The sequence below is a fragment of the Kitasatospora xanthocidica genome, assembly GCF_014656195.1.
Taxonomy (GTDB): Bacteria; Actinomycetota; Actinomycetes; order Streptomycetales; family Streptomycetaceae; genus Kitasatospora; species Kitasatospora xanthocidica.
The window spans coordinates 292,188-348,849 of sequence record NZ_BNBY01000007.1 but is presented as its reverse complement, the minus strand read 5'-3'; the positions used below and the strand labels follow the sequence as shown (position 1 = coordinate 348,849).

The 56,662-nt window shown below is 74.4% G+C and carries 51 protein-coding genes and 1 tRNA gene (2 of these 52 only partly in view); 26 read left to right on the top strand and 26 right to left on the bottom strand.

The window, feature by feature from the left end; all coding sequences use genetic code 11:
• From IE332_RS16035 to IE332_RS16015, 5 genes are all read right to left on the bottom strand, one after another.
• On the bottom strand, positions 1-305 hold the 5' portion of the coding sequence (locus IE332_RS16035; protein WP_229928628.1) for a PP2C family protein-serine/threonine phosphatase. 1,000 nt of this gene lie to the left of the window's left edge; the window shows 305 of its 1,305 coding nt (coding positions 1-305); the start codon lies at positions 303-305; its stop codon lies off the left edge, out of view.
• 3 nt (positions 306-308) lie between these two features.
• Positions 309-2,876: a serine/threonine-protein kinase gene (locus tag IE332_RS16030; RefSeq protein ID WP_189916520.1), complete on the bottom strand. Its 2,568-nt coding sequence runs from the start codon at positions 2,874-2,876 to the stop codon at positions 309-311.
• A 5-nt stretch (positions 2,877-2,881) separates the two neighbouring features.
• A complete protein-coding gene (locus IE332_RS16025; RefSeq protein ID WP_189916519.1) occupies positions 2,882-4,249 on the bottom strand; it encodes a hypothetical protein in 1,368 nt (455 codons plus the stop codon).
• A gap of 191 nt (positions 4,250-4,440) precedes the next feature.
• Positions 4,441-5,412: a glutamate ABC transporter substrate-binding protein gene (locus IE332_RS16020; RefSeq protein ID WP_189916518.1), complete on the bottom strand. Its 972-nt coding sequence runs from the start codon at positions 5,410-5,412 to the stop codon at positions 4,441-4,443.
• A 22-nt stretch (positions 5,413-5,434) separates the two neighbouring features.
• On the bottom strand, positions 5,435-6,811 hold the full coding sequence (locus IE332_RS16015; protein WP_189916517.1) for a GlnX family signal transduction membrane protein: 1,377 nt from the start codon (positions 6,809-6,811) through the stop codon (positions 5,435-5,437).
• Between the two features lie 465 nt (positions 6,812-7,276).
• Between IE332_RS16015 and IE332_RS16010 the strand changes: the two genes are divergently transcribed.
• The gene (locus tag IE332_RS16010; protein ID WP_189916516.1) at positions 7,277-7,852 is read left to right on the top strand and encodes a nucleosidase; all 576 of its coding nucleotides are present in this window, start codon (positions 7,277-7,279) and stop codon (positions 7,850-7,852) included.
• A gap of 52 nt (positions 7,853-7,904) precedes the next feature.
• Positions 7,905-8,426, top strand: coding sequence for a DinB family protein (locus IE332_RS16005; protein ID WP_229928627.1), 522 nt, complete (start codon positions 7,905-7,907; stop codon positions 8,424-8,426).
• A 52-nt stretch (positions 8,427-8,478) separates the two neighbouring features.
• On the opposite strand, the gene IE332_RS16000 is transcribed toward IE332_RS16005, so the two are convergent.
• On the bottom strand, positions 8,479-9,408 hold the full coding sequence (locus IE332_RS16000) for a sigma-70 family RNA polymerase sigma factor (RefSeq protein WP_189916515.1): 930 nt from the start codon (positions 9,406-9,408) through the stop codon (positions 8,479-8,481).
• Positions 9,409-9,526: 118 nt separating this feature from the next.
• On the opposite strand from IE332_RS16000, the gene IE332_RS15995 reads away from it, so the two are divergent.
• Together IE332_RS15995 and IE332_RS15990 are read left to right on the top strand one after the other, a co-directional pair.
• Positions 9,527-10,294: an SDR family oxidoreductase gene (locus IE332_RS15995; protein WP_189916577.1), complete on the top strand. Its 768-nt coding sequence runs from the start codon at positions 9,527-9,529 to the stop codon at positions 10,292-10,294.
• Positions 10,295-10,407: 113 nt separating this feature from the next.
• A complete protein-coding gene (locus IE332_RS15990; RefSeq protein WP_189916514.1) occupies positions 10,408-10,932 on the top strand; it encodes a hypothetical protein in 525 nt (174 codons plus the stop codon).
• 4 nt (positions 10,933-10,936) lie between these two features.
• Here IE332_RS15990 and IE332_RS15985 read toward each other — a convergent pair whose 3' ends face one another.
• Positions 10,937-11,530: a cysteine hydrolase family protein gene (locus IE332_RS15985; protein ID WP_189916513.1), complete on the bottom strand. Its 594-nt coding sequence runs from the start codon at positions 11,528-11,530 to the stop codon at positions 10,937-10,939.
• Positions 11,531-11,634: 104 nt separating this feature from the next.
• Between IE332_RS15985 and IE332_RS15980 the strand changes: the two genes are divergently transcribed.
• On the top strand, positions 11,635-12,585 hold the full coding sequence (locus IE332_RS15980) for a GlxA family transcriptional regulator (protein WP_308437572.1): 951 nt from the start codon (positions 11,635-11,637) through the stop codon (positions 12,583-12,585).
• 189 nt (positions 12,586-12,774) lie between these two features.
• Here the strand turns inward: IE332_RS15980 and IE332_RS15975 are convergent, their stop codons facing one another.
• Positions 12,775-14,475 carry a DUF885 domain-containing protein gene (locus IE332_RS15975; RefSeq protein ID WP_189916511.1) on the bottom strand — a complete coding sequence of 567 codons (1,701 nt, stop codon included), beginning with the start codon at positions 14,473-14,475 and terminating at the stop codon, positions 12,775-12,777.
• 198 nt (positions 14,476-14,673) lie between these two features.
• Here IE332_RS15975 and IE332_RS15970 point away from each other — a divergent pair, with 198 nt between their 5' ends.
• Entirely contained in the window at positions 14,674-16,314 is a 1,641-nt protein-coding gene (locus IE332_RS15970; protein ID WP_189916510.1) for an outer membrane protein assembly factor BamB family protein, read from the top strand.
• Between the two features lie 88 nt (positions 16,315-16,402).
• On the opposite strand, the gene pqqB is transcribed toward IE332_RS15970, so the two are convergent.
• The 9 genes from pqqB to IE332_RS15925 form a co-directional block, all read right to left on the bottom strand.
• Positions 16,403-17,311, bottom strand: a complete 909-nt coding sequence (gene pqqB / locus IE332_RS15965; protein ID WP_189916509.1) for a pyrroloquinoline quinone biosynthesis protein PqqB — start codon at positions 17,309-17,311, stop codon at positions 16,403-16,405.
• Positions 17,312-17,361: 50 nt separating this feature from the next.
• The gene (pqqE, locus tag IE332_RS15960; protein ID WP_189916508.1) at positions 17,362-18,786 is read right to left on the bottom strand and encodes a pyrroloquinoline quinone biosynthesis protein PqqE; all 1,425 of its coding nucleotides are present in this window, start codon (positions 18,784-18,786) and stop codon (positions 17,362-17,364) included.
• Positions 18,783-19,508, bottom strand: a complete 726-nt coding sequence (locus IE332_RS15955) for a thiaminase II/PqqC family protein (RefSeq protein ID WP_189916507.1) — start codon at positions 19,506-19,508, stop codon at positions 18,783-18,785. The genes pqqE and IE332_RS15955 overlap by 4 nt, the downstream gene beginning before the upstream one ends.
• Positions 19,493-19,654: a pyrroloquinoline quinone precursor peptide PqqA gene (gene pqqA / locus IE332_RS15950; protein ID WP_189916506.1), complete on the bottom strand. Its 162-nt coding sequence runs from the start codon at positions 19,652-19,654 to the stop codon at positions 19,493-19,495. The genes IE332_RS15955 and pqqA overlap by 16 nt, the downstream gene beginning before the upstream one ends.
• A gap of 266 nt (positions 19,655-19,920) precedes the next feature.
• Positions 19,921-21,495, bottom strand: a complete 1,575-nt coding sequence (locus IE332_RS15945) for an AMP-binding protein (protein WP_189916505.1) — start codon at positions 21,493-21,495, stop codon at positions 19,921-19,923.
• Positions 21,496-21,641: 146 nt separating this feature from the next.
• Positions 21,642-22,145 (bottom strand): allene oxide cyclase barrel-like domain-containing protein, encoded by a 504-nt coding sequence (locus IE332_RS15940; RefSeq protein ID WP_189916504.1) that lies wholly within the window; start codon positions 22,143-22,145, stop codon positions 21,642-21,644.
• A gap of 125 nt (positions 22,146-22,270) precedes the next feature.
• Positions 22,271-22,618, bottom strand: coding sequence for a hypothetical protein (locus IE332_RS15935; RefSeq protein ID WP_189916503.1), 348 nt, complete (start codon positions 22,616-22,618; stop codon positions 22,271-22,273).
• A gap of 33 nt (positions 22,619-22,651) precedes the next feature.
• Positions 22,652-23,224 carry a hypothetical protein gene (locus tag IE332_RS15930; RefSeq protein WP_189916502.1) on the bottom strand — a complete coding sequence of 191 codons (573 nt, stop codon included), beginning with the start codon at positions 23,222-23,224 and terminating at the stop codon, positions 22,652-22,654.
• 14 nt (positions 23,225-23,238) lie between these two features.
• Positions 23,239-23,670: an ATP-binding protein gene (locus tag IE332_RS15925; protein WP_189916501.1), complete on the bottom strand. Its 432-nt coding sequence runs from the start codon at positions 23,668-23,670 to the stop codon at positions 23,239-23,241.
• A 159-nt stretch (positions 23,671-23,829) separates the two neighbouring features.
• On the opposite strand from IE332_RS15925, the gene IE332_RS15920 reads away from it, so the two are divergent.
• The 6 genes from IE332_RS15920 to IE332_RS15900 all read left to right on the top strand — a co-directional run bounded on the left by IE332_RS15920 (position 23,830) and on the right by IE332_RS15900 (position 26,024).
• Positions 23,830-24,777 carry a helix-turn-helix domain-containing protein gene (locus IE332_RS15920; protein ID WP_229928626.1) on the top strand — a complete coding sequence of 316 codons (948 nt, stop codon included), beginning with the start codon at positions 23,830-23,832 and terminating at the stop codon, positions 24,775-24,777.
• Positions 24,734-24,871 (top strand): DUF397 domain-containing protein, encoded by a 138-nt coding sequence (locus IE332_RS40960; RefSeq protein ID WP_229928642.1) that lies wholly within the window; start codon positions 24,734-24,736, stop codon positions 24,869-24,871. Before IE332_RS15920 ends, IE332_RS40960 begins: the two co-directional genes overlap by 44 nt.
• A 20-nt stretch (positions 24,872-24,891) precedes the next feature.
• Positions 24,892-25,089, top strand: a complete 198-nt coding sequence (locus IE332_RS15915) for a DUF397 domain-containing protein (RefSeq protein WP_189916500.1) — start codon at positions 24,892-24,894, stop codon at positions 25,087-25,089.
• A 360-nt stretch (positions 25,090-25,449) separates the two neighbouring features.
• The gene (locus IE332_RS15910; protein WP_189916499.1) at positions 25,450-25,638 is read left to right on the top strand and encodes a DUF397 domain-containing protein; all 189 of its coding nucleotides are present in this window, start codon (positions 25,450-25,452) and stop codon (positions 25,636-25,638) included.
• Positions 25,639-25,658: 20 nt separating this feature from the next.
• Positions 25,659-25,922, top strand: a complete 264-nt coding sequence (locus IE332_RS15905; protein ID WP_373313739.1) for a DUF397 domain-containing protein — start codon at positions 25,659-25,661, stop codon at positions 25,920-25,922.
• Positions 25,923-25,940: 18 nt separating this feature from the next.
• Positions 25,941-26,024, top strand: a tRNA-Leu gene (locus IE332_RS15900).
• Between the two features lie 71 nt (positions 26,025-26,095).
• On the opposite strand, the gene IE332_RS15895 is transcribed toward IE332_RS15900, so the two are convergent.
• The gene (locus IE332_RS15895; RefSeq protein ID WP_189916498.1) at positions 26,096-26,368 is read right to left on the bottom strand and encodes a hypothetical protein; all 273 of its coding nucleotides are present in this window, start codon (positions 26,366-26,368) and stop codon (positions 26,096-26,098) included.
• Between the two features lie 397 nt (positions 26,369-26,765).
• Between IE332_RS15895 and IE332_RS15890 the strand changes: the two genes are divergently transcribed.
• The 3 genes from IE332_RS15890 (at position 26,766) to IE332_RS15880 (ending at position 28,962) form a co-directional block, all read left to right on the top strand.
• On the top strand, positions 26,766-28,010 hold the full coding sequence (locus tag IE332_RS15890) for a sensor histidine kinase (RefSeq protein ID WP_189916497.1): 1,245 nt from the start codon (positions 26,766-26,768) through the stop codon (positions 28,008-28,010).
• Positions 28,007-28,684, top strand: a complete 678-nt coding sequence (locus IE332_RS15885; RefSeq protein WP_229928625.1) for a response regulator transcription factor — start codon at positions 28,007-28,009, stop codon at positions 28,682-28,684. Before IE332_RS15890 ends, IE332_RS15885 begins: the two co-directional genes overlap by 4 nt.
• A gap of 95 nt (positions 28,685-28,779) precedes the next feature.
• Positions 28,780-28,962: a hypothetical protein gene (locus IE332_RS15880; RefSeq protein WP_189916495.1), complete on the top strand. Its 183-nt coding sequence runs from the start codon at positions 28,780-28,782 to the stop codon at positions 28,960-28,962.
• A gap of 70 nt (positions 28,963-29,032) precedes the next feature.
• Here the strand turns inward: IE332_RS15880 and IE332_RS15875 are convergent, their stop codons facing one another.
• Complete coding sequence (locus tag IE332_RS15875; protein ID WP_189916494.1) at positions 29,033-30,445, bottom strand: amidase; 1,413 nt, start codon at positions 30,443-30,445, stop codon at positions 29,033-29,035.
• A gap of 140 nt (positions 30,446-30,585) precedes the next feature.
• Here IE332_RS15875 and IE332_RS15870 point away from each other — a divergent pair, with 140 nt between their 5' ends.
• The 10 genes from IE332_RS15870 (at position 30,586) to IE332_RS15825 (ending at position 42,246) form a co-directional block, all read left to right on the top strand.
• On the top strand, positions 30,586-31,203 hold the full coding sequence (locus IE332_RS15870) for a TetR/AcrR family transcriptional regulator (RefSeq protein ID WP_189916493.1): 618 nt from the start codon (positions 30,586-30,588) through the stop codon (positions 31,201-31,203).
• 121 nt (positions 31,204-31,324) lie between these two features.
• Positions 31,325-32,572: a 3-phosphoshikimate 1-carboxyvinyltransferase gene (gene aroA / locus IE332_RS15865; RefSeq protein ID WP_189916492.1), complete on the top strand. Its 1,248-nt coding sequence runs from the start codon at positions 31,325-31,327 to the stop codon at positions 32,570-32,572.
• 125 nt (positions 32,573-32,697) lie between these two features.
• On the top strand, positions 32,698-33,801 hold the full coding sequence (locus IE332_RS15860) for a serine hydrolase domain-containing protein (protein ID WP_189916491.1): 1,104 nt from the start codon (positions 32,698-32,700) through the stop codon (positions 33,799-33,801).
• Between the two features lie 101 nt (positions 33,802-33,902).
• Entirely contained in the window at positions 33,903-34,679 is a 777-nt protein-coding gene (locus tag IE332_RS15855; protein ID WP_189916490.1) for a MerR family transcriptional regulator, read from the top strand.
• Between the two features lie 92 nt (positions 34,680-34,771).
• Entirely contained in the window at positions 34,772-35,860 is a 1,089-nt protein-coding gene (locus IE332_RS15850; protein ID WP_189916489.1) for an RNA ligase family protein, read from the top strand.
• A 182-nt stretch (positions 35,861-36,042) separates the two neighbouring features.
• Complete coding sequence (locus IE332_RS15845; RefSeq protein ID WP_189916488.1) at positions 36,043-36,450, top strand: YciI family protein; 408 nt, start codon at positions 36,043-36,045, stop codon at positions 36,448-36,450.
• Positions 36,447-37,703, top strand: coding sequence for an RNA polymerase sigma factor (locus IE332_RS15840; RefSeq protein WP_189916487.1), 1,257 nt, complete (start codon positions 36,447-36,449; stop codon positions 37,701-37,703). The genes IE332_RS15845 and IE332_RS15840 overlap by 4 nt, the downstream gene beginning before the upstream one ends.
• 573 nt (positions 37,704-38,276) lie before the next feature.
• Positions 38,277-39,332, top strand: coding sequence for an alpha/beta hydrolase (locus IE332_RS15835; RefSeq protein ID WP_189916486.1), 1,056 nt, complete (start codon positions 38,277-38,279; stop codon positions 39,330-39,332).
• Between the two features lie 198 nt (positions 39,333-39,530).
• Positions 39,531-40,478, top strand: coding sequence for an AurF N-oxygenase family protein (locus IE332_RS15830; protein ID WP_189916485.1), 948 nt, complete (start codon positions 39,531-39,533; stop codon positions 40,476-40,478).
• A gap of 61 nt (positions 40,479-40,539) precedes the next feature.
• A complete protein-coding gene (locus IE332_RS15825; RefSeq protein ID WP_189916484.1) occupies positions 40,540-42,246 on the top strand; it encodes a 4Fe-4S binding protein in 1,707 nt (568 codons plus the stop codon).
• Between the two features lie 457 nt (positions 42,247-42,703).
• Here the strand turns inward: IE332_RS15825 and IE332_RS15820 are convergent, their stop codons facing one another.
• From IE332_RS15820 to IE332_RS15810, 3 genes are all read right to left on the bottom strand, one after another.
• Positions 42,704-43,777, bottom strand: a complete 1,074-nt coding sequence (locus IE332_RS15820; protein ID WP_189916483.1) for an aromatic ring-hydroxylating oxygenase subunit alpha — start codon at positions 43,775-43,777, stop codon at positions 42,704-42,706.
• Between the two features lie 8 nt (positions 43,778-43,785).
• Complete coding sequence (locus IE332_RS15815; RefSeq protein ID WP_189916482.1) at positions 43,786-44,640, bottom strand: class I SAM-dependent methyltransferase; 855 nt, start codon at positions 44,638-44,640, stop codon at positions 43,786-43,788.
• A 182-nt stretch (positions 44,641-44,822) separates the two neighbouring features.
• Positions 44,823-45,875 carry an alpha/beta hydrolase gene (locus IE332_RS15810; protein ID WP_189916481.1) on the bottom strand — a complete coding sequence of 351 codons (1,053 nt, stop codon included), beginning with the start codon at positions 45,873-45,875 and terminating at the stop codon, positions 44,823-44,825.
• Positions 45,876-46,091: 216 nt separating this feature from the next.
• On the opposite strand from IE332_RS15810, the gene IE332_RS15805 reads away from it, so the two are divergent.
• On the top strand, positions 46,092-46,664 hold the full coding sequence (locus IE332_RS15805; RefSeq protein ID WP_229928624.1) for a TetR/AcrR family transcriptional regulator: 573 nt from the start codon (positions 46,092-46,094) through the stop codon (positions 46,662-46,664).
• Between the two features lie 209 nt (positions 46,665-46,873).
• Here IE332_RS15805 and IE332_RS15800 read toward each other — a convergent pair whose 3' ends face one another.
• The 4 genes from IE332_RS15800 to IE332_RS15785 all read right to left on the bottom strand — a co-directional run.
• Positions 46,874-49,423 (bottom strand): FtsX-like permease family protein, encoded by a 2,550-nt coding sequence (locus IE332_RS15800; protein ID WP_189916479.1) that lies wholly within the window; start codon positions 49,421-49,423, stop codon positions 46,874-46,876.
• On the bottom strand, positions 49,417-50,196 hold the full coding sequence (locus IE332_RS15795) for an ABC transporter ATP-binding protein (RefSeq protein ID WP_189916478.1): 780 nt from the start codon (positions 50,194-50,196) through the stop codon (positions 49,417-49,419). Before IE332_RS15795 ends, IE332_RS15800 begins: the two co-directional genes overlap by 7 nt.
• A 152-nt stretch (positions 50,197-50,348) precedes the next feature.
• Positions 50,349-55,121 (bottom strand): DNA repair ATPase, encoded by a 4,773-nt coding sequence (locus tag IE332_RS41890; protein WP_268256576.1) that lies wholly within the window; start codon positions 55,119-55,121, stop codon positions 50,349-50,351.
• A gap of 46 nt (positions 55,122-55,167) precedes the next feature.
• Positions 55,168-56,662: the 3' portion of a flotillin family protein gene (locus IE332_RS15785; protein ID WP_189916477.1), read on the bottom strand. Its footprint extends 566 nt past the window's final position; 1,495 of the gene's 2,061 nt are visible here — the last part of the coding sequence; its start codon lies beyond the right edge, outside the window — the gene reads right to left on this strand; its stop codon occupies positions 55,168-55,170.

Here is a 56,662-nt window from a genome sequence, read left to right as displayed (position 1 = left end):
TGGCGCACGCCGCGGTCGCTGACCCCGGCGACGCCCCCGAGCGCCTTCTCCATGTGGTCGCGCGGGCGCGGCTGGGCGCCGCCGCAGCCCTCGCAGTAGCCGTCCGCGGTGACCTGCGGCTGCCCGCAGTGCACGCAGACCGGCCCGCGCTGCTGCGGTACGGCCTCACCCCGGGCGGCGGCCCAGCCCGTGGGCATCGCGCCCGGGGCCGTCCGGCCGTCCCGACCGGCGCCGCAGGAGTTGCAAAAGGCGTCCTCCGGGTCCATCGGCTCGGAACAGCTCGGGCACTCGGTCTGCTGCGGCATCGGCTACACCCACGTCCTGGGACGGGCACGGTTGGCCCGTTCCACCATCTCGATCCTGGTCTCCGCCCGGTCGGCCAACCGGGCGAGTACCCGGTAGGACTGCTCCAGGGCGAAGCGCAGTTCCCGCTCCTGCGCGGGACGTCCCAGTACCACCAGCTCGGCGGCCGGCCGGGCACCGGCCGAGCCGGCGCCGACCCAGCCGAGCGCCGCGCCGAGCACCTCGACCGAGAGCTCCTCGCGGCGGCGGTCGTCCAGCCGCAGCGCGGTCAGCTGCGCGGAGCTCGCGCCGAGGTCGGCGGCCAGCTCGTCGGTGGCGGGGCGCTCGCGCAGCCGGGCCCGGACGGCGGCGATCCGGGCGGCGGTGTACTGGCTGGAGGTGGCCGGGACGGACTCCAGGACGCGGACCGCGCCGGCCCGGTCGTCCTCGGCCAGCCGGACCCGGGCCAGCCCGAAGGCGGCGCTCAGGTAGGCCTGGTCGGTGGCCCACACCAGCCGGTAGAACTCGGCCGCGTCGCCGCCGTCGCCGAGCAGTTCGGCGCAGTTGGCGAGGGCCAGCTTGGGCGCGGCCTCGCCGGGGAAGGCGTCGTAGATCGCGTCGAAGGCCTCGGCGGCGGCGCGGAGGGAGGTGGTGCGCCCGCTCGCCTCCGGCTCGCCGGAGACTCCTTCGCCGGTGCCCTCGGCGGCGCCGACCAGGGCGGTGAGGCCGCGGTACCAGACCACCCGCCAGTCGTCCGGGTGGTCCTGTTCCAGTGCGGCGAGGTGGGCCACGGCGTCGCGGTGGCGGCCGAGTTCGAGCAGGGCGCGCAGTTCGCGCAGCCGGCTCTCCACCGAGGAGGTGGGGGCGCCGGCCAGCGCGGTGAGCGCCTCCTCGGGGTCGGGGGAGAGCAGGGTGGCGAGGAAGCCGGCGTTGGGGTCGCCCGGGTCGACCCGGGGGATGGGCAGGGCGAGGGCGGCGGCGGCCGGGTCCAGGGCGGTCACCCGGAGCTGTCCGGCGGCTTCGGTGGGCAGGACCAACTCGGTGTCGACGACGCGCAGTTCGGGGCCGAAGAGGGTGGAGAGCGCGGGGTAGGGCCGGTCGTTCTGGAGGGCGAGGATCTCCCGCAGCACGCCGGTCAGCTGGTCGGCCATCTCCTCGGCGGAGGCGAAGCGGCGGGCCGGGTCCGGGTCGGTGGCGCGGACCAGCAGCCGGTAGTACGACTCGTACGTGGCGAAGGCCTCGACGTCCTCGGGGCCGGGCAGGGAGTCCCGGTAGGTGGTGCTGTAGCCCGGGAAGTCGAAGGTGAGCACCGCGAGGGTGCGGGCGACGGTGTACAGGTCGGAGGCGGGGGAGGGGCCGTCGGTGGCGATCTCCGGGGCCTGGTAGCCGATGGTGCCGTAGATCGGGCCGTCGTCGTCGAGGCGGCGGACGGCGCCCATGTCGATGATCTTGAGCGTGTCGCCGCTCTGGATGGCGTTGTCGATCTTGAAGTCGCAGTACACCAGGCCCCGGCCGTGCAGGTAGCCCAGGGCCGGCAGCGCCTCCAGTGCGTACGCGATCGCCTGCTCGACCGGCAGCGGCTCCCGCCGTCCGTCCGGGGTGCGGCGGTCGTTGGCGATGTCCTTGAGCGACTTGCCGCCGACGTACTCCATCACGATGTAGCCGTCGGTGGCGCCGGTGCGCAGGTCCGGGTGCTCGGCGAAGTTGATGATCCGGACGATGTTCGGGTGGTCCACCTCGGCCAGGAAGCGCCGCTCGGCGACGGCCGCGGCCAGCGCGTCCTCGTCCCCGGTGTCCAGCAGGCCCTTGAGGACCACCCACTTGTCGTCGAGCCGCCGGTCCACCGCCAGGTAGATCCAGCCGAGCCCGCCGTGCGCCAGGCAGCCCACCACCTCGTACTGCCCGCCGACCAGGTCCCCCCGGCGCAGCTTGGGCGTGAACGAGTACGGCGTGCCGCACTTGGTGCAGAAGCCGTCCGGGCGGCCGGGGCGGCCGTTCTTCTCCCGGCCCACCGGGGCCTCGCACTTGGAGCAGAACCGCTTGCGCTCGGGCACCTCGGGGTTGGCCAGCACCGCCTGGGCCGGGTCGGCCGTCGCGACGGTCGGCACGGTGACCAGGCCGGCGCCCAGCCGGTTGCGGGTGCCCGCGCTGACGCTGCCCCGGGTGCGTACGGAGACCGAGCGGCTGCTGCCGGTGCGGGTCGAGCGGTTGGAGCGGGAGCGGCCGGACATCGAGCGGGCGGAGCCGGTGCGGGCCGACATCGAGCGGACCGAGCCGCTGCGGCCGGAGTCCGGGGAGACCCGGGCGGACGGGACCCAGGGCTGGGTGACGCCGGTGTCGGCCTCGGGCGGGGTCAGGCCGCACTCGTCGCAGTAGCCGTCCGTGTCGATGCTGCCGGAGCAGTCGCGCGGGCAGGGCGCGCCGGGGCCGACGGCACCCGCCCCCGCCGCGGACGCCCCCGCGGACGCCCCCGCGGGCGCCTTCGGCGTCGCGGTGGTCCCGCCCGCCGGGGCCAGCCCGCACTCGTCGCAGTAGCCGTCGGCGTCGATGCTGCCGCTGCCGGAGCAGTCCGGCCGTACGCAGGTCTCGCCCATCAACCTCAGCCCCCCTGAACCTGTCCGTCGACCGGCGGCCGGCCGGCCGCCTCCTGAACCTGCCCGCCCTCGGCCTCGGTCTGGGCCGGGCGCAGCGACTGCTGGAACCGGGCCACCGCGGCGGCCGCCGCCCGCAGGTCGCACGGCGCGCTCCACAGCAGCCAGCGCGCCTTCTCGTACCGTTCGAGCACTTCCGGGTCCTCGGCGACCCGCAGCCGGGCCGCCATCGCCTTGTAGGCGTCCAGCCGGCCGCGCAGCTCGGCCCGGACGGCCAGCGGCTGGGTCACCTCGGTGAGGGACTGCCGGGCCCGGGCCAGCTCCTTGGCGGCGGCGTCCTCCAGCGTGTCCAGCAGCGGCGCCAGTCGGCCCCACTGCCCGGCCTGCCGCAGGTCCAGCGCCGCGATGATCCGCTCGCGCAGCGCCGAGGCCGGGCCCGGTACCGCCGGGACGTCGCTGGCGGCTATCTTCGCCAGCACCTCGCCGCGGGCCCGGCGGGCCTCGGCCAGTGTGGCGTCGGCCCGCTGGAGCAGGTCGCCGACGCCCTGCAGCCGCTCCTCGGCCTCGTCGCGCAGCCGCAGCAGGTCCTCCAGCTCCAGCCGGACGCCGTCCAGCGCCCGCCCGGCCCGGTCGAACCGCTCGGTGTCCACCACCCCGGCGGGCCCGGCGAAGGCCGAGCCCTCCGGCACCGTGCCGCGCTGGGCGGGCACCCGGGCCGGGCGCCACAGCGCCAGCGGGTCGCCGCGCACCTCGGTGCGCAGCTCGGTGAGGTCCTGTTCGATGCCGGTCAGGTCGTCGCCCAGCGGGTGGACGCCGGAGCGCACGCCGAGCGAGCCGGCCAGGGTCCGCACCCGGTGGAGCTCGGCCAGCAGCAGGTCGATCCGGGCCGGCAGCGCCGACCAGACGGCGTCGGCGGCGCTGACCACCTCCAGCACGGTGGCGTACCAGGAGTTCATCCGGGCCATCAGCGCGTCCAGGCTGACCCGCTCGACCAGCTTGGCGGGCGCGCCGAGCAGTTGCGGCCCGTCCGGCAGCGCGCCGCCCGGGACGGTCACCGCGTCACCGGTCAACAGTTCGTTCAGTTCGGCGAGTTCGGGCGCGCCGGGCTTGGCCTTGCGGGCCCGTACGGCGCGCGCCGAGGCCAGCGCCTCGGAGTAGCGGTCGAACAGGGCCCAGAGCAGCGGCAGGCCCTTCCCGGCGACCGACCAGCGCTCCAGGGTGCGCCCGGTGAGCTCGGCGCCCTCCAGCAGTCGCAGGCCCGGGTGGTCCTGCAGGGCGAGCAGCGCGGACTCGACCGCGTCCCGCTCCGCGCCGAGGCGCGCGAGCGCGCGGTCCACCTCCTCCCGGCTCAGTGCCGGGCCAGCCGATGCCGCCACCGCGGTGTCCTTCCTTCCTCGCGTGCGATCCCGACGTGCCTGACGTGCGGTCCCACGACAACCCCCCGTTGTCCACCACCGGTCTCCCCGCGGTGATCGTCCCGAACCCTAGCCGGTGGCCGTTCGGGCGGTACGGGCGCGGGGCGTCAAGACGGTGTCAACACCCCGGGCCCGGACGTCCTGCCGGTGCCTCAGCGCGTGCCCGGCCAGAACCGCTCCGCGTCGTTGAGCATGTACGGCTTGAGCCAGCGGTCGTACGAACGGGCCCAGTCGCCGCGCGCGTAGTAGTCCGCCAGCACCTGGTTGACCCGGGCGGTCAGGTCGGGGCTCTCCTTCAGCATGGCGACGCCCACCACCTCCGGCTGCGCCTCGCCGTCCACGATCCGCACGGTCTGGTCCTGGGCGGCCTGACCGGCCGCCAGGCCGTTGTCGGTCATGGTGGCGTCGACCTTGCCGAGCTGCATCAGCACCAGGCAGTCCAGCTGGTTGCCGACGGTGACGACCTGTCCGGCGGTGTTCATGTCCTTGATCACGGCCTGCCCGGTGCCGCCGTCGGCGACGCAGACCGTCCTGCCCTTGACCGCGTCGTCGATGGTCTTCGCGGGCGAGGCCTTGGGCACCAGGACGCGCTGGCTGATGTTGAAGTACGGCTTGGAGAAGGCGACGTCCTCCATCCGCTTGCAGTTGATCGTCATGGTGCGGACGATCAGGTCGACCCGGCCCTTCTTGATGGCGTCGATCCGGTCGGCGGTCGCCACCGGCTTCAGCACCACCTTGTCCGCGTCGCCCATGACGGCGGTGCCGATCGCCCGGGCGAGGTCGATGTCGAAGCCCTCGATCTGGCCGGTGTTCGGGTTGCGGGCGCCCCAGCGGTAGCTGTTCTGGTCGACGCCGATCACCAGGGTGCGCTTGGCCTTGATGGCCTTCACGGCCGGGCCGTCCTCGGTGCTCGGCGGCACGCTCTTGGTGATGTCGCAGTCGGCCTGGTCCTGCTGTGCGGCCTGGGCGGCCTCTGCGGCCTGGGCCGCCTGCGGGGCGGTGCCCGCGGCGGTCGCGGCCGTCGGCGCGGCGCCGACCGGGCCGCCGCCGGCGAGCACGACGGCGCCCGCGGTCAGCAGCGCCACGGCGGCGGCGGATCGGGTCGGTACGGTTCTCTTGCGCATCTGTCCGTTTCCCCCTTGCCGGTTACCGGTACTCGGCCAGTCGTCGGCCCAGGCCGCGCAGCGCGGCGGCCGCGGCCACCAGACCGAGCAGCGCGGCCGCGACGGCGGTGGTGCGCAGGTCGCCGCCGGTGCCCTCGGCGGACCGCTTGAACCTGTCCTGCTCGATGTCGGCCGCCTGGGCCAGCGCCCGGTCGGTGGAGTTGAAGAAGGCGTCGGCGGTCGGCGTGCCGGCGTCGGCCGTCACGGTCGCGTCCAGGGCGCCCTGGTAGTCGGCGTTGTCGACCTCCAGCTTCCGGGCCGCGTCGTGCCGGTCGCGCCACAGGTCGAACTGCTCCGCCGCCGCCCGCACGCTCGCCTCGGCGGCCGGCGGCGCGAGCCGGACGGCCTCCGGGAGCGAGCCGGCCCGGCGCTCCAGCGGAGCGTCCCTGGCCCCGGCTGCTTCCAGGTGCTCGGTGGCCTTGGTCCACTGGTCGGCGTACTTGGTGGTCGAGCCGCGGGCGACGAGGTGCAGGTTCTCCGCCAGCCGGGCGGTCAGTACGTCGACCCGGGCGGCGTTGAGCGCCCGCAGCGGCGTCGCGCCCTCGCGGTCGCTGCTCTTCAGCGCCGTGTTGGTGGTCAGACCGGTGACGGTGAGCCAGAGCGCCCCGGCCAGCACGGCCGCGGTGGCGCCCAGCAGCCCGATGTTGAACACCCGGTTGGTGCGGCGGAACAGGGTCAGCTGCACCCAGGCCAGCGCGGCCAGGACGACCACCGCCAGGCCGTACGCGCCCCAGGGCACCGACTTGGCCGCGGCGTAGTCGGCCGCCAGCTCGTTGTTCTCGGCGGTGGCCAGTTCGGCGGCGGCCGGCAGCAGGACGGTCTGCATCTGCTCGGAGGCGTACCGCAGGTAGGCGCCGCCGAGCGGGATGCCCTGCCGGTTGTCGGCCCGGGCGGTCTCCACCAGACCTGCGTACGACGGGAGTTGCTGGTTCAGCCGGGCTAGCGAATCCTGCGCGGGGGAGGTCGAGGTGGTCCGGGCGGCGGCCTCGGCGACCAGCCGGGCGGCCGTGGCGAGGTCCTGCTCGTAGCGGTCCCGGACGGCCTTCGGCTCGGCGCCGGCCAGCAGGAAGCCGCTCGCCGCGGTGGTGGCGGCGTCGGCCAGGTTGCGGTGGATCTCGGCGGCGTCCCGGCTGAGCGGCTGGCTGTACGAGACCACCCGGTCGGCGGCCTCCGCCCTGGTCTCCAACTGCCAGGCGGTGAGCCCGCCGAAGGCCACGGTCAGCGCCGCGAGCACCACCCCGGCCAGCCGCAGCCGGCCGGGCGCGGTGCGGGTGGCCTGGGCGAGCCGGGCGCGGGCGCCGGTGACCACGCCCGTCGGGGGGCGCCGGACGGGCGCCCCGCCGGGTCTGCCCGGCTTCACGAGTGGTGCCGATGCCGTCGCGGCCGCCGGTCCCGGCGGGCGGCCCGGCCGGGCCGGGACCGCGGCGTTCGGTGCGCCGTTGCCTACTGGTGTCGCCACCCGCCTCATCCTCCCCTGGGGCCGGACCCGTTCCCCGGGGCCCGGCCGATGGCAGCAGTATGGCCGCGACTCCCCCCGGCCACACCCGACTTGCGTCGATCTTGAGCTTGTCGTTCACGGTTTCCGCCCGCCCCGCGCGGTCCGCACACGCGGTCCGGGCGGTCGCACGGCCGGTCCGCGCACCGTACGGGGCCCCGCTCGTGTCGCCGTCCGTACGGAGACTTCGTGTCGCCGTCCGTGCGGAGAGGTGGCGAACCGTCCGACGCGGCCCGCACCCTACGCGGTTCCGCCGACCGGGCGGAGCGCGGGGGTCCGTTTGCGGGCGCGCGCCCGGGCGGGGCACCCCCCGCTCCGTACCATGGGCACATGCGCCTGCTTGGAACGATCTCGCCCGACCGCCCGCTGCTCGTCGTGGCCGTCCGCGAGGAAGCCGCCCACCTGGACGAGCGACTGCCCGTGCTGCTCACCGGGATAGGGAAGGTCAACGCCGCCGCCGCGCTGGCCACCGTCCTCGCCCGGGGCGAGAAGCCCTCGGAGGTGATCAACCTCGGTACGGCCGGCGCGCTGCGCCCCGGCTGGGAGGGCACCCACCACGTGGTCCAGGTGATCCAGCACGACCTCGACACCGCGAGCCTGCACGCGCTGACCGGGCGCCAGTACGGCGCGCCGCTGGAGGTCGGCAAGGGCGACGGGCCGGTCCTGGCCACCGGCGACCTCTTCGTCTCCGACGCCGCCGCCCGCGACCGGCTCGCCGAGCACGCCGACCTGGTCGACATGGAGGGCTACGCCGTCGCGACCGTCGCCCACCGGGCCGGGGTGCCGGTGCGGCTGGTCAAGCACGTCAGCGACGAGGCCGGGGACGGCGCGGGCCACACCTGGCGGGAGTCGGTGGACGACTGCGCCCGGCACCTCGCCGCCTGGGTGGTCGCGCAGGGCTGGTGACGGACGCTCAAACCCGGTGTCCCGGAGGGTCGGTGCTGGCTAGGGTGGCGCGGTGACCGAGAACACCGCGCCCGCACGCAAGCGCTCCGACAACCGCCCGCCCGGCATCAACGCCGACGAGCCGACCACCCTGGTGGCCTTCCTCGACTACCTGCGCGAGGCCGTGATCGGCAAGCTCGCCGGGCTCTCCGACGAGGACGCCCGACGCCCCGGCGTCGCCTCCGGCACCAGCCTGCTGTGGCTGGTGCGGCACCTGACGGTCGTCGAACTCAACTGGTTCGAGTGGGCCTACCGGGGGCTGGGGGAGGAGCCGCGCGAGTCCGACGACATCCCGCTGGACGGCGCCACGGTCGCCGAGGAGATCGCCGCGTACCGGGACGCGATCGCCCGCTCCAACGCGGTGACCGCCGCCGTCGGCGCCGACCTCGACCGCCCGGGCGTCCGCTCGCTGCGGCCGAACGCCGAAGGCCCGTCGCTGCGCTGGGTGCTGGTCCACATGATCGAGGAGACCGGGCGGCACGCCGGGCACGCCGACATCATCCGCGAGCAGCTGGACGGCGCGGTCGGGCGCTGACGGCGTTGCGAATGCCGAAGGGGGAGGGCGGTGGCCCTCCCCCTTCGCCGCCCTAGCGGTCCCGGAAGTCCGAGAGGTCCAGCGCGGCCAGCCGCTCCGGGTCGGTGAGCACGTCGATCGCGACGATCGCGTCGTCCACCACGGTGAACGCCATGATCGACAGCGCCCGGCCGTTGTCGCCGATGACCACCGCGCCCGCGGTGCCGTTGATCAGCGCCGGGCGGGCGAACGGCGACAGCTTGCCCCACAGGACGGCCTGGCCGGCCACCGTGGCGGAGCCCGAGAGCACCACCGAGTGCCGGGCCATCCCCACCCCGCCGTCCGAGCGCAGCACCACGTCCGGGTCGAGCACGGCGACCAGCGCGCCCAGGTCCCCGTTGCGGGCGGCGGCGAAGAAGGCGTCCACCGCCACCCGCTGCCGGCCGAGGTCCGGGTCCGGCGCGGGCGCCTGGCCCTGCACCTTGCGGCGGGCCCGGCTGGCCAGCTGGCGGGTGGCGGCCGCCGTCTTCTCGATCAGCGGGGCGATCTCGTCGAACGGCACGGCGAACATGTCGTGCAGGACGAAGGCGACCCGCTCGGCCGGCGACAGCGACTCCATCACCACCATCAGCGCCAGCCCGACCGAGTCCGCGAGCATCACCTCCTGCTCCGGGTCCACCACGCCCTCGCGCCGCAGCAGCGGGTCCGGGATGCGCGGGCCCGGCTCGCCGCCCGGCCCGGCCGGCTCCAGCGGCTCCTCGCGGCGCTGGGCGCGGGCGCGCAGCAGGTTCAGGCAGACCCGGGAGACCACCGTGGTCAGCCAGCCGGCCAGGTTCTCCACCTCGGCGGTGTCGGTGCGGTCGTACCGCAGCCAGGCCTCCTGCAGGGCGTCCTCGGCCTCGCTGATCGACCCGAGCATCCGGTAGGCGACCGCGCGCAGGTGTGGGCGCTGCTCCTCGAAGAGCACGGCCCGGGAAAGTTTTTCGTCCACCGCGTCGTCCACGTGTCACATTCCTTCGTCGCCAGGGGTCAGGGCAGCAGGAGCAACCAAACAACGGCTGCGGCGGGGAGATCAACTCCCCGCCCGGGACGAATCGGAGACGATCGTGACGAACGACCTCATGCTGGTCACCGGCGGAACCGGCACCCTCGGCCGGCAGGTCCTGCCGCTGCTGCGCGCGGCCGGGCGCCCGGTGCGGGTGCTCAGCCGGCAGGAGCGCGCCGCCGCCGACGGCGTGACCTACGCCCGCGGCGACCTGCTCGGCGATCCGGCCGAGGCGGCCGCCCGGCTGGACGAGGCGATGGCCGGCGTGCACACCGTGCTGCACCTCGCGGGCGGCCCGAAGGGCGACGACGCGGCCACCCGGCTGGTGGTCGACGCCGCCCGGCGGGCCGGGGTGCGGCACCTGGTGTACATCTCGGTGATCGGCGCCGACCGGATCCCGCTCGGCTACTTCCGGGCCAAGCTCGCCGCCGAGGAGGCGGTGGCCGGCTCGGGCCTGCCGTACACCGTCCTGCGGGCCGCCCAGTTCCACGACCTGGCGTTCACCGTGGTCGAGAAGATGGCGAAGCTGCCGGTCGTCCCGGCACCGGGCGGGGTCCGCTGGCAGCCCGTGGACGTGCGCGAGGTCGCCGCCCGGCTGGTGGAGCTCGCCCTGGGCGAGCCGGCCGGCGCGGTCCCCGACCTGGCCGGCCCCACGGTGTACGAGATGGGCGAGCTGACCCGGCGCTACCTGGAGGCGCGGGGCCGCAGCCGCCGCCAGCTGCCCGTCCGGGTGCCCGGCAAGGTCGGGCGCGCCTACCGGGCCGGCGACAACCTGACCCTGACGGGGGCCGAGCACGGGCGGCGGACCTGGGAGGAGTACCTGGCGGAGCGGCTGGCGGCCTGAGCTCACGTCGGCCTGAGCGGGCTGGCGACCTGAGTGCTCGTCAGCTGAGCATCCGTCGGTCAGGGGCGCGACCGCCAGGGGCCGTGTCGGCGGCGCGCCGTAGGGTGGCCGCCATGTCCCTCCTCGACGCGATCCACGCCAACCCCGTCGCCGCCGACTACCTGGCCTGGCCGGGCGAGTTCGACCCCTCCCGGTGCTACGAGCACGTCGAGGAGGTGGTGCTCGCCTCCGGCGCCGCCCTGGAGCCGGTGGCCAAGGACGGCGCGGGCGGCACCTACTTCCTCTGCGGCGAGGGCGGCGAGGAGCGGCCCGTGCTGTACGCCGACTCCGAGGGCGGCGCCGCCCTGCTCGCCGTCGGACTGCCGGAGCTGGTCCGGCTGCTGCTGGCCGTGCCGTGGTGGCGGGACTGCCGGCGGCTCACGGTCGCGGAGAGCGCGGAGGCGGCCGAGGACTACCTGGAGGAGGAGCCCGGCCACTACGCCGACCGGGACGCGGCCGCCGCCGCGCTCGGCCTCTCCGTGCCCACCGAGGCCGAGGCGTTGGCACGGCTGCGGGAGGTCGCGTTCGGCCTCGGGGCGTCGTACGTGCTGCTCAACGCGGAGGAGGGCAACGCGTACCAACAGCTGCTCCGGGCCTGATCGTTCAGGCCTTGGCCGCCTCCAGGACCTTCTCCGTCGTGACCACCTTGGCGAACCGCATGGCGTGCAGGGTGGTCGCGGTGGCGCGGGCCAGGTCGGCGGCCGGGACGGTGGTGCCGTCGGGGCCGGTCATGTCGAAGGAGTGCATGGCGTCGGTCGGGAAGATCGCGTCGTAGCCGAGGTTGCCGGCCATCCGGGCGGTGGTCTCGTTGCACACGTTGGTGATGATCCCGGTGACCACCAGCTGGCGGGCGCCGCGTTCCTGCAGCCAGGCGTGCAGGTCCGGGGTGCCGTAGAAGGCGCTGTTCACCGTCTTGGTGACGTGCAGCTCCGGGGTGACCTCCGCGACGAAGTCCTTCAGCTCGTACCCCGGCGTGCCCTTCGCCAGCGGCCCGGCGGCGGAGGCGTGCTGGACGGTGACGATCGGGCGGCCGGTGGCCTGCCAGGCGGCGATCAGTTCGGCGATCCGCTGTTCGGCCTGCGGGTTGTCGCGGGGGCCCCAGTAGTCCTGGTCCTCGAAGCCCTGCTGGACGTCGATGAGCAGCAGGACGGCGTCGGAGTCGAGGGTGAGGGGGGCGTCGAAGGCGTCGGTGTTCATGCGTCCATCGTGCTCGGGCGGGTGCCGGGGCCGTGAGAGGCGGAGATGCCACCCATCGATAGGTTCCTGCCACGGGTCTGCCGTAGCTTTCCGTCATGCGCACAGTGGGCTGCTTGATCTTCGACGGTGTCCGGGCCTTCGACTACGCGGTGATCGGCGAGGTGTGGGCGAACCGGACCTCCCGGCCCGGCCTGCCCGCCTTCGACCTGCGGGTCTGCGGCCCCGACGGCACCCGGGTACGGCTGGGCGGCGGGCTGGAACGCGTCCCCGACCACGGGCTCTCCGCACTCGCCGACTGCGACCTGGTCGTCGTCCCCGGCATCGAGGACCCGGACGCCGCCCGCGACCCCGCCGTCCACGCCGCCCTCCGGGCCGCCCGCGCCCGCGGGGTCCCCGTCGCCTCGCTCTGCGCGGGCGCCTTCGTCCTCGCCGAAGCCGGCCTGCTCGACGGCCGCGAGGCCACCACCCACTGGGCGCTCGCCCCCGAACTCGCCCGCCGCTTCCCGGCGGTGACGGTCCGCCCCGAGGTGCTCTTCACCGGCGGGGACGGCCTGTGGACCTCGGCCGGCGTCGCGGCCGGCATCGACCTCTGCCTCCACCTCGTCCGCACCGCCCACGGCCAGCAGACCGCCGCCACCATCGCCCGCGCCATGGTCACCGCCCCCTTCCGGGCCGGCGGCCAGGCCCAGTTCATCCCCACCCCGGTCCCGGAGCCCACCGCCGACGACCCGCTCGCCCGGGTCCGCGCCGAGATCCTCGCCTCCCTCGACAGCCCCTGGACCGTCCCCCGCATGGCGGCCGCCGCTCTGATGTCCGACCGCACCTTCGCCCGCCGCTTCACCGCCACCACCGGCACCACCCCGACCCGCTGGCTCCTCGACCAGCGCGTCCTCACCGCCCAGCGCCTCCTGGAGGAGACCGACCTCCCCGTCGACACCGTCGCCACCCGCTGCGGCTTCACCTCGGCGGTCTCCCTCCGCCCGGTCTTCACCGCCCGCGTCGGCGTCGCGCCGAGGGAGTACCGCCGAGCCTTCCGCGGCCGGGAGGACGCCTAGGAACCCGACGCCGTCGGCGAGGGCGAGTCGGAGGGAGGGAGGGGTGGCGGCCCTCAGCGCCGCCACCCCACGGTTGGGTTCTCGGCATCGGGGCCGTGGTTCGTTGAGCCAAACCCCACGGTGGGGTGAAAGGGGGTGGGGATCTCCGTGGGGTTTGGCGCAGGTACTGCGATGGTGCGCGGACGGGGCCTACAGCGCGGCGAGTTCGCCGGCGAGGTCGTCGAGGCCGAGGGAGCCCTGGGCGAGGGCCTTCATGTGCCAGGACTTGAGGTCGAAGGCGGCGCCGTGGCGGCGGCGGGCGGCTTCGCGGCCCTGGAGCCAGGCGCGTTCGCCGAGCTTGTAGCCGATGGCCTGGCCGGGCCAGCCGAGGTAGCGGACGATCTCGCTGTCGCGCAGTTCGGCGGGGCTGCCGTTGTAGGTGGCCATGAACTCGGTGGCGAGTTCCGGGGTCCAGCGCTCGCCGGGGTGGAACTCGGCGTCGGCGGGGACGGTCAGGCCGAGGTGCATGCCGATGTCGATGATCACCCGGATGGTGCGCAGCATCTGTTCGTCGAGGAAGCCGAGGCGGTTGGCCGGGTCGTCGAGGAAGCCGAGCTCGTCCATCAGGCGTTCGGCGTACAGGGCCCAGCCCTCGACGTTGGCGCTGACCATGCCCAGGGTGGTCTGGTAGCGGCTGAGCCGGTCGGCGAGGGCGACCCACTGGGCGAGTTGCAGGTGGTGGCCGGGAACGCCCTCGTGGTACCAGATGCTGACGAGCTGCCAGGTGGGGAAGGAGTCCCGTCCGAGGGTGGGGAAGTAGGTGCGGCCGGGGCGGCTGAAGTCGAGGCTGGGCCCGGAGTAGTAGGGGGAGGCGGCGCTGCCGGCGGGCGCGAGCCGGGACTCCACCTGGCGCAGCGGTCCGGTGATGTCGAAGTGGGTGCCGTCGAGGGCGGTGATCGCCCGGTCCATGACCTGCTGCAGCCAGTCCTGGACGGCCTCCTCGCCTCGGACGGTGTGGCCGTGCTCCTCCAGGTGGCGCATCGCCGCGAGGACGCCCGCTCCGGGCAGGACGCGTTCGGCTTCGGCGCGCATCTCGGCGGCCGTCCGGCGGAACTCCTCCCAGGCCCAGGCGTAGGCCTCGTCCAGGTCGACGTCGGCGCCGGTGTGGTGGCGTACGGCGATCCGGTAGCGGTCCCGGCCGACGGCGTCCGGGGTGTCGGCGGTGGCCGGCGCGTAGGTGTCGCGCAGCCAGTCGCGGAAGTCGGCGACGGCGGCGGTGGCGCCGAGGGCGGCGGTGTCGAGTTCGCCGCGCAGCCGTTCGGGGCCGGGGGTGACGAAGTCGGCGAACCAGCCGGCGCCGCCGGTGCCCTCGCCGGTCCAGGCGGTCAGCTGGTCGACGACGGCGGCGGCCTGGCGGGGGGCGACGAGCAGGCGCCGGCCCATCCCCTCGGTGAGGGTCGCGCGGTACCCGTGGAGGGCGGCGGGCAGGTTGCGCATCCGGCCGGCGACCGCGGCCCAGTCGCCGTCGGTGTCGGTCGGCATGTAGGTGAAGACGTCCCGGACGCTGTGGACGTGTGCGGCGATGTTGCGCAGCTGCCGGTAGTTCTCGCCGGAGTCGTGGACGGCGAGCTCGGCGGTCAGGCGTTCGCGGAGCAGCCGGGCGCAGGCCCGGTCGGCGGGGTCGGTCGCGGGGTCGGCCACGGGGGTGGCGGTGGTGGGGGCGGCGTCGAGTGCGGTGAGGGTGTGGCGGGCGAGGTCGGCGAGCGCCTCGAACCCGTCCGGTGAGAGGTCCGGCTGCCGGTCGTCGCCCGGGTGCAGGCCCAACCAGGCGGCGCTGACCGGGTCGTGGGCGGCCACCTGGTCGAGGTGGCGGTCGGCGATGGTGCGAGCGGTGATCGTTTCATCTGCCATGGCGCCATGATGGCGCACCCGCCAGGGGCCCTGACGGTGAGTGCGGTGGCCGCCCGGCGGGCGGCGCGGCTGCTCCCCTCGCATGAAGCCTCTGCCGCGTCGCGCCGCAGATCACCGGGGATCCGGTGTGCCGTCCTCACAATGGGCCCTCGGCCGGGACCTCGACGTCCATGCACACCGGAGACCAGGGCGGAGCACATGACGCTACTCAGTTCACCGACACACCGGCACGGCAGGGGAGGGAGGAGGGGGCGGGCGCTGCTGCGGCTGAAGGCGGGGGCAGCGGCCGCGGCGGGCCTGCTGCTGTTCGGGTTCGCGACGCCGGCTCAGGCCGTCGAGAGCACCATCTCGTTCAACAACAAGCGCACCGGGTGGGACGCGAACGAGCCGAACCTGTCGCCCGCCCAGGTGTCCGCCGCGGGCTTCGGCCGGCGCTGGTCCACCCCGGTGAACGGGTCGGTGCTGGCCCAGCCGCTGGTCACCGGCACGAACGTGGTCGTCGCGACCGAGAACAACTACGTCTACGGCATCGACCGCGTCACCGGGAAGACCAACTGGACCCGCCAGGTCGGCCAGGCCTGGCCCACTTCGTCCGTCCACTGCAACGACCCGGCCGCGTACACCGGGATCACCTCCACCCCGGTGTACGACCCGGCGTCCAACACCGTCTACCTCACCAGCAAGGTCAACGACGGGCCGGACGTCCAGCACCCGCACTGGTACGTCCACGCGATGAGCGCCTCCACGGGCATCGAGCGCGCGGGCTGGCCGGTGACCATCCAGGGCACGCCGACCAACAGCCCCGGCCACCCGTTCAACGCGTTCACCGCCGCGCAGCGTCCCGGCCTGCTGCTGATGAACGGCGCGGTGTACGCCGCCTTCGCCTCCTACTGCGACACCGGCCCGTACGTCGGCCAGGTGGTCGGCGTGAACACCGGCACCCGCAGCCTCACCCTGTGGTCCGCCGAGGCCGGCTCGGACACCCAGGAGGCCGGCATCTGGCACAGCGGCGGCGGGCTGGTCTCGGACGGCTCCGGCCGGATCTTCCTCACCACCGGCAACGGCGCCGGCACGGGCGCCTCGCCGAGCCCCGGCCCCGGCAACCAGCCGCCCGGCCACCTCGGCGAGTCGGTGGTCCGGCTCGGCGTGAACGGCGACGGCAGCCTCACCGCCAAGGACTTCTTCAGCCCGACCGACAACCGGACCATGGACATCAACGACACCGACCTCGGTTCGGGCGGCCCGGTCGGCCTGCCGAACGGCTTCGGCAGCACCGCGCACCCGCACCTGCTGGTCGAGGTCGGCAAGGACGGCCGGGTCTTCCTGCTGGACCGGGACAACCTGGGCGGCATGGGCCAGGGCCCGAACGGCACCGACAACCCGGTGAGCATGGCCGGGCCCTTCGAGGGCGTCTGGGGCCACCCGGCCGTGTTCGGCGGTGGCGGCGGCTACGTCTACACGGTGGCCACCGACACCGGCAACGGCCGCTCCCCGTTGCGCGCGCTGAAGTTCGGGCTGAACGGCGCCGGCGTCCCGACCCTGACCAGTGTGGGCACCAGCAACGAGGGCTTCGGGTACGGCTCCGGATCCCCGGTGGTCACCTCCAACGGCACGAGCCCCGGCTCCGCGCTGGTCTGGGCGGTCTGGTCCGGCTCCGGGGCCGGTGGCGTCGGCGGTGAACTGCGGGTCTACGACGCGGTGCCCGTCAACGGCACCATGCACCTGCGCCGGTCCTTCCCGATCGGCACGGCGGCCAAGTTCGTCGTCCCGGCGGTCGACGGCGGCCGGGTCTACGTCGGGACCAGGGACGGCCACCTGGTGGCCTTCGGGGCCCAGTAGGCGACGCGGGACGTTCCAGGGCGTGCCCGACCGGTCGACGGTCGGGCACGCCCTCGTCGTGCGGTGCGGGGGCCGCCGTACGGGCTGATCAGAGTTCGAGCAGCAGGCCGTCCTCGGCGACCGCCGCGCCGGCCGCCGCCAGCTCCGCCAGGAGGCCCGCCGTCCCGGGGGAGGCGGGGTGGGCCAGCGGGTTGGTGTTGTTGAGGTGGGTGTAGAGGTAGCGGGGCCCGGGGTTGCGGGCGAGGTGGGGGAGTGAGTCCCGGACGGCGAGGTGGCCCATGCCGGGTGAGCGGCGGGCACCGCCGGTCCGCTCGGCGAGCTCGTCGGCGGTGCTGAAGGTGCCGTCGAGGAGGACCACGTCCGCCCCGGCGACCGCGCGGTCCACGGCCGGGGTCCAGTCGGCCAGCCCCGGGGCGTACACGGCGCAGGCCCCGCCGTCCTGCTCGGTGAACCGGTAGCCGGTCACCCAGTCCGTACGGTCCGGCCCGTCCTCGCCCGGCAGGTCGGCCGCGTACCGGGGGCGCTTGCCGCCGAGTGCGAACGGGTCCGCGCGCAGTCCGCCGGCGAGCTGCACGGGCTCGCCCGGGGTGACGGTGTGCCACTGGGCCTTGGTGTACGGCGCGAGCAGCGGGCCCACGGGGAAGGCGCTGTGGAGGGCGCGGCGTACCGGCGCGGTGGCGTGGACGGTCAGGGCGGCGGCCTCGCGCAGGGTCAACAGCCCGATGGTGTGGTCGAGTTCGCCGCTGGTCAGCAGGACGCCGTGGAGCGGGGTGTCCCGGGTCCCCGGGGCGGGAGCGAGTTCCGGGGCCGTGAGCAGCTGGGACCGCAGGTCGGGGGAGGCGTTGACCAGGTACCAGGCCCGGCCGTCGCCGCTGACCGCCAGGCAGTCCTGGCTGCGGGCGGCGCCGGTACGGCGGGCGGCGGTGCAGTCGACGCAGCCGCAGTTCCACTGCGGCAGGCCGCCGCCGGCGGCCGTCCCGAGCAGCCTGATCTTCAACTCGCCCTCCTGGTAGGGGGATTAAGGATAAAGGCGTCGATCGGGGCGGTCTAGCGGAAGCGGCGCGGCGCGGGGGCCGCTTCGCCGAGCGGCACCGGGTCGGTGACCAGGTGGTGGTGCGGCGAGAGGTGGCACGCCGGGTCGGTCGCGGCCGGATCGCCGGTGAACTGGTAGGCCTGGCAGCGGCAGCCGCCGTGGTCCAGTTCGCGCAGTCCGCAGCTGCGGCACGGCTCCGGCATCCAGTCGGTGCCCCGGAACCGGTTGAACGCGGGCGAGTCGTGCCAGCTCGCGGCCAGTTCGTCGGTGACGGCGTTGGGCACCGTCAGGCCGGGCAGCTGGGCGGCGGCGAGGCAGGGCAGCACGTCGCCGTTGGGGGCCACCGCCAGCTGCTCCTGCCCCCAGCCGTTCATGCACGGCTTCACCGTGCCGCCGTGCAGGTCGGCGGCGACGTGCACGATCTCGATCCGTCCGCCGTGGCGCTGCCGGGCGGCGGCGACGTCCCGTTCGGCCTGCCGGACCTGCTCCTCGCTGGGCGCGAGGTGGGCCCGGTTGCGCCAGGCCCAGCCGTAGTACTGGACGTGGGCGAGTTCGACCCGGTCGGCGCCCAGCGCGACCGCCTGGTCGGTGAGGGCGCCGAGCCGGGCCAGATTGCCCCGGTGCAGTACGGCGTTGACGGTCAGCGGCAGGCCGGCGGAGGTGAACTGCCGCGCCGCGGCGAGCTTCCGGTCGTGGGCGGCGAGCCCGGCGACGGCGTCGGCGTGGCGCGGTTCGGCGTCCTGGAACGAGAGCTGCACATGGTCGAGGCCCGCCCCGGCGAGTTCGGCGGCGCGCCCGGCGGCCAGCGGGATGCCGCTGCTGACCAGGTTCGTGTAGAGGCCCAAGTCTCGGGCGTGCGCGACGAGTTGCGCCAGGTCGGGGCGGAGCAGCGGCTCGCCGCCGGTGAGGTGCAGCTGGAGCACGCCGAGCCCGCGGGCCTGGTCGAGGACGCGCAGCCACTGGCCGGTGTCCAGCTCCGCGCGGTAGCGGGCGAGTTCGAGCGGATTGGCGCAGTAGGTGCACTGGAGCGGGCAGCGGTAGGTGAGTTCGGCGATCAGCCCGAGCGGGGCGGGTGCGCGGACGGTGGTGCCGGGCGGCGCGGCGGCGGCGGTGGAGGGCAGGACGGGGGCGCCGGTCCCGTCCAGGGCGAGCAACCGCCGGTCGGCGAGGTCGGCGAGCAGGGCGTCCACCTGCGCGCCGACCACCCCGTCGTACTCCTCGGCGAGCCGCGCGGTGACGGACCGTGCGTCCCGGCGCCCGTCGCAGTGCCGCAGGACGGCGGCGGCGGTGTCGTTGAGCAGCAGCACGCCCTCGGGGTGGAGCAGCGCGGGCCGGCCGCGGGCCGGGTCGTGCACCAGCCGGACGCCCGCGCGCAGACCGGGGACGGCGCTCTCGGTCGGGAGCGCCGGGGGTGCCGGGGCAGCCGGGTCGGCGGTCACCGGTCGGCCCCGTAGTCGACGGCGTCCAGCATGGCCCGCAGCACCTCGCACTTGAAGGCCAGCGCGTCCACGGCGGCCTGCTGCTGGGCTTCGGTGACGCAGTGGTCCAGGACGAGTTCCAGGGTGCGGGCGCTGTCCGCGCGGGCGACCGGGATGCGGTGCTCGAAGTAGGCGTACCCGGCCGGGTCGATCCAGCGGTAGTGCTCGCGCCAGGCGGTGACCCGGTCGGCCATGTGGTCGGGCGAGAACATCTCGGTGAGCGCCGCCGCGACGCCCTCGGTCCAGGGCCGGGTCTGGCAGAAGTGCAGGTAGCCGTCGACGGCGAAGCGCACCCCGCGGGCGACGTGCCGTTCGTCGAGGACCTCGGCGCGGTCCAGGCCGACCGCCTCGGCGAGTACCAGCCAGTCGGCCAGCCCGCCCTCGCCGCCGTCGCCGGTCCCGTCGCTGCCGCCGGTTCCGCCGTCGCCGGTCCCGTCCTGGTAGCCGAGCCGGCCCGCCCAGGAGCGACGGACCTCCGGGAGCGGGCAGTTGGCGATGATCGCGGCGTTCTTGCGGGTCAGGCACAGCTGGTAGTACCAGCGGTTGGCGACCCAGCGCCGCAGCTCCGGTGGCGTGCAGCCACCGGAGTGCAGGCGCAGGTGGAACGGGTGGGTGTCCCAGTACCGTCCGCGCAGGTCGTGCAGCCTGGCCGCGAACCCTTCGCGGCTCAGCGGTCGCGCCACTGCGCGGCCCGTCCGGCGTACGCGGTGACCTCGGCGCCGGTGCGGTGGCACTCCACCGCGGGCGCGGACCAGGCGGGTCTGGCGCCCGCCGGGTGGGGCGGGGGCGAGGCGGTGGCTCTCGGCGGTGGGGTACGGGCGGCATCCATGGCTGCCTCCTCGGTCGGGTGAGTCGGAGAGGGCGATGCGCGCGGCCCTCTGCCCGGGACGCTACGAGCCCCCGCCACCGCCCGCCGGTCGGGACCGGTGCGGTGCGGTGTCGAACACCCTCGAACGGGGGAGGCCGCAGGGGCCCGCCGCCTTCCGGGAGCGGGCACGGCCGGGCCCGCGAGGAACCGGGCGGCCCGCTCACCCGACCGAGTGACGGCCCGGTGGGGGAGCGGGGGCTGGAGCGGGGCCCGAGCGGGCTTCGGCCTCAGCCCGCGGGGGAGTCGCGCAGCAGCTTCTTGTCCGGCTTGCCGACGGCCGTCAGCGGGATCTCGTCCAGCAGGCGCAAGGCCTCCGGCGCGTACATCCGCCCCTTCCTGGCGGTGACGAAGGCCCGGAGGTCGTCCAGTTCGGGCCGCTGCCCGGGGGCGGGGACGACGGCGACGTGGACGTGCTCCGCCTCCTGCGCGTCGCGCACCCCGTAGACCGCGCACTGGGCGATCGCCGGGTGGGTGAGCAGCAGCTCCTCCACCTCGGCCGGGTAGACGTGCCCGCCGACCACGATGATCTTGTCCTTGAGCCGGTCGGCCAGGTAGAGGTAGCCGTCCTCGTCGAGGTAGCCGATGTCCCCGGTGTTCAGCCAGCCGTCGCGCAGGACCTCGGCGGTGAGGTCCGGCCGCTTCCAGTACCCGGCCATCACCGTGGCCGAGCGGACGTGGATCTCGCCCTGCTCACCGGTCGGCAGCCCGGTGCCGTCGGCGGCGCGGATCACCACCTCGACGCCCGGGAGCGGCTTGCCGACGGAGAGCTGGCCGCCGTGGCCGATCCGGTCGTGCTCGTGCGGGGGCAGCATGGCGATGTTCTGCGCCTCGGACTGTCCGTAGCCGCTCACCAGGACGGGCCCGAACACCTTGATCGCCTCCCGGATCCGGCTCGGCGAGGCGGCGCAGCCCCCGTACGAGACCCGGCGCACGCTGGACAGGTCGGTGCGGCCGACCGCCGGGTGGTCCAGCAACTGGTAGAGCAGCGGCGGCAGGACCCACAGGTCGGTGATCCGCTCGCGCTCGACGGCCGCCAGCACCTCGCCCGGGTCGAAGGAGCGCTGGATGACCACGGTGCCACCGCTGTGGAACGTCAGGTCGGCGAGCACCCCGGCGAGGTGCGCGAGCGAGGTCGCGGCGAGGAGGCGGGGCGGGACGGAGTCCGCGCCGCCGCCGTACGACATGTCGAAGGCGCTCCGGTACGGGCCGTGCAGGCTGCGGATGCCCTTCGGGATGCCGGTGGTGCCGCCGGTGTGGCGGATGCCCAGGTCGTCGCCCGGGCCGATCCGGACGGCCGGCGGCTCGGCGGGGTGGCGGGCGGAGGCGGCGGCGACGTCCTCGCCGATCGCCTCCGCGTCCGGGCCCGGGCCGAGGGTGAGGACGGTCGGTACGTCGACCAGCGGCAGCAGCTCGGCGGCCGTGGCGTACCGTTCGGCGTCCACGAGCAGGATGCCGGTGTCCACGCTCGTGGTGATCTCGGCCAGGGTCGGCGGGCTCATGCCGTCGTACAGGTTCACCACCCGCGCCCCCGCGAGCCCCGCGGCGTACCGGGCGCTCAGCGCCTCGGCGGTGTTGCCGGTGAGGAGGGTCACGGTGGTGCCGAGCGCCGCGCCCCGGGCGAGCAGCTCGTGCGCGAGGCGGTACGTGGCCGCCGCGAAGTCGCCGGCGGTGATCACCTCGCCGTCCGCGGTGGTGATGGCCGGTCGGCCGGGGTCGGCGGCCAGGGACCGCAGGATCAGGGCCGGGGCGCTGACGAACTCCGGCTCTTCGGTGGCTACTTGGTGGGTTTCGTTCGCAACCATGGGCACAGACTAGCCCCATCCTTCGTGTCCGATCGGGAGGTTCGCCCTCCCGGGTGGGTGGGTTTCAAGTAGGGGGAGATGCACGGGAAGTCGGCGGGGCCGACTTCCCGTGCGTGCGCCGGAGAGCGGCGACCCGGCGCGCGGAATCAGCGCTGGATCTCGGCCCGCGCCCTTTCGTTCGGCGTGCCGATGTCCCAGAAGCGGACGGTGCCGCGCGCGGCGGCGTAGGCGCCCGTACCGCCGGTGACGGCCATGTCCAGCGGGTCGCTCGCCCCCGTCGTCCAGAGCGCCTGCATCGTCAGGGAGCCGCCCTCGACCTCCATGGTGATCAGGCACTGCTTCGTGATCTCCGCGCCGTGGACCTGGACGACCTGGCACGATCCGCCCCCGCGCCCGACATTGCGGCCGTCCTTGACGGAATAGCCCGAGTAGACGTCCAGGTCGCCCAGGCTCGGCCCGGCCGCGCCGAGATCCAGAACCTCGTACTGGTCGTTCTGGACCTTGAGTTCGAGGACCTCGACGCGACCCCTCTGCGGGGTGTCGGCGTCCGCGGTGCCCACGGCGGCGAGCCCGATCGCGGCTGCGGCCAACGAGGCGGCGACGAGCCTCCTGACCGTCACGTAACCGCTGCGGTTTCCGTTGCTGACCATGGTGGATCCCCCTTGCTGTGGACTCGTGTGCGAACTCCCTCGACGCTATGACCTGCGAGCCGGTCGTTTCCAAGACCAATCCGGTTATCGCGCCATGCCCTCGCGGGCATGATCGGCGCATCCCGTCAGGAGGCCGTCGTCTCGGCCGGTGGGGTGTTGTGGGCCACGATGAGCTGACTGACCCGGTGCATCCGGTGCCAGACCTGCGGGCTGTCGTCCTCGGTGAGCGCGGGCAGGACCTCGTCGAGCTGGCCGAGGATGAACCGCACGGTTCCCATGCCCCGTTCGTGGAGGGAACCGCCGTTCTTGACCCACGTGAACACGCAGCCCGCCAGCCTGACCTCGGTGGACAACAGATCGACGCCCGCCACTTCGAGGGTGAGAAACCGCTTGGGCATGGGCCAACGGAACTCGGCCTTGTGGTCCTCCCACAGGCGTTCCACCACGGCGAAAGGCTCTTCAGCAGCATCCATGCCCCCATCATCGCGGGGCCAACTGTGCCGGTCTCAGGGGTTGGTGGTGTGGGCTGCGGCTTGGGTGCGGCATTGGGTGAGGGCGTAGGTGATGCGGGTGTCGGGGTTGGGGGTGGCGAGGAGGAGTTCGCCGGCCTGGACGAGGGTGGTCCAGTAGGTGGTGGGGTCGCCGGTGCGGGGGAGGGGTCTGGCGGCGGTGAGGGAGAGGTAGGCGGTGGTGAGGTTGCCGGTGGTGAACCAGCGGGTGAGGCCGTGGTGGTGGCCGGGGCGGATGCCGCCCATGGCGTCGATGGCGATGAGGAAGAGGTCGATGACGGCGTGTTGGGTGGGGGTGAGGGTGGCGGGGATGTCGAAGACGCCGAGGGCTTCGAGGAGTTCGCCGGTGTCGTTCTCGGAGCTGGGGCGGGGGTGGGCGAGGAGTGCGTGGTAGCAGTCGTTGAGGCGGCGGGTGGTTTCGGTGAGGGGGATGGAGAGGGCGAGGCAGACGGCGCGGGCGGAGGGGAGGGGCTGGTGGGTGCGGCGGGCGAGGAGGGCGTAGGCCTGGGCGGGGGTGGCGGCGTGGTTGAGGGCGTTGCGGGCGAGGGTGGTGAGGCAGGGCTGTCGCATGGGGTGGGTGGCTTTCAGGCGGCGAGGGGGAGGTGGGGGGTGGGGGCGATGTGGGCCCAGACGAACTTGCCGATGCCGCCGGTGCGGGGGTGGTGGCCCCAGCGTTCGGCGAGTTCGTTGACGAGGTGGAGGCCGCGTCCGTGTTCGTCGTCGGGGGTGGTGGTGCGGGGGGTGGGGTGGCCGGTGCCGGCGTCGTGGACTTCGAGGCGGAGGCGGTCGCCGATGAGGGTGAAGCGGATCTCGATGAGGCGGTCGTCGGGGGCGTCGCAGTGCTGGACGGCGTTGGCGAAGAGTTCGCCGAGGAGGAGTTCGGCGGTGTCGCGGTAGCGGTCGCCGGCGGGGAGGGCGGTGAGGTAGGCGCGGAGGAGGTGGCGGGCGATGGGGGTGGAGGCGGGGTGGGAGTCGAGCCGGGCGGCGAACGTGCGGGGGCGGCGGGAAGCGGGCATGGCTGTGCACCTCGGGGGGCGGTTGGGGGAGCGCGGAAGGCGCGCGTAATCACGCTACGCATGCAAATGACTGCGTTCTGGTGTCAATCATCGGGGCTGCGGAGGTACGGTGACGCCAGATCGACGTGCGGGACGTGCGCAGCACAACTGGGGGCAGTCATGGCACAGCGGAAGACCAAGCAGGGAACGACGGCCAGCTCCGCGATCATGTTCGGCGAGGAGCTCAAGTACGCCCGCGAGGCGGTGGGATACACGCAGGAGGACGTCGGCAGGCTCCTGCACTGCGACCGCACGGTGGTCTCCCGGACCGAGGGCGGGAAGAGGAAGCCCTCGGTCGAGGAAGTCGAGGAGGTCACGCGGCTGTTGAACGCCGGTGACCATCTGATGCGGTTGTATCGCCGGGTCGACTGGGATGCGTCGATCGAGCATCCGGACTGGTCCCAGGAATACGCGGATGCGGAAGCCATCGCCGTTGGGCTGCGGGCGTATCAGGATGGCGTGATGTACGGCCTGTTGCAGTGTCCGCAGTATGCGCGGGCGATCTTCGAGGCTGGTGATATGGCTGGCAACTCGGATGAGATCGAGGAGCAGGTCAAAGCCCGACTTAGTCGGCAGAGTCGCTTTCTCGTGCCCGATGGGCCGCTGCTGCTCGTCATCCTTGATGAGAGTGCCATCCGCACGGTTATGGGTGGACCTGGGGTGATGCGATGTCAGATGGAGTACTTGCTGCAGGTGGCTCGGCTTCGGAACGTCGTCATTCAGGTGGCGCCGTTCTCGCATCGGCGGACTGACGTCAAGACGGCTATGGTGTTGCTGGAGCTGCCGGACGGACAGCGCTTGGTCTACTCGGAGAGCCTCGATCGAGGTCATCTCAGCAACGATTCCGCCAGCGTGGCCAAGCATCTGCGTCGCTATGATCAGCTCCGTGCCGAGTGCCCGTCAGAGAGTGACTCACTTCGGCTGATCGCCGATGCGCTGGAAGGTTTCAGAGATGATGAGCAGCGAGCTCGCCGCAGCCGCCTGGCAGAAGAGCAGCTACAGCAACAGCGACGGCGGCAACTGCATCGAGGTAGCCCCCGGATTCCCCGACCTCGTCCCCGTCCGTGACTCCAAGGACCCGCACGGCCCGGCGCTCGTTTTCCCGGCCGTTGCCTGGGAAGCCTTCGTGACGGCCGTCCGTGAGGGCGACTTCCCGGCGTAAGGATCATCGAGGAGTAGGCCATGCCGGTCTGGCGGAAGAGCAGCTACAGCGGGGACAACGGCGGCATGTGCATCGAGGTGGCCCTCGGATCCTTTCCCGGCGCGGTCCCCGTCCGTGACTCCAAGGACCCGCACGGCCCGGTCCTCCTCTTCCCCGCCTCCGCCTGGGACTCCTTCCTCCACGCCGTCCGCGCCGGCGAGCTTCCCGGCGGCGACTGACGCTCCTGCCTCCGGGCGGCGATGGGGGCGCTGGCGCAGTCCGAGCGTCCTTGCGGTTGGTGCCAAAGGGTTGCCCGCCGTGATGGGGCTCTAGCGTGATTCCCGTAAGTCCAGGCTGATCGCCATCGGGAGGCCACCCATGAGTGCCTCGGAAGTTGACCGTCCGATCTATCCGTCCGTGCGTCCCCGAGTCACGGTGGCGGAACTACTGGCTGCCAAGAACACGCAGCCGATCCGCTCCCTTGACGACCTACGGGCCGACACGTTTGAGTCGGACGAGGAGCTGGACGAGTTCCTGGCGGCCGTTCGTGCCGAACGTCGGGGCGACTTCTTGGCGTAAGGATCATCGAGGAGTTGGTCATGCTGATCTGGCGGAAGAGCAGCTACAGCGGCACCAACGGCGGCAACTGCATCGAGGTGGCCCCCGGCTTCCTCGGCCTCGTCCCGGTGCGTGACTCCAAGGACCCGCGCGGCCCGGCGCTCGTTTTCCCGGCCGTTGCCTGGGAAGCCTTCGTGACGGCCGTCCGTGAGGGCGACTTCCCGGCGTAAGGATCATCGAGGAGTTGGCCATGCTGGTCTGGCGGAAGAGCAGCTACAGCGGGGACAACGCGGGCGAGTGCATCGAGGTGGCCCTCGGATCCCTTCCCGGCGCGGTCCCTGTCCGTGACTCCAAGGACCCGCACGGCCGGTCCTCCTCTTCCCCGCCTCCACCTGGGACTCCTTCCTCCACGCCGTCCGCGCTGGCGAGCTCCCCGGCAGCGACTGACCCGCTCGTCCCCCCGTACCGGGGCCGGAAAGAATTGGTCAGAGGCACCCCTCCGGATGGTCTATAGTTAACCCATCACCCAGATGCGCGGGTGGCGGAATAGGCAGACGCGCTGGATTCAGGTTCCAGTGCCCGAAAGGGCGTGGGGGTTCAACTCCCCCCTCGCGCACAGCGAACGGCCGGTCGATCTTCGGATCGACCGGCCGCTTTGTTTTGTTCCCGGCCCCGCGACCTTCAGGGCTACTCCCAGCTGATGCGCCGCAGCCCGAGGTCGTCCAGCAGGTACGTCGCGTCGTCCCGGCGGATCCCATCGGTCGTGGCGATCGCCTCCAGTTCGCCCAGGAGGCGATCGCGGTCTTCTATGGGCAGCTCGCTCAGCCAGTGCACGATGCGGGGGAACTCCATGTCCAGGTTGGCGAAGTCGAGCGAGACCAGGAGCGCGGCACGCGCGTCCTCGTAGGCCGCCGGCTTCGCGCTCCCGAGAGCTTCCTGCTTTCTCCATCCGCTGACCATGGGACGAACCATACGTCGTCCGCTCCTCCCCGAAGGCGTTCGCCGGAGCCCGCGCGGACGTGCACCATGGTGCTGCCGACGGTCCGTGACGCGAGGGGGCGGGATGGACGCGCTGCCGTTCCTTCCCAACTCGGCCGCCGGAGTGGCAGGTTGGTTGCTCTGACGGGCCGGATGGATCCGGCTCGACCCGGCCTACGACCTGCTCCGGGCCACCGGGCGCCGTGCCAGCCTCCCGGGAAGGGGCGCCGGGACTGTGGGGAGCACGAGTGGTACAACCACGACGGCGTCGTCGCGCGCTGCTACCACTGCGAGGTGGGCGAGCGGGCGTGGCGCTGACCAGGGCTTCTCCCTCGATCGGGGGAGGTCGGCTCCGGACGGGGTGGCGATACTTGCACGCATGATCAAGGTTCTTCGGCCGCTGCTGCGCGGTTCCACGTACACGGGTGTGCTGTTCGCCGTTCTCGGGGCGCTGGCGGCTCTGCCGTTGGCGCTGGTCGCGCTGGTGCCCGTGGCCGGGATGCGGGCGGACCCGTACCTGCTGTCGGCGGTGCTGTCGCTCGCCCTCTGGGTGGCGCTGATCGGGGCGGTGGGGCTGGCCGGGGTGACGCGGCGGATGCTGGTGCGGGGCGCGCGGCGGCTGCTGCGGGTGACGGTGCCGGACCCGGTGAAGGGGGCCTCGGGGGAGCGGTGGCGGACGCCGGTGTTCCTGGTGGTGCACGTGCTGTCGGGGTGGGTGCTGCTGTTCGGCGGGAGCGTCCTGCTGACGATGGCGGTGGCGTTGCCGGGGAAGTGGGCGTCGGGTGACGTGCGGATCAGCCTGTTCGGGTGGGCCACCGACCTGACCGGCGGCTGGAGCTGGGTGGTCGCGGCGGTCTGCCTGGCGGCTGCGGCGGTGCTGTTCGTGGCGGTGTCGGGCGGCCTGCGCCGGCTGGCGCCGCGGCTGCTGGGGCCGTCGGCGGCGGAGCGGCTGGCGATGGCGGCCGAGCGGGAGCGGGCACTGGCCGAACGGAACCGGCTGGCGCACGAGCTGCACGACTCGATCGGGCACACGCTGACCGCCGCCACCATCCAGGCCGCCGTCGCCGGGGAGGTGCTGGCGGCCGATCCGGCGGCGGCACGGGCGGCGATGCGCAGCATCGAGGAGTCGACCCGGGCGGCGCTGGAGGACCTGGACTACGTGCTGGGCGTCCTGCGGGACGAGCAGGCGGGCACGGCGCCGACCCGGACGCTCGCGGACCTGCCCGAGCTGCTGGACCGGCTGCGCCACGCGGGCGCGGTCGTGGAGCCGGAGATCGTCGGCTCGCCGGAGCGGGTGCACGGCACGCTGTCCCGGGCCGCGTACCGGATCCTTCAGGAGGGCCTGACCAACGCGCTGCGGCACGGGGCGGGCGGGCCGATCCGGCTGCGGGTGGTGGCGGGCGAGGACGGGCTGGAGCTGAGCGTCGACAACGAGGCGAAGTCGGGGCCGAGCGGCTTCCCGACCTCGGGCCACGGCCTGCCCGGTCTCGCCGAGCGGGTGCGGCTGCTGCACGGCGAGTTCGAGGCCGGGCCGTACGGGGGCGGGGGCGTCGGGGGTACTGGAGGCGGTGGTCCGCAGCGTTGGCGCCTGGCCGTGCGGCTGCCGGTACGGTGGGCGGCGTGAGCAGCCCGGAAGCCCCCGTCACCGTCCTGATCGCGGACGACGACCCCGTGACCCGCAGCGGGCTGAGCACCCTGCTGGGCGCCCAGCCGGGCCTGACGGTGGTGGGGCAGGCGGCGGACGGGGTCGAGGTGGTCGAGCAGGTGCGGCGGCTGCGGCCGGACGTGGTGCTGATGGACGTCCGGATGCCGCGCCGCAACGGGATCGAGGCGACCCGCGAACTGCTGAACGCGGGCGACGGAACCCCGCCGAAGGTCGTGGTGATCACGACCTTCGAGAACGACGACTACGTGACGGCCGCGCTCAGCGCCGGGGCGAGCGGCTTCGTCCTGAAGCGGCGGCCCGTCCCGCAGATCGCGGAGGCGGTGCGGGTGGCGGCGGCCGGGGAGGCGATCCTGTTCCCGGCCGCGCTGCGCCGGATGGTGGCGGCCCGCCCGCTGAACTCGGCGGAGGCGCTGCCCCGGGCCGCGCTGACCGGGCGGGAGGAGGAGGTGCTGCGGCTGATGGCGACGGGCTCCTCGAACCCGGAGATCGCCGAGTCGCTGGCGGTGAGCCTGGAGACGGTGAAGACGCACGTCGGGAACGTGCTGACCAAGCTCGGCGCGCAGAACCGGACGCACGCGGTGGTGATCGCGTACGAGTCCGGGCTGGTGGTTCCGGGCCTGCAGGGGGCGTGAGCCGTCGTCAACCGGCGTCGAGTACTGAGGGGGAGACTGTGAATCGAGAACCGCGAGACGGTGATGGGGCCCGAACCGGCCGTGGGGGACGGCTGGTGGGCGTCGGGCTGGCCACGCTGGGCCTGGTGCTGGTCGCGGCCGGGGTGTTCGCGCTGCTCGGGCTGGTGCCGGCGGACTCCGGCGGCGGGTCGGTGCTCCGGACGGCGGGCGGCGGCCTGTTGGCCGGTCTCACGCTCGCGTGGGGCGCCTACCTGGGCCGGAGCCTGCGCCGGCGGTAGCCGTCGTCCGCCCCGCCGGCCGTCCCGTAACGCCCCGCCGCCGGCCCGCCACCGTCCTGCTGCCGCCTCGCTACCGTCGGGGGTCGATCGGGGTGAGCACGCCCAGGCGGTCCTCGACGGCCTGGGCGGCGGCCAGGCACAGGTCCTCGCGGAAGGCCCGTCCGATCAGCTGCACGCCGGTGGGGAGGCCGTCCTCGGCGAGCCCGGTCGGGACGGCGACCGCCGGGACGCCGACGAAGCTGGTCACCGAGCACAGTCGCATCGCCATGGCGACCCGGTCGCGGCCCGCCTGGTCCCGCGACTCCAGGCCCGGCTCGACCGGCGGCTCGGTGAAGACCGGCCCCAGCAGCAGCGGGTACTCGTCCAGGAACTCCGTCCAGGAGCGGCGGATGTTCATCCACGCGCTCATCAGCCGGATCAGCCCCGGGGCGTCGGCGGGCGGGGCGCTGCGCATGGTCAGCTCGATGAAGCGGTCGCCGCCCTCGCCGAGCAGCTGCCGTACGGCGGGCCAGCTCGGGGCGAACTCGGTGACGGTGAGCCGGTGGTAGGTGTCGTACGCCTCGTCCAGCCGCGGGACGTCGGGCACCTCCCGGACCTCGTACCCGGCGTCGCGCAGCGCCTCGGCGGCGGCCTCGACGGCCCGGCGGACGGTGGGGTGGACACCGTGGCCGCCCGGGTCGGCGACCACGGCCACCCTGAGCGGCCGCCGGAGCGGTTCGCCGTACAGCGGCGCCGGGACGGCGCGCGGGTCGCGGGGGTCGGTGCCGGCCAGCGCCTCGTAGGCGAGCCGGAGGTCGGCCACCGTACGGGCCAACGGGCCGTCGGTGACCAGGACTTGGGAGGCCGGGCCGGGGTCGTCCGGGCCGATCAGGCGCTGGTCGGCGGGGAAGCGGCCGGTGGTCGGCTTGAGGGCGGCGACGCCGCAGAAGGCGGCCGGGATCCGGACCGAGCCGCCCGAGTCGTTGCCGAGCCCGAGCGGGGCCAGGCCGGCGGCGACCGCGGCGCCGTCACCGCCGCTGGTGCCGCCCGGGGTGCGGCTCGGGTCCCAGGGGTTGCGGGTGTCGCCGTACAGCTCGCTGCGGGTGTGCATCCCGGCCAGGATCAGGGTCGGCAGGTTGCTGTGGCCGATCGGGATCGCCCCGGCGGCGCGCAGCCGGGCCACCGGGACGGCGTCGGCGGGGGCGACGTGGTCACGGAAGCGCGGGGTGCCGAAGGTGGTGGGCACGCCCTCGATCGGCGTGCACTCCTTGACGGTGAACGGCACGCCCGCGAGCGGCCCGACGTCCTCGCCGGCGGCCCGGCGGCGGTCGGTGTCCCGGGCGGCGGCGCGGGCCCGGTCGGCGAGGAGCCGGGTCACGGCGTTCAGGTGCGGGTTGACCTCGGCGATGCGGTCGAGGTGGCTGTCGACCACGTCGAGGGCGGAGACCTCGCCGGTGCGGACGGCGGCGGCGAGTTCGGTGGCGGGTTTGCTCCACAGGGGCATGGGGGCGGGGCTCCTCGGGCTCGTTCCGATGCGGTTGCATCGGAACCATAGCCGGGGAAGCGATACGCTTGCATCGGAATAAGGGTGGGAACTCGGAACGTCGGGATCCCGCACCGTCGGGAACTCGGCCAGGAGGCGGCATGCCCAAGCAGGTGGACCACGAGAGCCGTCGCCGGCTGATCGCCGACGCCGTCTGCGCACTCGTGGACGAACGCGGCCTGGGAGCCGTCACCCTGCGGGACGTCGCCACCCGCGCCGAGGTCTCCATGGGCGCCGTCCAGCGCTGCTTCCGCACCAAGGAGGAGATGCTGGGATTCGCCCTCGCGCACGTCGGCGAGCGCGTCACCGAGCGGGTGCGGGTCCGGCTGACCGCCGGGCCGGCCCAGTCGGCCGCCAGTGAACTCGGGCTGGTCGCCGGGGAAGTGGCGCTGCTGCGCGAGGAACACCGGGCCGAGGCCAGGATCTGGCTCGCCTTCGTCGCCGCGGCCGCCGTCGACCCCGGGCTGGCGCAGACCCTGCGCGGCAGCTACGCGGCGCTGGAGGAGCTGGTGGTGCGGCTGGTCGCGGAGGCGTCCGAGGGTGGGGGCGGGGCCGACTGGGCGGTCGCCGGCGGGGTGCTGGAGGCGCGGACCGAGGCCCGGACGCTGCTCGCCCTCGCGGACGGGCTCACCGCGCACGTCCTGATCGGGTACCGGACGGCGGCGGAGGCGGAGGAGGTCCTGCACGCGCACCTGGCCGGGCTCTGGGAACGCCGCTGAGGGCCTCGGAGTTCGCCGGGCCGTCGTCGTCCAGTCCGTGGAACGTCGCGAACGGCAGGGAGCCGGTGCGGCAGGATCGGGACCGACGCCACCGGACGCACCTGTGTTGGGAGAGCCTGCCGTGACCGCCGTCCAGATCCCCGGGTCCAAGTCCATCACCGCCCGGGCGCTGTTCCTGGCCGCCGCCGCCGACGGCGAGACCACCCTGCACCGGCCGCTCGCCTCCGACGACACCGAAGGCTTCGCGCAAGGGCTGGCCGCACTCGGCTACCGGGTCGAACGGGCGGCCGACGCCTGGCGGGTGACGGGCCGGCCCGCCGGGCCCGCCGTCGAGACGGCCGAGGTGTACTGCCGGGACGGCGCCACCACCGCCCGCTTCCTGCCCACCCTCGCCGCCGCCGGCCACGGCACCTACCGCTTCGACGCCTCGGCCCAGATGCGCCGCCGCCCCGTCGCCCCGCTCACCCGGGCACTGCGCGAACTCGGCGTCGACCTGCGGCACGAACAGGCCGAGGGGCACCACCCGCTCACCGTCGTCGCCGACGGCGTCCGCGGCGGCGAACTCACCCTGGACGCCGGGGAGTCCTCGCAGTACCTGACCGCGCTGCTGCTGCTCGGCCCGCTCACCCGCGACGGCCTGCGGATCACCGTCACCCGGCTGGTCTCGGCCCCGTACATCGGCATCACCCTCGCGATGATGCGCTCCTTCGGTGTCGAAGTGAAGCGGGAACGGACGCCGCACGGCGAGCTCTTCGACGTGCCCCCCGGCGGCTACCGGGCGACCGGGTACGCCGTCGAACCGGACGCCTCCACCGCGAGCTACTTCTTCGCCGCCGCCGCCCTCGCCGGCCGCGAGATCACCGTCCCCGGCCTCGGCCGCGACGCCCTCCAGGGCGACCTGCGCTTCGTCGACGTCCTGCGGCGGATGGGCGTCCGGGTCGACGTCGGGGACGACCGTACGACCGTGTCCGGCGACGGCACGCTCGGCGGCCTCACCGTCAACATGCGGGACATCTCCGACACCATGCCCACCCTCGCCGCGATCGCGCCCTTCGCCACCGGCCCGGTCCGGATCGAGGACGTCCACAACACCCGGGTCAAGGAGTGCGACCGCCTGGAGGCCTGCGCCGCCAACCTCCGCGCGATGGGCATCACCGTGGACACCGGCGACGACTGGATCGAGATCCACCCCGGCACGCCCCGCCCGGTCGAGATCGCCACCCACGGCGACCACCGGATCGTGATGTCCTTCGCCGTCACCTCGCTGCGCACACCGGGCATCACCTTCGACGACCCGGGATGCGTGCGGAAGACCTTCCCGGGATTCCACGAGGCGTTCGCGCGGCTGCGGGCGGAGTGGGGCGTCTGAGGGCGGGGGTGGTGATGGGGGCATGGATGTGAGCCGGATCACGCTTGAGGTTGACCCAGGGGCGGGGTGGAGGCTCGGCGCAGCGGCCCGACACGGGAGCGGGCCGACGGACGCGAAGGAGCGCCATGTCCACCACCTTCCCCAGCACCTCGCCCAGTCGAGAGGCTGACCGCCCGGAGCTGCGGAACGCGATCGAGGAGCTCGTCGAAGCGGGCTTCCTCGGCGTGCAGCTGCGGGTCAACGACGAGCGCGGCGAGTGGGTCGGCAGTGCCGGTACGCGCGAGCTCGGCCGGGCCGATGCGCTCTCCGACGGGCACTTCCGGGTCGGCAGCTCCACCAAGAGCTTCGTGGCCACCGTGGTGCTGCTGCTGGTCGCGGAGGGCCGGATCGGCCTCGACGCCCCGGTCGCCGACCACCTGCCCCGGTTCGGGCTGGACCGGCGGATCACGGTGCGGATGCTGCTCCAGCACACCAGCGGGATCTTCAGCCACACCGGCGAACTCCTCGACGACGGGACGGTCGTGCCCGGGATCCCGTGGCGGGGCAAGGAGTGGGTGGACGGCCGGTTCCGTACCTACCCGCCCGAGGAACTGGTACGGCTGTCGCTGTCCCACCCGGCGCGGTTCGCGCCAGGCGCGGGCTGGAGCTACTCCAACACCAACTACGTGCTCGCCCGGCTGGTGATCGAGGAGGTCACCGGCCGGCCGTTCGCCGAGGAACTGCGACGACTGGTCCTGGCGCCGCTGGGCATGACGGGCACCGTGGCGCCGGGCACCTCGCCGGAGGTCCCCGAGCCCCACAACCACGGCTACTACCGCTACCAGGACGCGGGGCGGGAGCGGACGGTCGACGTCACCCGGCACAACCCCTCCTGGGTCGCGGCCGGCGGCGACATGATCTCGACCACCCGGGACCTGCACACCTACTTCTCCGCGCTGATGGGCGGCCGCCTCCTGCCGGCCGGCCTGCTGACGGAGATGCGCACGCCGGAGGCGACGATCGGCTACGGCCTGGGCGTGTTCGCGCAGGACCTGGGCCAGGGCCGCGGCACCGTCTACCACCACAACGGCGCCACCATCGGCTCGGCGGCGCTGATGTACGGCAGCCCCGACGGCGGCACGACCCTCACCGCCGGGCTGACCTTCGTGGACGACGCGGACCTGTCCATCGCACCGGCCTTCCAGCGCGCCCAGCAGCTGCTCGTCGACGAGGTGTTCCGCGCGGGCTGAACGGCCATGGCCCGTACGGCCGTGGCCCGTACGCTTCGGGAGCGGGGCGGGGTGGGCGACGACCAGCGAACAGTCGAGAGATGTCGGGGGATGGCGGGCGGATGACAGGCGGAGTCACGATCGGGCAGGCGGCGGCCTTCGTCGGCGTCACGGTGAGGACGGTGCGGCACTACCACCGGCACGGGCTGGTCGAGGAGCCGCGACGCGACGCCTCCGGCTACCGGCGGTACGGATCGGCGGAGTTGCTGCGGCTGGTGCAGGTCCGGACCCTGGCCGCCGCCGGGGTGCCGCTGGCCGAGGTCGGGCCCCTGCTCGACGCCGACGCCGAGGAGTTCGCCGCCTCCCTCGCCGACGTCGGGCGGCGGCTGACCGAGCGGATCGCGGAGTTGAGCGCCCGTCGCGACACGCTGCACCGGCTCGCCGAGGGCGACCGGGCCCTGCTGCCCGAACGCGCCTGCGCCGTCCTGGACCGGATGCCCGGCCTCGGCTTCGGCCCCGACTACGTGGCCGCGCAACGCGAGGCCCTGGTGCTGGCCCGGGCGATGGTGCCGGAGGGCTTCGACGGGTTCCTGGCCCGGCTGGAACACTGCCTCGACGACCCCGAGTACGTCGAGCTGACCAAGCGCGGCCTGGAGGCCGAGACCTGGGAACCGGACGACCCGCGGATCGAGGAACTCGCGACCGCCATGGCCGACCACTACCTCGCCCACCCCGCCCTACTGGCGAGCCCCGCCAGCCTGCGGGCCTGGCGCAGGGCTTCCGCCCAGTACCGGATGATCAACGAGCACGGCGGTGACCGGGCGCCGGTCTCGGCCCGGCTGACCGCGCTCACCGAGGCCAGGCTCCGAGCCGCCGGGGTAGCCCTGCCGCGGTCGTGACGGTGGGCGCCGGTGGCGGGCGCCGGCCCTCGGCCCCGGCCCCCGGGAATCCCGGTTGCCGGTGGGCGGGTTCGGCGGCGAGGATCCTGTTCGTGTCCGAGTTCGTGTCCGAGACGACGGCGTTCGACGGGGCCGAGCTGCGGCCCTACCCCAAGATCCCCTCGCGCGGCCGCTCCGGCGGGCCCGGCGGCCGCGAGTGGACCGCGACGGAGAAGGTGCACGGCGCGCACTTCGCGGTGGTCTGCGAGGGCGGGGATGGCGGGGATGGCGGGGATGGCGGGGCGGTGCGGGCCGCGAAGCGGCGCGAACTGCTGGACGACGAGGAGCTGGACGGCTTCTTCGGCGTGAGCCGGATCTGGCCCGAACTCACGGTCGCCGCAAGCCGGTTCGCCGCGGCCGTGCGCTGGCACGGGCGCGGGGCGTGGGGCCGCTCGGCCACGGTGACGATCTACGGCGAGCTGGCCGGCGGACGCTACCCGCACCCCGGGGTGCCCGCCGTCGCCGGGGTCGACCCGGTGCAGACCGGCGTCTGGTACGACCCCGGCCTGCGCTGGCTGCCGTTCGACGCCACCGTCGAGACACCCCAAGGCCGTTGGTGGATCGCCGACCGCACCCTGCGCGCGGCCGCGAGCACCGCCGGACTCACCTGCGTCCCGCTCCTCGGGCACGGCGCGCTGAACGCCCTGCAGGACCTGCCGGTGCTGTTCCCCAGCCGGGTGCCGGCCCTGTTCGGGCTGCCCGACCTGGCGGACAACCTCGCGGAGGGGTACGTCCTCAAACCGGCCGGGGAGTGGCGGGAGTCGCGGGAGTCGGGCGAGGCCGGGGCAGCGGCCCGTCCACTGGTGAAGGTCAAGCAGCAGGCCTTCGCCGAGGACGGCCGCTACGGCGGCGCCCGCCCGTACCTGCCCCCACCGGAGGGCGCGGCCGGCGTCCCGGCCTGGCTGCTGGTCCAGGCATCCGCGCTGCTCACCCCCGCCCGGGCGGCAGCCGCGGTCAGCAAGCTCGGGCCACGGACGGCGCCGGCCGCGGTGGCACGGGAGATCGCCCAGGACACGGCCGAGGAACTCGCCGACGCCCTGGGCGGTTTGGACCCGTCCGTCCTGGCAGCACTGCACCGGTCGCTGGAACCCGCGGCGTTGGCGCTGGCATCCTTCGACGCGGAAGACCGGCGCAACTCCTGACCCCGGGGGCCTGCGGTACCTTGATCATCGGCGTTGCCGGGGGGCGTCTCGGCGCCCGGAGGAAATCCTCGGAGAAATCTCTCGGAGAAAGCTCTCGGCCGATGTCGAGGGCCCGTCCCGCGGCTCCGACTGAGAGGTGACAGCGCGCCGACGGGGCGCGCGGGACCGAGGGGACACCCGAGATGAAGTACGTCGCGATGATCTACGGCAACCAGGCCAAGTGGGACTCCTTCCCGGCCGAGGCCTGGCCCGAGGCGATCGCCAAGCAGGAGGCGTTCAACACCAGGTACCGCGAGAGCGGCGAGCTGATCGGCGCCTACGGACTGGCCGACGCGGCCGCCGCGCAGCTGGTGCGCCGGGCCGAGGGCGTGCCGGTGGTCACCGACGGGCCCTACCTGGAGACCAAGGAGTACCTCGCCAGCTTCTACCTCCTCGACTGCGAGAGCCTGGAACGCGCCCAGCGGATCGCGGCCGACATGCCGTTCGCGGACGTCGAGCCGGTCGAGCTGTGGCCGATCCTGCACGAGTCGCCGGTGAACGAGCTTTCGGTGAGCGAACTTCCGGTGGACGAGCTCCCGGTGAGCGAGTGAGCGTCGGGAGCGACCGCGTCGAGGAGCTGCTGCGCGAACTCGCGCCGCAGGTCCTCGGCGCGCTGGTGCGACGGCACGGCGGGGCGTTCGACGCGTGCGAGGACGCGGCGCAGGAAGCACTGCTGGCCGCCGCACTGCAGTGGCCCCGGGACGGGCTGCCCGCGAACCCGCGCGGCTGGCTGGTGACCGTCGCTGACCGCAGGCTCGTCGACCAGGTGCGCAGCGAGTCGGCCCGGCGGCGGCGGGAGGAGGCACTGGCCCTCGCCACCCCGCAGTCGGCCCTCCTCGCCCCGGCCGCCGACGCGCCCGACCCGGTGGCCGACGACTCCCTGGCCCTGCTGTTCCTCTGCTGCCACCCGGCCCTGTCCGTGCCGAGCCGGATCGCGCTCACCCTGCGCGCCGTCGGCGGCCTCACCACCGCGCAGATCGCCGCCGCGTTCCTCGTGCCCGAGACCACCATGGCGCAGCGGATCAGCCGGGCCAAGCAGACTCTCAGGACCGCGGGCGGACGGCTCGCCCTGCCCGAAGGAGACGACGGCGCCGCCCGGCTCGGCGAGGTCCGGCACGTGCTGTACCTGATCTTCAACGAGGGCTACACCGCCAGCGACGGCGAGGAACTGACCGTACCGAGGCTCGCCGCCGAAGCGATCCGGCTGACCCGCCTGCTGCTGCGCCTCACCCCCGGCGACGCCGAGACCGCGGGACTGCTCGCCCTGATGCTCCTCACCGACGCCCGCCGGCCCGCCCGTACCGGACCGTACGGCGAACTGGTCCCGCTGGAGGAGCAGGACCGCGGCCGCTGGGACCGCGAACCGCTCGGCGAAGGGCTGGAGTTGATCGCCGCCACGCTCCCGGGCGGACAGCCCGGACCGTACCAGGTGCAGGCGGCGATCGCCGCGGTGCACAGCGAGGCGCCGACCGCCGGAGCCACCGACTGGCCGCAGATCCTGGCGCTGTACGACCTGCTGCTGCGCTTCGACGCCAACCCGATGGTCGCCCTCAACCGGGCCGTCGCCGTGGCCATGGTCCACGGGCCGGCAGCCGGGCTCGCCCTCCTCGACGGACTCGCCGCCGACAAGCGCCTCGCCCGCCACCACCGCCTGCTCGCCGCCCGCGCCCACCTCCTCGACCGACTCGGCACCGACCCGGCCACCGCCGCCCACACCTACCGCGAAGCCGCCGCCCGCACCTCCAGCGCCCCGGAACGCCGCCACCTCACAGCCCAGGCCCAACGGGTCGAGCGGGGTGGGTGAATATGTCGGTCGGTCTACTGATTTCCGGGGGTGCGGGGCGCAGCGCGCACAGGAAGTCGGGCCGGCCGACTTCTCGTGCGCGGGCCGGAGTTCGGTCTGGGGGAATATGCAGACCGGTCTATAGATTTGGCGCCGGGGTGGCGCTTGTTGCGCGAGAAGTCGGGCGGGCCGACTTTTCGCGCGGAGGTGCGGAGGTGTGGCCTGCGGCGGGCAGGGAGGAATATGTCGGTCGGTCTACAGATTTCTGACGGTGCGGGGCGCGGCGGGCGCAGGAAGTCGGGCTGGTCGACTTCTCGTGCGCGGGTCGGAGTTCGGCCCCGGGGGATTATGCAGACCGGTCTACAGATTTGGTGCCCGGGGTGGCGCTTGTTGCGTGAGAAGTCGGGTGGGCCGACTTTTCGTGCAGCCGGGGCGACAGAAGATGTAGACCGGTCTGCATAATTTTTCCGGGATGTGGGCTCGGGTGGGTCGAGGGTGGGTTCAGGGGGCGTCGAGGAGGCTTCCAAGTCTGCTGGGACGGGCCCATCATGGGCTCCCGCGTTCAGGCAGAACCGCCCCCAGGAGGCAGACGAGATGACGATCCCCTTCCCCGTCCGGATCCAGGCCGCCTTCGTTCGGGGTGCGTACGCCCTGCCGGAGGGGCTGCGGCGGGCGTTCGCGGGCAAGCCGGTGGTGCGGGACGGGCAGACGCTCGCGTTGGACGCGCAGTTGATCCTCAAGCTGCAGCGCCTGTCGAAGGCGTCCCTGGTGATGCCGGGCGGGGTCGCGTCCTCGCGGGTCGCGATGGAGTACGCGCGGCATCTGGTGGGCGGTCCGGTGCTGCGTTCGGTGGCCGCGCGTGCCGTCGGGATCCCGCAGGAGCAGGGGGAGTTGGCCGCGACGCTGTATACGCCGGACGGGCTGGCGGAGGGTTCCGGCCTGCTGGTGTTCCTGCACGGCGGGGGCTGGGTGGTCGGCAGTCGGGCCAGCCACGACCACGTCGCCCGGTTCCTGGCGCAGCGGGCGAACGTCCGGGTGCTGTCGGTGGAGTACCGGCTGGCGCCCGAGCACGTGTTCCCGGCGGCCGCCGAGGACGCGCTGGCCGCGTTCGACTACGCGTACGCCAAGGCGGCGGACCTGGGCGCGGATCCGGAGCGGATCGCGGTCGGTGGGGACAGTGCGGGCGGCAACCTGGCCGCCGTCGCGGCGCAGGCGGCCGTGCGGCGGGGCGGTCCCGCGCCGGTGTTCCAGCTGCTGCTGTACCCGGCGACCGACGCCTCGGTCCGGCGCCCCTCGCGCGACCTGTTCGCCGACGGGTTCTTCCTGACCAGCGCCGGCATGGACTGGTTCGCCGACCGGTACGCGCCCGAGCCCGCCGACCGCGCCGACCCGCGCCTGTCGCCGCTGCTCGCCGAGGACCTGACCGGCCTGCCGCCCGCGTACGTCGGCACCGCGGGCTTCGACCCGCTGCGCGACGAGGGCGAGGCGTACGCGCGGGCGCTGGGGGAGGCGGGGGTGGAGGTGCGGTTGAGCCGGCAGTCGGACCTCATCCACGGGTACGCCAACTACATCGGCGTCGGCCACCGTTTCCGGGAGGCGACGGCCGAGGCGGCAGAGGCGTTGCGGCAGGCGCTGGGTGGTGCGGCGTAGTCGCTGCGCCGTAGCCGTCACGGCGGATGGGTGAAGGGCGGGGCCCCGACGGGCTCCGCCCTTCGTCGTGCCCGCCGTTCGGCGTGCCCGGGGCAAGGGCCGGTGCACAGGGGGTTCTCGGCGGCGGGCTCTTATTGTACTGTCCGTCTAATAAGCGGGTGAGCGGGAACCCGCAGGAGCAGGCACCTGGAGGCAGCCATGGCTCTCACCGACCCGGTGGCGCGGGGGCGGGACCACCACCACGACGGCGGCCGGGAGCACCGGCACACCACGGCCGACGACGACGTCTCGAAGCGGCTGCTGGAGTCGGCCGCCACCCTCTCCTTCGACCCCTCGACCGAGATCGACTGGGACGCCCCCCTCCCGGGGGGGCACTACGGGCTGAACCCGGAGTGGAGCACGCTCTACGGCACCCGGCTGTGGGACGAGATGACCGAGCGGCAGCGGGTCACCCTGACCCGGCACGAGGTCTGCTCGATCATGAACACCGGTATCTGGTTCGAGATGATCCTCCAGCAGATGGTGCTGCGCGACCAGTACCTCAAGGACCCCGCCAGCGCCGAGTTCCAGTTCGCGCTCACCGAGATCGCCGACGAGTGCCGCCACTCGATCATGTTCGCCCGGGCCTGCGCGAAGATGGGCGTCCCCGCCTACCGCCCCAACAAGCTGATAGCCCAGGCCGGTCGCGCGTACAAGGCGCTCGCCAGGGGTGAACTCGCGTACGGCGGAATCCTGGTGGCCGAAGAGGTGCTTGACGTCATGCAGCGCGACTGGATGCGCGGCGAGAACGTGCTGGAGATCGTCCGCGGCACCTCCCGGATCCACGTGGTGGAGGAGTCGCGCCACATGAAGTTCGCCCGGCAGGAGATCCGCGAGCGGATGCGGTACGCGAGCCCGTCGCGCCGTCGCGCCTCGGCCACCGGCATCGCCATGGGCGCGTACGTCATCGTCACCAGCATGGTCCACCCGGGCGTCTACAAGGCCGCCGGGCTCGACGTGCGGCGGGCGCTCGCCGAGGTGCGGGCCAACGAGCACCGCAAGGCGATGATGCGCACCAGCTCCCGGCATCTGATGGCCTTCCTCGCCGAGAGCGGATTGCTGACCAGCCGCTCCGCGGCCGTCTACCGCCGGGTGCACATGCTCTGACGGTTCGTCAGACGAGCCCGAGACCCAATCCCCCACGCGCAGCGAGGACTCCACCCCGGCCATGGCCTACGCGATCACCCAGACCTGCTGCAACGACGCCTCGTGCGTGTCCGTCTGTCCGGTCAACTGCATCCACCCGACCCCGGACGAACCGGAGTTCGGCACCACCGACATGCTGTACATCGACCCGCAGGCGTGCATCGACTGCGGTGCCTGCGCGGACGCCTGCCCGGTGGACGCGGTGTTCCCGGTCGACCGGCTGCGCGGTCCGGACACCGTGTTCGGCGACCTCAACCGCGACTGGTTCCGCGACCACCCCAGCGATCACGCCTGGGGCCGGCCCAGTTTCCCGCGCAGCCTGCCGGGCGAGCTCGGCGTGCTGCGGATCGCCGTCGTCGGCACCGGCCCCTCCGCCGGGTACACCGCGCAGGAACTGCTGCGCAGCACCAGTGCCGAGCTCACCATGATCGACCGGCTGCCGGTCACCGGCGGACTGCTGCGGCACGGCGTCGCGCCCGACCACCAGTCCACCAAGCGGATCGCGGAGAGCTTCGCGAGCGTCTTCCACGACCCGCGGCTGCGGATGCACCTGAACGTGGAGGTCGGCGCCGACGTCACTCACGAGGAGCTCGCCGCCCACCACCACGCGGTGATCTACGCGGTCGGCGCGGCGGCCGACCGCCGGCTCGGCGTACCCGGCGAGGAGCTGCCCGGCAGCCTGCCCGCGACCGCCTTCGTCGGCTGGTACAACGCCGACCCGACCGTGCCCGCCGACGCGGTGGAGCTCTCGGCGGAGCGCGTGGTCGTCGTCGGCAACGGCAACGTCGCCGTGGACATCGCCCGCATCCTGCTCACCGACCCCGACCGGCTCGCCGCCACCGACATCGCCGACCACGCGCTGGCCGCGCTGCGTCGCAGCCGGGTCCGGGAGGTCGTGCTGCTCGCCCGGCGCGGCCCGGAGCAGGCGGCGTGGACCAGGGCGGAGTTCCTGGCGCTGCGGCAGCTGCCGGGCGTCGAGGTGGTGGTCGAGGACCACCCGGAGGTGCGGGCGGCGATCGAGGCGGCGTCAGGGGCGCAGGCGGCGGCCGGCGCGCGGCCGGCGGCGGACTCGCGGTCGGCGTCAGGGCCGCAGGCGGCGCTGCTCGCCGGGCTGCCGCTGGTCCCGTACGACGGGGCCGCGGAGCCGGGGCCGGGGCGGCGGATCGTGCTGCGGTTCCTGTCGGCGCCGGTCGGGCTGGCGGGGGACGGGCGGGTCGAGGAGCTGACGGTCGAGCGGACCACGCTCGTGGACGGCGAGCGGGCCGAGGCGACCGGGAGGACGGACGTCCTGCGGACCGGCCTGGTGGTGCGCTCCATCGGGCACCGTGGCGTCCCGGTGCCGGGGCTGCCGTTCGACGAGCGCACCGGGACGGTCGCGCACCGGGGTGGGCGGGTCGTCGACCCGGCGACCGGGCGGCCGCTGCCGGGGGCGTACGTGGTGGGGTGGGCCAAGCGCGGGCCGTCCGGCGGGATCGGCGCCAACCGGGCCTGCGCCCGCGAGACCGTGGACGCGCTGCTGGACGACGCGACCGCCCGCGCGCTGCCCGAACCGGGGTCCGGGCACAAGGAGTTCGACCGGCTGGTGCGGAGCCGGCGGCCGGACGCCGTGGGGCTGAAGGAGCTGCGGGCGGTGGACCGCGCGGAGCGCGAGCGGGGCGAGGCCGAGGGCCGGCCCCGGGTGAAGCTCGCCACCGTGCCCGAGCTGCTGGCGGCGGGCCGGCGGCGGTAGGCGCCGGGGCGGTCGAACCTCAGCATGACCGCCGTAAATCCGTACGGCACGTGGAGGGGGCCGGGGCGTGGTCGCACGGGAAGTCGGCCGGGCCGACTTCCTGCGCGCCCTTCCTGTGCACCCTCCGGTACGACTCCCGGGCGGTGCTTCGTGAGGGGGCTGATGCGCGGCCTGTCGGGTTGACGCGACCGTGTCCCGGTGCGGGCGGGGTGCGTTGGGCGGGTGTGAGTGGATTTGGGGTGATGCCGGTACCGCGGCGGCGGCCGGTCGAAGAAACGATCCTGCTTGGGGTGGAGCCACCCGAGGAGCCCGATGTCGGGGCACCCATCTACGCCGAGCTGGCCCGGCGCTGGCAGGCGGAGGGTCGGGCCGTCCCCGGACTGCCCGACCCGGTGTGGGAGACGCTGGCCGCGCCGGGCGGCGGGGGCCAGCCCGGCGGGGGTCAGTCCGCTGGGGGTCAGTCCGCTGGGGGGCAGTCCACCGGGTTCGCCTCCGGGGAGAGATTCGCCGCCGGGTGGACCGAAGGGGTCGGCTGGACCGAAGGGGTCGGATAGGCCGACGAGGCTGGGTGCGCCGAAGGGGCCGGAGCGTCCGGATAGAACTGCCGCGCCCAGCGGCGGAACAGCCCGATCGAGCGCTCCCCGGGCACCAGGCGCGGCTGCGCCAGGTACCGCTTGTGCGCCAGGACCGGCCGGTCCTGCTTGATGATCCGTACCGAGGCCTGCAGTGCCAGCCAGGACGCCGCCCGGTCGAGCGCCTTCGCCGACCCGACCCCCGGGACCGGCACCGTGCTGGTCACCGCGAACCGTACCCTGGTGCGCCACGGCGCGACCGGCGTCGCCAGCACCCAGACCCGCAAGGTGGCGCCCAGTTCCGGCAGTTCCGCCACCAGGCGCATCATGCCGAGCCCGGCCAGCGTCACCGGCTGCTCCAGACTGACCGCGCCCAGCCCCGGGAAGCGGGTCGTGGTGCGCTGGTGCACGGTGAACAGCGGGCCGTCCACCTCGGGCGGCGCGGTCTCCCGGGTGTCCAGGCCGTGCAGCACGCTCACGTGCCGGAAGTCGACGCTGTTCTCCATCACCTCCTGCGGGTGCGAGAGCACCTCCCCGCTCCACCAGGCGAGCGGGCGCACCCCGACCGCCGGCGGCAGCTCCCACCCGGGCGGTTCGCCGTCCGTCCCGTGCCAGACGAACAGCGCGCCGTCCCGTTCGCAGAGCAGGCGCCGCGTCAGCGACGCCCGGAACCGGGTCCCGTCCGGTGAACCGGTGCAGGAGCCGTCCGGACCGAAGGCGAAACCGTGGAACGGGCAGACCAGGTCCTCGCCCCGGACCGCCCCGCCCGCCCCGAAGTGCGCGCCCAGGTGCGGACAGTGCGGACCGACCGCGCGCACCGCCCCCCGACGGGTCCGGTACAGCACCACGTCCTCGCCCATCAGCCTGGCCGTGCGCACCCGGCCGGGCGGCAGGTCCCGGACCCGTCCGACGCAGAACCAGCCGCTCGGGTACGGCAGCGGGGCGGGGTGCTCGTCCATGGCGGGGGTCACCTCGAAGGCTTGACGGCGGTGTGAACGTACCAGGCGACGTACTCGCGGACGGCGTACATCTCCACCGTGGAACGGAGATTGAGCCACTTCGACGGATCGCCGAAGCGCCGCAGCACCTCCCACGGCAGCCGGAAGTACGCGTACACCGCCTCCGAGGTGGGCGTGTAGTACGGCGTCGCGTCCAGCGCCTCCTCCACCTCGAACCCGGCCTCGGACAGCAGGTCCGACAGGTTGCCGGCGTGGTAGAACCGGGCCCCGGTCATCGCCATCGCGTCCAGGTACGGTTCGAGCAACGCCCGGGCCCGCGGCTCCAGTTCGTCCAGCGGGACGGTGCTCATCGGACCGAGGAGCACCAGCCGGCCGCCCGGGCGCAGCACCCGGTGGAACTCCGCCAGGGCGCGCGGCGGATCGTAGGAGTGGACGAGCGTCTCCATCGAGTAGGCGCCGTCGAACTCGCCCTCGGCGAAAGGGAGTCGGTGGAAGTCGCCCCAGCCGAAGGCGGTCCGCCCGTCCAGTGCGGCGCGGGCGCTGAGCCGGCGGGCCTCGGCGAGGTGGAAGTCCAGGACGTCGACGCCGGTCACCTCCAGTCCGAACCGCGCCGCCATCGCCCGGGCCACCACCCCCGCCCCGCACCCGGCGTCCAGCACCCGGGCCCCCGTCGGCAGCGCCAGCTTGCGCCCCAGCACGTCCTGCAGCTGCCGCTGCGCCCGCCACAGCCGCCATTTCGACTGCCCGGGCTCCGTCCAGCCCCAGTGCCGGGCGTTGCGCGCGACCCGGGTGTAGAACCACCGGCTCCCGGGCCGCCCGTACACCCGGCGCAGTCCGGCCAGATCGAGTTGCTGAGCGCCCATGCGGACACGCTAACGGCGGGCCCGGGCCGGCTCCCGGCGGCGCCACGGAGGTTGCCCCGCCGGGAGGGGTCGTACGGTCATCGGACTTGAGTGTTTGAGCGACTGTCGGACCGGCGTGACCAGTGCGGCGGGCGTGACCGGCGTGACTCGTGGGGCTGGAAGGGCCGGCAGGGCGGGAGAGCTCAGCCGATCAGTGCCGTCCGGAGCCAGGGGACGATCAGTGCCATCGCCTCGTCGAACCGGGAGACGGCGCAGTGGCCGGTGTCCGGGATCAGTTCGATCCGGGTGGCCCGGCGCCCGGCGAACACCAGGGTGTCGTACTGCGGGACGTGCACGTCGTCCGTGCCGTTGAGTACCAGCATCGGCCCGTTGGCGTCCAGGTCCAGCAGCGGGCGCAGGTCGAAGGCCGTGAAGGCCTCCGCCAGCTCGGACGCGCTCGGCGGCGCGTCGAAGCCCAGGGCGTTGCCGACGATGCCGTCCATGCCGAACGCGAAGCCGCGGCCGGGCGCGAAGGAGCGCTCCACCGGGCCGCCCAGCACCACCGCCGCGTCCACGGCGCCGCTCAGGCCCGCCCGGGCGGAGTAGTAGCCGCCCATCGAGATGCCGAAGTGGCCCACCGTGCCGTCGCCGATCGTGCGGGCGAACGCCACCAGGCCGTCGATCACCTCCGCGCCGCCGTCCGGGGTCATCGGCAGGTGGGCGGTCTCGCCGGTGCCGGGGAGGTCGAACAGCAGCAGCCGGACCGGCAGGGCCAGCGCCAGCTGCTCCCACATGCCGTGCAGGTCGGTCTTCCAGGAGTCCACGCCGCCGCTGGCCAGGACGACCGGGGCGTCGGCGGCCAGACTGGGGGCGGCCATCAAGTGGACCGGCAGGGTTGCCTCGCCGCCGCGGTACGGGACGGTGAGCGTGCGGCGCTCGAACTCCACCGCGAAACCGGGGGCGGCGAGCACGTACTGCTCGACCTGCCGGGCGAGCGCGGCGCGCTTCGGCCGGTCGGCCAGTGAGGGGAACTTGGCCCAGCCGTACGCCTGCGCGGCCTCGCGGTGGCGCCCGGCGGCGGCGTGGCGGGCGGCCAGGGCGGACCACTCGTGGACCCAGCCGCCGGGCCGGTCGGGCCACATCTCGGTGACGGCGGCGCGTACCGCGTCCACCTCGGCGGCGGGCAGGCCGAGGGTCATCTGCGGGTGGCGCTCGGTGAACAGGTCCTGCGGGTCCAGCGGCCAGGTGAAGGGCATGTCGGTGCCTCCTGCAGCATTAAAGCCGGAACTCTTGCGTTAGTGACTATGCGCCCGGGTCGGCGCTAAACGCAAGTGGTCCTGCGTTAAGGTGGCGGGCGAGGTGATCGACATATGAGCGATGTGAGCGGTACGACCGGTGCCAGCGGTTTGAGTGGTACAGGTGCGGAAGACCCGGCGGACGTCCGGCGCCGACCCGGCGGACGGGCGGCGCGGGTGCGTGCGGCCGTACTGGCGGCGGCCATGGAGGCGCTGGCGGAACACGGCATCGCCCGGCTCAGCATCGCCGACGTCGCGGCCCGCGCCGGGGTCAACGAGACCACCGTGTACCGGCGCTGGGGCAGCCGGGAGAAGCTGGTGCTCGACGCCATGCTCACCGCCAGCGACGAGGGCATCCCGGTCCCCGACACCGGCGCCGTCCGGACCGACCTGGCCGCCTTCGCCCGGGCCCTGGCCGGCTACCTGGCCACCCCGCTCGGCCGGTCCGTCGTCCGGGCGGCCGCGCTCAGCTCCGACGACCCGGTGCTCGCCGAGTCCTGGCGGACGTTCTGGCAGTCCCGCCTCGCCCAGGCCGGCGTCATCGTCCGGCGGGCCGCCGAACGCGGCGAACTCCCGGCGGACACGGACGCCGGCCTCGCCCTGGAACTGCTCTGCGCCCCGCTCCAGACCCGCGCCCTCCTCGGCCACCGTCCCGTCGAACCGGACCTCCCGGAACGGCTCGCGGACCTGGTCCTGGACGGCCTGCGGGACAGGGGCCAGGGCGGGGGAGTGGGCCTCGGCTGCTCATGAGGGACGCTCATGAGCGGTACCTATGAGGAGCGCTCATGTGCAGCACCCATGAGGGACGCTCATGACCAGCACCTATGAGGGAGGCTCATGAGCGGCACCTATGAGCGACGCTCATGGGAAACCCCTATGAGCGATGCTCATGTGCAGCACCCATGAGGGAGGCTCATGACCAGCACCCATGAGCGTCCCTCATGCGCGATCCCCCGCCGTCAGCCCACCCCGCCGAGGATGTCGCGGCCGTCCCGCCCCCGTAGTGCCAGGGCGGCGGGCACCACCGCCGCCGTGAGGGCGATGACCGCGCAGCAGCCGGTCAGCGTGCCCAGCTCCGTCCAGGGCACGACCGCCGGGGTCGGGCCGACGAGGTTGGTCAGGGCCGCCCAGGAGCCGCCGAGGCTGACGGCCGTGCCGAGCAGGCCCACGAGCGCACCGGCCGCCACGCACAGCAGCGTCTCGACGGCGACGGAGCGCAGCACCTGGGCCTTGGTGGCGCCGGCCAGCCGTAGCAGGGACAGTTCCCGCTTGCGGTCGGTGACCGTCATCACCAGCGAGTTGGCGAGGTCGACGGCCGCGTAGCAGATGGCCAGGCCGAGGATCATCAGCAGGGCGTTCCAGGTGGCCTCCTCCTCGCCGTCGGCGCGCGCCGCCCCGATCTCCTCCGGGGTGGCGAGCCGGGCGCCCAGCCCGTCGACGGCGGTCCGCAGGGCGGCGACGGCCTGCTGCCGGTCGGTGCCGGGCAGGATCCGCAGGTGCATCTGGCTGGTCAGGGCGGGGCCGCCGACGCCGTCGGTGACGGCGTTGGCCGCGGTCACCCAGGCCTGGGTGGTCTCGGCGCCGGTGCCGAGCAGGGCGGCGACCCGCAGGTCCCTGGGGGTGCCGTCGGCCAGCCGGACCGGGATGACCTGCCCGACCCGGGGCGCGCCGGGCCAGGTGCGGCTGAGCACGACGGAGTCGGGGCCGAGGTCGGCGACCGAGCCCGCGACGACGGGCAGGCGGTCGACGGCGGCCAGTGCGGCGGGGTCGGCCGCGGCGGCGCGGAAGGCGACCAGGGACTCGCCGTCCAGGTCCGCCATGACCGAGGTGGGGGTGATCGCCAGGGCCTGGACGCCGGGGACGGCGCGGACCCGGTCGACCACGGCCCGGCTGAGCCCGGGCGTGCCGGCCGGCGCGACGACGTAGTCGGTGGCGGACAGCTGTCGGCGCGCCTCGGTGACCAGCGAGCGGTCGATGGTGCGGACGCTGCCGAGCAGGCAGCCGGTGAAGGCGATGATCAGCACCACCGGGGTGACGGTCGCGGCGGTGCGCCGGACGGCGGTGAGCGCGCTCAGCCGGGCGGTGGCCCAGGCGATGCCGCCGGCCTCCTCCACCGGGCGCCCGCGCAGCCGACCCGGGAGGCCGGGCAGCAGCGCCAGCAGCCGGACCGCCGGGCCGGCCAGCACACCGGCGAGCAGGACGCACCCGGCCACGACCGTCAGCAGCAGCCCGAGCGAGTCCGCGACGTTGGCCGCGGCGTCGGGCCAGCTGCGGGCGACGATCGCGACGGCCGCGACGGCGCCGCCCAGGACGAGCAGGCCGCCGGCCCAGCGGAAGGCCAGCACGGCGCGCGAGGGCCGTTCGACGTCCGCCTCCGCCAGCGCCTCGCCGGGGCTGATCAGTCCGGCCTTCAGCGAGGAGGCCACCACGCCGCAGATCGCGGTCAGCAGTCCGATCAGGGCCGCGACGAGCAGCCCCCACCAGGTGACCGGAACGGTGAAGCCGGCCGGTACCAGGTCGCGCCCGACCAGCCACCGGCCGGCCGGCGCCGCCCCCGCCGCGCCGAGCGCGCACCCGGCCGCGGAGGCCAGCACGCCGACCACCAGGGCCTCCCGGTTGACCAGGGTGCGCAGCTGCCGCCGGGTGGCACCGATCAGCCGCAGCAGCGCGAGTTCGCGGCGGCGCTGGGCGATCGACAGCGCGAAGGTGCCGGCCACCACGAACACGGCGGTGCCGCCGGAGACCGCGGCGGACAGGCCGAGCGGGGTCTGCACGCCGTCCAGCCGGCTGCTGACCTCGGCGTAGTGCGGGTCGGCCTGGCGGCGCTCGGTGCCGGTGAGTACCCGGGCGACGCTCTCTCCGCCGGCCGCGTCCACGACCTTGCGCACCGCGTCGGCGTCCCCGAAGGCGGCCAGCACGCCGACGGCGGGGCAGAGCCGGGCGGCCCGGGCGTCGGTGAAGAAGACGGCGTGCTCGAACGGCTCGGCCTCCGTCACCCCGGAGACCGTCGCGGTGTGCGGGCCGTCGGAGGTGACGAACCGGACGGGCCGGCCGACCTGGTCCGGCCGGCCCCCGCCGATGACGACCTCGTCGTCGGCGGACGGCGCCGAGCCGGCGGCCAGCCGGTAGCCGCCCAGGGCGGCGGCGGACCAGGCCCGCCCGACCTGGTCGCGCGGGCCGTCCGCGAGCTGGGCGTAGAAGGTGCGGTCCTCGACCGTACGGCCGGTCCCGGCGACGGCGGCGAGCAGCCCGGCGGGCAGGCCCGGCTGGACGGCGACGGGCGTCGGCACGGTCTCGCCGCGGGCGGCCGCGAAGTCCACGCTGAGGTTGGCGGTCACCAGGACCGGGGCCTCGGAGAAGCGCTGGCGGCCCTGGTCGGGAACGCCGGAGGTGGCGGCGATGACCAGGATCGAGGTGGCCATCAGGGCGACGCCGAAGGCCAGGGCGACGAAGCTGCCGACGAACGAGGCCCAGCGCAGCCGGACGGTGGCGAGGGCGAGGCTCAGCATGCGACGGCCTCCACACGCGCCACGTTCTCGACGCCCTCCGCGCTCTCCAGCGCGGTCATCCGGGCGGCGACCTGCTCGGCGGTGGGCCGCTCCAGGGTGTCGGCCAGCCGGCCGTCCCGGAGGAACAGCACCTGGTCCGCGTACGAGGCGGCCACCGGGTCGTGGGTGACCATGACCACCGCCCGGCCGGGGTCGTCGGCCGCGCCGCGCAGCAGGGCGAGGACCTCGCGGCCGCTGCGGCTGTCCAGCGCGCCGGTCGGCTCGTCCGCCAGCAGGACCGCCGGGCGGGTGAGCAGTGCCCGGGCGATGGCGACGCGCTGCTGCTGACCGCCGGACAGCTCGCCCGGCCGGTGCCCGGCCCGGTCGGCGAGGCCGACGGCGGCCAGCGCGGCGGTCACCTCGGCGGGGGTGGGGCGGCGGCCGGCCAGCCGGGCCGGGAGCGCCACGTTCTGTGCCGCGGTCAGGGCGGGCATCAGGTTGAAGGACTGGAAGACGAAGCCGATCCGCTCCCGGCGCAGCACTGTCAGCGCCTTGTCGCGCAGTCCGCCCAGGACGGTGCCGTCGACCAGCACCTCGCCCCCGTCGATCGCCTCCAGGCCGGCGGCCGCGCGCAGCAGGGTCGACTTGCCGGAGCCGGAGGGGCCCATGACGGCGGTGAAGGTGCCGAAGGGGAACCCGGTGCTCACCCCGTCCAGGCCGATGACCGGCTCGGGCCCGCGCCGGTAGGTCCGGCGGACGGAGCGGAGTTCGACGGCAAAGTCCGTGACGTTCATGATCACATCCCATCGCACGCGACGGGTGTGCCTCAATGACCAGGGGTTCACTCCCGGGGGTGTACCCAGCTACACCCCCGGGCGCCGGAACACCCCGGCGCCGTCACCCCCCGGCGCCGGAGACCCCCGGCGCCGGAACACCACAGCCCGCCTCACCCCCGCCAGACCCGCTTCAGCTCCTCCCACCGCCGCGCCTGCGCCGGTGTCAGGGCGCCCCGCAGCTCCGCCAGCTTCAGCAGCTGGGCCTCCGCGTCGGCGCCGAGCGGCTGGGCCTCGGCGCGGTAGTGGTCGGCGAGCAGGGCGTCGAGCTCGGGCCGGGTGAGCGCGGGGTCGAGGCGCTGGGCGAGTTTGGCCATGTTGCGGTACGAGCCCTGGAGCAGGAACGGGGGCTCGGTGCGGGTGCGGTCGTCCTGGGCCGCGGAGTCGAGGTAGGCGCGGTTGACGGCCAGGACGGTGGCGCGCAGGTGCAGCAGGCCGGACAGGACGGCGGTCATCCGCTCCACCTCGGCGGCGGGCCAGGCGCCGGCCAGCGTGCCGCCGGGGGTGCCCGCCGCCCGGGCGAGCAGGGTCTCCAGGTCGCCGCGTTCGGCGGTGGCGAGCGGGGCCAGGTGGGCGTTGGCAGGCAGCGCGTTCTCGACGAAGCTGAGCGCGAAGAGGTCCTCGCGCCCGGCGACGGCGTCGCCCAGGTTCCACACGTCGGCGCGGTTGGCGAGCATGTCGGGCAGCCGGAAGAGCCGACCGGACTCGGTGTACGGGTTGGCGGCCATCACCACGGCGAAGCGCTTGCCGCGCAGGTCCCACTCGCGGGCCTCGCCGTCCCAGACGCCGTCGATCCGGCGCTGGGCGTCGCAGAGCGGGATGAAGCGCTGCAGGAACTCGGGCGAGGTGTGCTGGACGTCGTCCAGGTAGAGCAGCACGTTGTCAGCCGCGTGGAGGGCGAAGTTGAGCTTCTCGACCTCGCGGCGGGAGGTGGCGTCGGGGGCCTCAGCCGGGTCCAGCGAGGTGACCCGGTGGCCGAGCGCCGGGCCGCTGACGGAGACCAGCAGCAGGCCGAGCCGCTCGGCGAGGTACTCGACCAGGGTGGTCTTGCCGTAGCCCGGCGGGGAGACCAGGAGCAGCATGCCGCTGCGGTCGACGGGGCCGCCGGACGCGGCGGTGCCGAGCTGCTTGGCGAGGTTGTCGCCGATCAGCGGCAGGTACACCTGGTCGATCAGCCGGTTGCGGACGAAGCCGTTGAGCGGGGCGGGCCGGTACTGGTCGAGCCGCAGCCGGGCGTGCTCGGCGGCCAGCAGCTCGCCGCGCAGCTTCTGGTAGGCCCGGTAGCCGGGCGCCTCGACCTCCTCGAACTCCCTTACCCGGGCGAGCAGTTCGTCGATGCGCAGGTCGAGCGTGCCGCCGGTCACGCGCGGGTGGTCGCCGAGCAGCCCGGTCAGCCGGGTGGCCACCGCGCCGTCGACGGGCCGGCGCGGCAGCGACGGGCAGAGCAGCACGGCGGCGGCCTCGGCGAGGTCGGCCGGGTCGGCGCCGGCGGAGCCTGCCGCCAGCCAGGCGGCGGCGAGTTGGTGCCGTACGGGCAGCAGTGCGGGTTCGTCGGGGAGTGCGGCCAGCGCCTCGGTGAGGCCGGCCGACTCGGGGGTGGCGCGGAACTTGTCGAGCACCGCCGCGGCGCTCGCGGAGTAGGCGAACGCCGGCTCCCCGGAGGCGAGTTCGGCGACCAGGTACGGTCCGGACTGCTCCGCGAGCGCCGCGCCGGTGCCGGAGGGGAGGAACTCGGCGACGGCGGCGGAGAGTTCGGCGGCGAGCGCGTCCAGCGCCGGAACCTCGCCGAAGGCCTGCCGGGCGAGGCCGAGCGAGCGGGCCCGGGTGTGCCAGATCAGCCGCAGGCGCTCGTCGGCGCCGTGCGCCCAGTACAGCTGGGCGGCCGCCCGGGCGGCCGCCGGGTGTCGCAACAGGCCTGCCTCGGCGTCGAGTTCGATCAGGGCGCGGAGCAGCAGCGCCGCGTCGTGGTCGTGCACGCCGCGCTGGTAGCCCTCGTCCGGGCGCTGCTCGGCGGCCCGCCGGACGTACTCCAGCAGGTCCGCCGGGTCCGTACCGGGCACGGGGAAGTCTGCGCCGAGGCCAGGGAAGTCCACACCGGACGACCCCGCCCCGCCCGCCAGCAGGAGGCTCGCGGCGAGGTACTCGGCGCGGTAGAGCTGCGGGGTCTCCGAGGGCAGCGGGCGGTCCCAGTAGCGCTCGGTGGCGGCGAAGGCCGGGTCGGTGACGGGGGAGCGGTAGTCGGTGCCGGTGAGGGTGAAGGCGGGGCGTCCGCGCCAGGGCACGAGGGCGAGTTCGGGCCGCTGGGTGGTGACGGCGAACAGGTGCCGGCCCAGCCGCAGGGTGCCGGGGCCGTCGCCGGCGAGTTCGGCGCGGTCGCGCAGGGCGCGGTGGGCGCGGCCGCGGGCGGCGCGCAGCCGTCCGGTCAGCTCCTCGGCCCGGACCCGGTCGCCGAGGGCGGTCAACTGGGCGGCCAGGTCGCGCAGTTTGACGGCCGTCGGGTCGGCGGCGAGGGCGGCGTCGATCTCGGCCGCGGTGTCCAGGGCGGACAGCCGCCGGTGCAGGGTGTCGAGGACCCGGTCGGCGGAGGCGGCGAGCCGGTCGGCGCGCCGGGCCCGTTCCTCCAGCAGGTGCTGGCGGCGGGCGGTGAGCGCGTCGTGGATCTCGGTGCGCCGGTCGGCGAGCCGCTCGCCGAGGGCCGGGTCGGCGTCGGCGAAGCGGGTCTCCAGCTGTTCGATCCGCAGCAGGAGCCGGCCGAGCTGGTCGTCGCAGGCCTCGGGGGTGTCGGCGGCGGCGAGCGCGGCGGTGGTGGCCTGGCCGAGCAGGGCGGTCTCGGCGGCGAACTCGGCGGCGGCCTCGCGGGTGCGCAGCTCCCGGCGGCGCACGGTGAGCGCGGCCCGGGCCCGGTTGAGCAGTCCGAGGACGTCGGCGAGCCGGTCCAGGATGGCGGTGCGGGTGGTGGCGTCGGCCAGGTCGAGGGTGCCGACCAGCTCGGAGACGGTCTGCAGCGCCTCGCTCTGCCCGGTGATCCGCTCGCTCAGCGGCTCGGCCTCGGCGGCGGTCGCGATGGCGGCGCACCGCTCGGCCAGTTCGGCGGCGCGCTCCCGGTGCGGTTCGAAGGCCGCGGGTTCGGCTAGCTGGCCGACGGCCCGGTCGGCGGCCTCGGCCAGGCCTTCGGCGAGGTGGGCGGCGAGCGCGTCGATCCGCTCGGGTTCGGCGCGCGGCAGGTCGCGCAGCGCCTCGACCCGGCCCTGGGCGCGGCGCAGCCCGGCGAGCCGGTCGACCCACTCGGCGGCGTCGGCCAGGGTCTCGCCGCGGGCGGTGCGCAGCAGGCCCTCGACGTGCTCGGCCGTCTCCTCGGTCTGCCGGGCGGCGTGGGCGGTGAGCTGGGCGACCGCCTCGTACTCGGCGATCACCCGCCGGGCGGTGTCGCGGATCTCGGCGAGCGGCGCGGCGAGGTCGCCGAGGCCGCTCTGGCCGAGCCAGTGGTGGCGGTCGGCGGTGCGGGTGCAGGCGGTGAGGACGGCCCGGTGGCCGGCCAGGGTGTCGGAGCCGGCCGCGGCCAGTCGGGCGAGGGCGAGGCAGTCGGCCAGGCCGCGGACCAGGTCGGCGTTCCCGATCCGGGCCAACGGGCCGGTGCCGGGCGGCTGTTCGGCGGCGAAGCGCTCGCTGGTGAACGGGGTCTGCCAGAGCTGGACGGGGTGCAGCCGGGTCGGTCCGTCCTCGGCCGGGCGCAGCGCGACGAGGGTGCCGTCGGCGAGCAGCGCGTAGCCCTGGCAGGGCAGCGGAGCGGCGGCCTCCTGGCGGACGCTGTTGTACGGCTGCAGCAGGGCGCGGCCGTCGGCGGGGGAGCGGAACTCGTACAGCACGTCCTCGCCGTTGGGCGAGAGGACGGTGCGCTCGTACACCAGGCCGTCCACCGGCTGGTCGAAGGTGCGCACGGTGCCGTCCACCAGATGGCAGCCGCCGGGGAAGGCCACGCCCTGGTCGGCGGGCAGCCGCAGGCAGGCCTGGCCGAGGGCGTCGATCCGGGTGACCGTGCCGGTGGGCAGGTGCACCACCAGGTGCCGGACGGTCTCCTCCTGGTACGGGCGCACCCGCACCAGCAGCAGGGTGCCTAGCCGGGCGTGGGCGATCTGCGCGTCGGCGAGGGTCTGCAGGGCCTCGGTCAGCGGTTCGCGGTGCAGCTCGGTGCCGTCCGGGGCGGTGAGGGTCAACCGGCCGCCGTCGACGCCGAGGTGGAGCTCGCCGGCCAGGTCGGCGCGGGGCGGGCGGCCGGGGCCGGCGGGCAGCTGGTCGTCCCGGGTGAGGGCGGTCCAGGCGAGCTGCTGCCCGTCGGCGGGGGTGTGGTCGCGTTCGCCGCGCCCGTCCAGGTAGGCGGGCCGGGCGTCGTCGGCGCCGTCGTCGAGGCGCCAGCGCAGCACCCGGACGTCGGTGGCGGCCGGGCCGGTGCGGAAGACGGCGAGCAGCCGGCCGTCCGCCGGGCGCAGCCGGGTCAGGCGGGCGTCGCGGAAGTAGCGCCGCAGGTCGGCGAGGTCCTGGCGCAGCCGGGGGTCGTCCAGCAGGGTGCCCTCGGCGGGGGCGGGGGAGAGGTCGGGCCGGTGCAGGCCGAGGACGTCGGTGAAGTCCTCGGCGCCGTCGGTGAGTTCGGTGGGGCGGGTGCCGAGCAGCAGCAGTCCGCCGGCCGCGGTGAGGTCCTGCGGGAGGCAGGCCCGGGCGGTGGTGAGCCGCCCGGTGCCGGTGAGCCGCAGCTCCCCGCCGCCGAACTCCTCGACCCGGCGGGCGTTCAACGCCTGTGCGCGGTCGGCGAGTTCGGCGGCGGACCGGGCGAGCCGGTCGCGCAGGACCTCGTAGGTGCCGGCGTCGAGCCGGTCGTCGAGGGCGTCCACGGTCAGTTCCTCGGGTACTCGGTGGATCGTTGCCTGGAGCCGTACGTCACTTCGAGCCGTTCACCGGGGAGCCGGCAGTGGCGCCGGCAGTGGCCCCCGCGCCGGCCCCGGCCAGCGTCCCGATCGGCGTCTCGGCGATGCCCAGCTTCCGCGCCGACTCCAGCAGTTGGCGCAGCTGCCCGGACTGCTCGCCGGCCCCCGAGCCGATCAGCCTCATCAGCAGCGCGGACACCGTCAGGTTCTGCACGTCCGCGGTGGAGACCGAGGAGAGCACCCGGGTGAGGTCCTCGGTGAAGCTGGCCCGGCCGTCCAGCCAGGGCCCGGCCAGGGCCTGCGCGGTCTGCGAGTGGCCGACGAAGGCGTCCACGCTCTTGCCGGCGGTCACCGACTGCACCAGCCGGTCGAAGAACACCGAGTCCCCGCCGACGATGTCGATCTTGGCCTTCTCCAGCCCGGTCGCGACCAGCGCGGCCTGCGCCTCGGCGATCTGCCGCTGCGTCTCCAGCCCGGCCAGCCGGACGTCCTTCTCGGCGGCCAGCCGCAGCCGGTACTCCTCGTGCCCGCGCGAGGCCTCGTCCAGCTTGGCCATCGCCGCGGCCTTCTCGGTCAGGCCCTCGGCCTCGGCCTTCAGCTTGGCGCCGACCTCCAGCGCGGCGGCCTTGGCCTTCTCGGTCTGCACCACGGCCTCGGCGAGGCCGACCTTCTCGACCGCCGCGGCCTCCTGCTCGCGCACCTGGACGCGGGCCAGGCCCTCGGCGGCGGCCTCCGCCCGGACGCCCTCGGCCATCCGGATCTTGGCGGCGGCGTCCAGCTCGGCGGCGCGCTGGCGGGCCTCGGCCAGCACCAGCGCCTCGCGGGCCTTGTGGGTGGCGGCCTGCTCGGCGGCCTCGGCGGCCTTGATGTCCTTGACGAGCTTCTCCTGCGCCTCCGCCTCGGCCTGGATGACGACGGCCTTGCGGACGCGCTCGGCCTCCTCGGTGGCCCGCAGCGTCTTGACGGCCTCCTCCTGCTCGGCGACGGTCCGGTCCACCGCGACCCGCTCGCGGACCACGTCGGCGACGTCCCGCTTGGCGGACTCGACCTCCTTGGTCTTGGCGATCGTGGCGAGTTCGGTCTCCCGCTCGCGGCCGACGACCTCCAGCAGGCGGTCCTTCTCGATCCGCTCGTTCTCCACCGCGATCACCCGCTCGCGGTTCTTCTGCGCCACCGCGACCTCGCGGGCCTGGTTCTCGCGCTGCACCCCGAGCAGCTCCTCGGTGCGCAGGAAGGCGGTCTGCGCGTTGAGCCGCTCCTCCTCCTGGACCCGGGCGATCACCGCGTCCTCCTTGGCCCGCAGGGTCTCGATCTCGCGGCGCTGGCGGATCTCGGCGTCGGCCTGGCGGCGTTCGAGCTCCAGGACGGTCTCCCGGGCGTCGACGTTCTGCCGGGTGATCTCCTTCTCCTCGGTGCGCTGGTACTCGTTGGTGCGCACGTGCTCGATCGCGGTCAGCTCGGTGATCTTGCGGATGCCCTGGGCGTCCAGGATGTTGTCGCCGTCCAGC

Coding starts and splice junctions, on each gene's coding strand:
- IE332_RS16030 (WP_189916520.1), bottom strand. CDS start 2,876: ATGGGCGAGACCTGCGTACGGCCGGACTGCTCCGGCAGCGGCAGCATC.
- IE332_RS16020 (WP_189916518.1), bottom strand. CDS start 5,412: ATGCGCAAGAGAACCGTACCGACCCGATCCGCCGCCGCCGTGGCGCTG.
- IE332_RS16010 (WP_189916516.1), top strand. CDS start 7,277: ATGCGCCTGCTTGGAACGATCTCGCCCGACCGCCCGCTGCTCGTCGTG.
- IE332_RS15995 (WP_189916577.1), top strand. CDS start 9,527: ATGCTGGTCACCGGCGGAACCGGCACCCTCGGCCGGCAGGTCCTGCCG.
- IE332_RS15990 (WP_189916514.1), top strand. CDS start 10,408: ATGTCCCTCCTCGACGCGATCCACGCCAACCCCGTCGCCGCCGACTAC.
- IE332_RS15985 (WP_189916513.1), bottom strand. CDS start 11,530: ATGAACACCGACGCCTTCGACGCCCCCCTCACCCTCGACTCCGACGCC.
- IE332_RS15975 (WP_189916511.1), bottom strand. CDS start 14,475: ATGGCAGATGAAACGATCACCGCTCGCACCATCGCCGACCGCCACCTC.
- IE332_RS15970 (WP_189916510.1), top strand. CDS start 14,674: ATGACGCTACTCAGTTCACCGACACACCGGCACGGCAGGGGAGGGAGG.
- pqqA (WP_189916506.1), bottom strand. CDS start 19,654: ATGGATGCCGCCCGTACCCCACCGCCGAGAGCCACCGCCTCGCCCCCG.
- IE332_RS15945 (WP_189916505.1), bottom strand. CDS start 21,495: ATGGTTGCGAACGAAACCCACCAAGTAGCCACCGAAGAGCCGGAGTTC.
- IE332_RS15940 (WP_189916504.1), bottom strand. CDS start 22,145: ATGGTCAGCAACGGAAACCGCAGCGGTTACGTGACGGTCAGGAGGCTC.
- IE332_RS15935 (WP_189916503.1), bottom strand. CDS start 22,618: ATGGATGCTGCTGAAGAGCCTTTCGCCGTGGTGGAACGCCTGTGGGAG.
- IE332_RS15930 (WP_189916502.1), bottom strand. CDS start 23,224: ATGCGACAGCCCTGCCTCACCACCCTCGCCCGCAACGCCCTCAACCAC.
- IE332_RS15925 (WP_189916501.1), bottom strand. CDS start 23,670: ATGCCCGCTTCCCGCCGCCCCCGCACGTTCGCCGCCCGGCTCGACTCC.
- IE332_RS15920 (WP_229928626.1), top strand. CDS start 23,830: ATGGCACAGCGGAAGACCAAGCAGGGAACGACGGCCAGCTCCGCGATC.
- IE332_RS15915 (WP_189916500.1), top strand. CDS start 24,892: ATGCCGGTCTGGCGGAAGAGCAGCTACAGCGGGGACAACGGCGGCATG.
- IE332_RS15910 (WP_189916499.1), top strand. CDS start 25,450: ATGCTGATCTGGCGGAAGAGCAGCTACAGCGGCACCAACGGCGGCAAC.
- IE332_RS15905 (WP_373313739.1), top strand. CDS start 25,659: ATGCTGGTCTGGCGGAAGAGCAGCTACAGCGGGGACAACGCGGGCGAG.
- IE332_RS15895 (WP_189916498.1), bottom strand. CDS start 26,368: ATGGTCAGCGGATGGAGAAAGCAGGAAGCTCTCGGGAGCGCGAAGCCG.
- IE332_RS15890 (WP_189916497.1), top strand. CDS start 26,766: ATGATCAAGGTTCTTCGGCCGCTGCTGCGCGGTTCCACGTACACGGGT.
- IE332_RS15875 (WP_189916494.1), bottom strand. CDS start 30,445: ATGCCCCTGTGGAGCAAACCCGCCACCGAACTCGCCGCCGCCGTCCGC.
- IE332_RS15870 (WP_189916493.1), top strand. CDS start 30,586: ATGCCCAAGCAGGTGGACCACGAGAGCCGTCGCCGGCTGATCGCCGAC.
- IE332_RS15860 (WP_189916491.1), top strand. CDS start 32,698: ATGTCCACCACCTTCCCCAGCACCTCGCCCAGTCGAGAGGCTGACCGC.
- IE332_RS15855 (WP_189916490.1), top strand. CDS start 33,903: ATGACAGGCGGAGTCACGATCGGGCAGGCGGCGGCCTTCGTCGGCGTC.
- IE332_RS15845 (WP_189916488.1), top strand. CDS start 36,043: ATGAAGTACGTCGCGATGATCTACGGCAACCAGGCCAAGTGGGACTCC.
- IE332_RS15835 (WP_189916486.1), top strand. CDS start 38,277: ATGACGATCCCCTTCCCCGTCCGGATCCAGGCCGCCTTCGTTCGGGGT.
- IE332_RS15830 (WP_189916485.1), top strand. CDS start 39,531: ATGGCTCTCACCGACCCGGTGGCGCGGGGGCGGGACCACCACCACGAC.
- IE332_RS15825 (WP_189916484.1), top strand. CDS start 40,540: ATGGCCTACGCGATCACCCAGACCTGCTGCAACGACGCCTCGTGCGTG.
- IE332_RS15820 (WP_189916483.1), bottom strand. CDS start 43,777: ATGGACGAGCACCCCGCCCCGCTGCCGTACCCGAGCGGCTGGTTCTGC.
- IE332_RS15815 (WP_189916482.1), bottom strand. CDS start 44,640: ATGGGCGCTCAGCAACTCGATCTGGCCGGACTGCGCCGGGTGTACGGG.
- IE332_RS15810 (WP_189916481.1), bottom strand. CDS start 45,875: ATGCCCTTCACCTGGCCGCTGGACCCGCAGGACCTGTTCACCGAGCGC.
- IE332_RS15800 (WP_189916479.1), bottom strand. CDS start 49,423: ATGCTGAGCCTCGCCCTCGCCACCGTCCGGCTGCGCTGGGCCTCGTTC.
- IE332_RS15795 (WP_189916478.1), bottom strand. CDS start 50,196: ATGAACGTCACGGACTTTGCCGTCGAACTCCGCTCCGTCCGCCGGACC.